The sequence below is a fragment of the Blautia coccoides genome, assembly GCF_034355335.1.
Lineage (GTDB): Bacteria > Bacillota > Clostridia > Lachnospirales > Lachnospiraceae > Blautia > Blautia producta.
The window spans coordinates 418,701-476,371 of the sequence record NZ_CP136422.1 but is presented as its reverse complement, the minus strand read 5'-3'; the positions used below and the strand labels follow the sequence as shown (position 1 = coordinate 476,371).

Here is a 57,671-nt window from a genome sequence, read left to right as displayed (position 1 = left end):
CATTACTTGACCGCTCCCGTAATGCCTTCCGCAAAGCTCTTCTGCAGACAGAAAAACACTACTGCGGTCGGAATGGTACAAATCAATACACCCAGCATCAACATTCCGTAATCCACGGTATATCCCCCCAGCAGATTCGCTACCAGCATGGGCATAGTAATAGAATCATCTGTCTGTAAAATCACTTTAGGCCACAGATAATTGTTCCAGGCATTCATAAACGTAATAGTCATGGCAGCCGCATAGGTAGAACGCATAGTCGGAAAAAACATTCTGAAGAAAATCCCCACTTCACTCAGCCCGTCAATTCTAGCAGCCTCAATAATATCATGTGGAAATGAGCGTGCACTCTGCCTAAACAGCATGATCAAAAAGGGAGTGGATACTGTGGGCAGCATGAACGCAGCCATGGTATTTACCATTTTCAACCCTGAAAACATCTTAAACAAAGGGATCATGATAGCCGCAAAGGGGATCATCATGGCAGTCAGCAGAAGGGTCATGACTATATCCTTACCCTTATCATGATAAATCTCGAATCCGTACCCTGCAATGGAACAGACCAGCAAAGCAAGCAGTGTCAGTATGACAGCATTGCGGAAGGAATTCCACAATGCCCTGGCAAGGTCCTGGTTTTCCAAAAGAGCTTTCATATTCTGTGCAATGTATCCTCCCGGCAGCATTCTTCCCGCCACCACATCAGTACTTCTATTGGTGGCACCGCAAAACATATAGTACAGTGGAAATACGGACAATAGGGATACCGTGGAAAGGAATACATATTGGAATACCTTCTTTCCTCTGCTCATCGTTCATCACCTACTTTCATCTGAATAACGGCCAGAACAGCTACCATAACCAACACAATTATAGACATAGCCGCCGCATAACCAAAGTTTGGACTCTGTACAAAGGATGTATTATATATGTAATGTGACAAAGTCATGGTTGATTTTCCCGGTCCGCCGTTTGTCAGGTTCAGAGACTCGTCAAACAATTGTAAGGTTCCATTTGTGGACATGATCGCAGTCAGAAGTATGGTGGGCTTCAGTAGCGGCACTGTAATTTTAAAGAAGGACTGAAAGGGGGATGCCCCGTCAATCTTGGCTGCCTCATACACGGAATATTCAATATTCTGCAGTCCGGATAGATAAAATACCATGTTATATCCCGTCCATCTCCAGATCAAGGCAATTATGATGACGGCCCTTGCCGTCCACGCATTGGCAAACCACATAATAGGATCCAGCCCTATGTTTCTTAGAATGGTATTGATAAATCCGTCATTGGCAAACATGGAACGGAAAATCATAGCATATGAGACAAGGGATGTAGCACAAGGCAGGAAAATTGCTGTGCGGAACAATCCCTTAAAACGCAGCTGTTTATTATTCAGCATAGATGCCAGCCCCAGTGCAAGCACCAGCATAACAGGCACCTGGATAACCAGGTAAAAAAATGTATTGAACAGGCACTGACGGAATGTAGGGTCTTTCAAAATGCGCAGGTAGTTGGCTGCACCCCCAAAATTCAGATTAATTCCAATACCAGTCTGAAGGGACATGATAAAGGCTTTCACCATGGGATAAAAACTCATCCAGCAGATCAGTGCAGTCGCAGGTATCAGAAAGAGCCATCCGGTCAGGTTATGTTTCTTCTCAAGCGACAATCCTCTCTTTGTGTCACTCATGCAAGTCCTCCTTTTCTATCGCCTTATAAAAAATTTGCTGCTGCCTTTATGCAGCAGCAGCAAACTTCTCTATGGAATATCTTATTCTTCTCAGCCGCCCATATTGAACTCTACTGTAGACTGGGCATTTTCTATCTCAGCATCCATGTCCGCATTCTGCTGTGTGATATTAGAAAGGGCAACACCAATAGCATCTCGTGCATCATAGTAAAATGGTCCTGTAATGTTTGACGGTGTCCTGGTGGCAAAATCTACAATCTTGGCATACACCGCGTCGTTTCCGAAGAACGCAACATCCTGGTTATAGATATCCGATTCTGCTGCCGGCGCCCATGTGGAAAGAGCCCCTTTGCTGATCAAATCGTCATACAGTTCTGTGCTTCCGGCAAATGTGGATTTAAAGAAATCTTTAGCCAGTTCCTGGTTTTTACAGTTGGAGGTGATAACCCAGGAAGATCCGCCACTGTTAGAATAGTTGGTTGCACCCTCAGATTTGTCCAGTTTCGGCATATTTGTGATTGCCCACTTTTCTGCCTGATCCTCTTTTCCTGTAACGGTGGCCATGATCCAACAGCCGTTCATGGCCCCTGCAACAGTACCATTATTGATAGACGCAACATACTGATCCCAGTCTGTAACTTCCAAAAGTGTCCCATCCTTTACCATCTGGGTATAGATTTCCATACATTCTTTCAGGGCGTCATTGCCTACTATATTGATGGAACCGTCCTCGTTAAACATGGAGGCTCCACAGGACTGAAGCATCATCATGATCTGGTCCGGGGAACCGGCCTGTGCGGTTATCATAGGCTGTCCTGCCTTTTCTTTTACCACTTTTGCTTTCTCCATAAACTCAGACCAGGAAATATCTGTGAAATCATCAATGGTAAATCCCGCCTGTTCCAGATAGTCTGTGCGAAGACAATTGATCACAGCACCGTTGTCAAAGGGAACCCCCAGATTCTTACCGTCTACTGTGGAGTATGCTGCCTTTGCACTTGAGAACTGCGTAAAATCAATTCCTGAATCCGAAAGATCTGTAAATACATCCGGATAATTGGTGGCATATTTCTGGAAAGAATTATCCTGCATCAAAAAGATATCGGGCAGTGTGCTCAAATCCCCCGCAGAAACGGCGGTTGTAACCTTTGTCTCAATATCATCAGACTGCATCTCCGTAACTTTAATCTGGAACCCGGGATGGTCCTTGGCATAAAGTTCCGCTGCCTTTTCAATGGCATAGATATTGAAATTAGGGTCCCAACACCATGCAGTCAGGGTATTGTCGTCACCTGATGCGGCTTCCGCGTTATCTTTTTCTTTACCTGCATCCTCTTTTGTCTCTGTACTTCCGTCACTTCCACCGCAGGCTGCCAGTGAAAATACCATTGCGGATGCCAAAAATACTGCTGCTACTTTTCTTCTCATAACTTAACCTCTCAATCCTGATTACTGTTTACGTGTTACGTGTTTGCGCGCATTTTGAAGATTATATTGATTCAGCCGGATATTACTGCCCACAATTTACTTAAACCGCGGCTTTTGTTCAGTGACAGCTGAATTTCTTCCATTTTTATGTAAACCAAATTTTTCTGGTAATTTTTGTTTTTCTCTGTTATAATTGGTCTCAATTTATTTTCCCCTAAACGGGACAAGCTAAAAAAGGAGGCCTTTATGAAAATCTCACTGCTTCAAACTATCTCTGCAGACCATATGGAGCTGAAGGAATATTGTATGGACAATGGAATTATGTCTGTCCATGTCCTCTCCTACGGCTGCGCTTTAACCGGCATCTATGTACCTGACAAAAGGACAGGGGAAAAAATCAACATTCTGCTATCCTTTGATAATCTTACGTCCTATCTGCACAATCCTCTGTACTGCGGCGCTGCCCTTGGCCCCAATGCAGGCCGTATTTCGGGCGGAACCCTGTACATTGACGACAAACATTACCAATTATCCCAAAATGATGGTGCCCATCACATCCACGGCGGTTTTCACAATCTTTCTTTTCAGAATGCAGCTTTGGTCAGCAGGGAAACCGACCTGGAATCTGCAGCGCTTACCTTTCAGACTGTTCTTCCCCATGGTTTGGATGGCTATCCCGGCCATCGGTGTATTCATATTACCTACCGGCTGTTCTCTGACAACCGTCTGACCGTCAGTTTTCGTGCATCCAGCGACCGGGAGACTTATTTCAATCTGTCCAGCCATGCTTACTTTAATCTGTCCGGAGATTTCACCAAAAATGTCCATGATCACAGACTGTTTATCCGGGGAAATGCGTTTGTGGAAAACGATGAAACACATATACCCATGGGAATATCCCATACGAATGGAACACCCTTTGATTTTTCCGCCCCGGTCTCCATACAGGAAAATATAGACAGGTACCCGCAGAATGTGCAGATACAGAGAGCGAGAGGATTGAACCATGCCTTTTTGTCAAACAAAGGGCACAACTACTTTGAGCCATCCCTAGTACTGGAAGACCATCCATCCGGACGAAGCCTGAAGCTCTATACGGATACACCTTCCATCGTGGTCTATTCGGGAGGCTTTATTGAAAACACTTATAAAATCAATGGAGGATGCCCCTCATCCCCGCACTGTGCCATAGCCCTGGAACCACAGGATATCCCCGATACTCCAAACTGCGGTCTGGCCCCCTTGCATATCGTAAAGCCCGGTGCGCTCTATTTAAGAACTTTTACCTATGCTTTTTCTTTTTAAGATCTATCTTATCTCGTCTCTTGCAGATACGGTAATCAGCTCACAGGCTGTACCGTTCTGCATTTCGGGCCATTTTTCTAAAAACCTTTTATGGCCTTCATGCAGTGCGTAGATTTTTACCAAAAGTTTTTCAGGAAAGTCAAAATACCGCAGGCTTAATTCTGCCGGTTCTCCGGTATAATAATAATCATTGAGCAGCTCATCTCCCTGATATATTTCAAGCTTATCTCCTCCATATGCAAATGTGAGGATACAGTCCAGTATATTTTCCGAATACTGTATCTCTATTTCATATGTCCTAGTTACTTCATCCTCATGGATCATACGGAATTTTGCGGCTGTCTTACTGCTCTCCTCTTTCCTCTCATAAACAGTGAAGGCGCCATCCCTGCCGCATCTGGCGAAGCCGGGAATTCCCGCCGGCATGTCAGGATAACATTTTATCTTTGTATATGGTGCCCCGGTTACCTTTACCTCCCCGTCCTCTTCCCACACATAGTTATCGGAGAGTATCAGATAGTCTCTGTCCAGTGTGATTTTCCATGCGTTCAGAGCATCTGCCCTGGAAAGATGCAGCGTCAAGGCTGCGCCTTCCTCCTTCCAACAGTAAAATGGCTCATAGTCACCGTAAAATACATAACAAGTCTCCGAACCTTCCAGTCTGCATAGGGGTGTTGCGGCTGCTGAAACCAGTTCCTTATCTCCCAGTTTCATGTGATAAGGGAAGAAGCCATATGCTCCTGAAGGTATGTCTATTTCATGGAATTCCACAGCATCTCTGCACCTTCCTGTAAGCTTTACCCCCATGTGAGCATCCATGGTCCTCTTTCTCTGATAATTATTAAAAAACACATATCCGTGAATGTCATCATGTCTCCATGAGTTCCTGAGAGAATGGGTATCTTCTGGGCTGATGTCCGCAGGCGCTATCTCCTCCGGAAGTTTCGCCATATCATCCCCAAAATCAGCCAGAAACATGGCAAGCAGTTTGATTTCTTTATATGTCTCCGATATCTGTCCATATTGGCGGATAGGGGCAAAAAAATCATAATTAATTACAGGCACATCGTTAGGATATCCACTCTCCCTGCTCTCCTGCAGGGTAGAAAACTTTCCTTTTGGATTGCTCCCTCCATGATACATATAATAACCAAGCATGGCCACACCTGAGCCAAGTTTTGCAAGAGACATTGCGCCGATATCCGTTCCTGTAGGCACAGGCCTTCTGTGTTCCGTAGGCTGCAGGCCACCGCCCAGTTCTGCCGTCAGATAAGGAAAATCTTCCTGGGAAAATGTCAGCTCGGAACTCACATGATGATCATTGGCTACCAGGGCATCATTCCTCTTACCGCTGAAGACGTAATTCTCATTTGCCTCTATCTCCGTAAGCCGTGGGTCCCAGGGCGCTTCACAGTAGCCTGCCATTACCGGCAGCATGCCGCCGGTCACAGCGCCGCCCCACCCGGTAGCCGTATAAAGCGGCACCTGAAAACCCGTTTTTTCAGCCAGTCCTTTCAGAGTCCTCATGTGCTGTTCACCGGCTTCACCGGAAAATCCTCCTACATGTCCATACTCATTTTCAATCTGTATACCAATTATCGGACCCCCGTCTTCATACATCTCTCCCCTGACCTGTTCATAAATCTGTTTCCAGAACCGCTCTACATATGCAAGATATCTCTCGTCATCACACCTGAGCGTGAATCCTTTCTGCAGCAGCCAGTCCGGAAAACCACCGTTTCTCACCTCACCATGACACCAAGGTCCAATACGGAGAAACAATTTCATTTGGATTTTACGGCAGAGTTCCACAAATTTCTTCAGATCCCGGCACCCCTCAAAGACGAAGGCCCCTTCCTCCTCTTCATGATGTATCCAGAAAACATATGTGGCTGCTACGGTAATTCCCCCTGCTTTCATTTTCCTCAGGGCTTCCTCCCAGAACTCCTCCCGGAAGCGGCTGTAGTGAATCTCCCCCATTACCGGAAACCATGGATTTTCGTCTTTTATCAGATAATTTTTGTTATATGTATACCCCATATAAAATCCCATCCTTCTATCCTCAGATATACCCCAGGGCACTTGCCGCATAACAGGTATCATAGCCTTCACTATATATACTGCAATCCTTTTCTGTTCTGGCCGCCGGAGGTTTTATGTTGGTTATAGTATATACGGTAATGTCCATGGGTAAAATGCTGTATCCTGCTATTTGATGGACTATTTTCCATTCACAAAGCAAAAAACCGGATTTTGCTGCGCTCCTGCAGTCAAAATCCGGCATTTTTACATAGTCCTTAATCCTTGTAGTGAAAATATTCGCTGTTTTTGTACTCCTTTGGGGATATTCCCACTACTTTTTTGAAAATTCTCGAAAAATAATACTGGTCCTGATACCCAAGCTGTTGAGCCACTTCATAAATATAGAGGTTAGTGGAACGCAGAAGTTTGCAAGCCTCCTTCATTTTAAGGCTGATATAAAAATCCATAGGTGCATGCTGGGTATATTTCCGAAATATTACGTTCAGATAGCTTTTAGACAACTCAAATTCCTCAGCAATCTGCTGAAGGGTCAGCTCCTCATGCAAATGTTTGTACATATAACGTACCACATTGGTCACATGGCGGTTCTGCTCCAGCGTGGTGTGGTGTTTTTCTCTGTTATACGTCTCGGCCAGTATCAGGGAGAGAACCTGGGATATGTAGATAAAATTCCCAAGGGTATAATTCCCGTCCAGCACACGGAACAGAAGCTCAAACAAAAACATCATACGGTTGGTGGCATTATCCGAATTGAAGGTCACTGTTTTGCACTCTTCAAGCGGAAAATATTTTACATCCTCCCCTTTAAAATGAACCCACAAAATACTCCAGGGGTCATCCTCGCAGGCATAATATCTATGGCCGCAGTACCTGGGTATGCAGAAGGCCTCATTTTCATGTATCATATACTTTCTGTTATTTACATATACGAATCCGCTTCCCGCTGTACAGTAAATGAAAATGTATTCTTCAATTCCATCCCTTCTTTCTCTGTAATGATGCGTTGCACAGGGGAAAAAACCCACATCTGTCAGAAACAGCCTCCGAACAAGAGGATGCTCCACATAATCCTGAAATGCCTCTGTGGGAAGCACCACCATGCGCTCCCCCTTAAATCCGTCTCTTTTTCTCTCTTCTGTCATTTCCTGTTCAAATATATTCATGAAAATATAGTATCACACCAGTGTAATATTGTCCATGAATAGCCAGAATAAGATATTCCTATTCTACAAGCAGAATAGTAAAATAATTGCAGAACAAATGGAACGGCGGACAGATTTACACCCCTCCGTTTCATAAAAAATAAAAGGTAACTTTTCAGTAAATTAAAAGACCTGCTGAATCGTTACAATAAAAGGAGCTAAGTATATGTCACAAACAAAACCGGTAAGAATCTGGGAAGAACCCTGTATTATCCCCACATACAAAGTCTATCCCCCGGAAAAAAGTCCTCTTTTTATTGAAAAACGGGCTTATCAGGGAAGCACCGGGAAGGTATATCCGCTTCCAGTAACAGAAAAAATCTCAGACACAAAAGAGGACGTAACCTACCAAGCTGTCTGGCTGGAGAATGAATATTTGAAAGTAATGGTTCTCCCCGAACTGGGCGGTCGCATCCAGCGGGCATATGATAAGACTAACGGGTACGATTTTGTCTATTACAACCATGTGATCAAGCCTGCACTGGTAGGCCTTACCGGGCCATGGATTTCCGGAGGGATTGAATTTAACTGGCCTCAGCATCACCGCCCATCCACTTACTCCCCGGTAGAATATACCACAAAAGAGAGTCCGGACGGCTCCTGCACAGTATTTATCAGTGAGATTGATAAGATGTACGGCACAAAGGGCATGGCAGCTATTACCCTACACCCCGGAAAAGCCTATATTGAGATCAAAGGACAGCTCTACAACAATACAGACCTTCCGCAGACTTTTCTGTGGTGGGCAAATCCCGCTGTCCCGGTAAATGACCATACTTATTCCGTGTTTCCCCCGGATGTAAATGCCGTCATGGACCACGGAAAACGGGCTGTATCTACTTTCCCCATTGCCACGGGAGAGTATTATAAATGTGACTATTCCGCAGGTGTAGATATCTCCCGCTATAAAAACGTGAAGGTTCCCACATCTTATATGGCCGCACATTCAGACTTTGACTTTATCGGCAACTACGACGAAAGTGTGAAAGCCGGGCTACTGCATGTAGCTGACCACCACATCTCTCCCGGAAAGAAACAGTGGACCTGGGGAAACGGGGACTTCGGCCGCACCTGGGATAGAAACCTGACCGATGGGGACGGCCCCTACATAGAACTAATGACCGGAGTGTTCACAGACAACCAGCCTGATTTCACCTGGCTGAAACCCCAGGAAGAAAAGACTTTTGTCCAGTATTTTATGCCCTACAAAGGTGTGGGAAGAGTGGGAAACGCCACGAAGGAGGCAATGGTCAGCATCAGCGAACCGGCCAATGGTTCCGTTACCCTAAAAGTCTATGCCACGGGAGTTTATGAACATGCTTCTATCCGGGTTATGGAAAAGGGACAGGTTCTCTGTGAGACAACCGCAGATCTGACACCCCAAAAATATTTTGAGATTTCTTTCCCGGCCCCCAACTATATGCCGGACTGTAAAGTTACGGTGTCCCACAGCGGCAGAATCCTGGTTGAATATGCCGTTTACAAGGAAGAACTGAAACCCATCCCCGAACCCGCCAAGCCTATGACGGCTCCCCAGGATATGAAATCCCTGGAAGAGCTTTACCTGGCGGCTTCCCACCTGGAACAGTACCGTCATGCCACTTATGAACCGGCTGATTACTATCTGGAAGGCCTCAGGCGGGATGCCACGGATATCCGCCTGAACAACGGGTATGGCCTGCTGCTTTTCCGCAGAGGACATATAAAGGACAGTATCTCTCACTTTCAGGCCGCTGTGGAAAAACAGACCCGTAAGAACCCCAATCCCTATACCGGAGAATGCTATTTTAATCTGGGACTGGCTCTGGAAGCTGACGGTCAGGAGGATAAGGCCTTTGATGCGTTCTACAAATCCACCTGGAGCGCTGAGACACAGAGTACAGGTTTTTACTGGCTTGCCTGCCTGTCCGCGCGAAAAAAAAGGTATGAGGATGCCCTGGAATTTGCTGAAAAGGCGTTGCCGCGCAACTGGCACAGCATGAAGGTCCGTACCCTGAAAGCGGCTCTCATGAGAAAACTTGACAGGGATAATACCGCACTGATAGAGGAAAGCCTCTCCATTGACCCGCTATATATGGGATGCCTGTATGAAAAAGCAGTCTCTTCCGGCACGTTCCAGTTCTGGAAAGAGAAAATGCGCAGGGAAGCACACAATTACCTGGAACTTTCCTATCTGTATAAAAACGCAGGGATGTATGAAGATGCACTGAGGATTCTCAGCGCCTGTGAGTCTGATAATCCCATGCTGTTCTATTACCGGTCCAGTATTCACCTGTTAATGGGCGATCGGGAAGCTGCCCTTACCTGTGCCAAAAGGGCAGAGTCAGCACCTTCCGACTACTGTTTCCCCAACCGTACCGAGGAATACGGCATTCTGATGTGTGCTGTAAACCTCCTGGGATCCGCCCCCATGGCACACTACTATCTTGGTAACCTTTTGTATGATAAAAAGCAGTATGAGAAGGCAATTGGTCATTGGGAAGTATCCTTAGCGGAAAAACCGGATTTTGCCACGACATGCCGCAATCTTGCCATTGCCTACTATAATAAGAAAAATATGCCCGAAAAGGCTATGGAAATGATGGAGAAAGCCTGCCGCCTGGACAGCACTTATCCACGGCTGTGGCTTGAATATGACCAACTGGCGGCCAAACTTTGTGTCCCGGTAAAACAGCGTCTTGAAACCATGGAATCCCACCCGGAGATCACGGCACAGAGAGATGACTTATACCTGCGATATATCACGCTCCTGAACGGCACTGGACGTTACGAGGATGCCCTAGCTGCCCTTAATTCCCGGCGTTTCCATCCCTGGGAAGGGGGAGAGGGAAAGGTAAGCGCCCAATATCGCTTTGCCCTGATACATCAGGCAGAGGAAAAGCTGGCGAAGAATGAACCGGAGAAGGCTTTTTCTCTCCTGGAATCCTCCCTCACCTATCCAGAAAATCTGGGAGAGGGAAAGCTTCCCAATGTACCGGATAACGAGGCCTGCTATTACATGGGAAAAGCCTGCAGGATGATGGGACAGGAAGAAGAGTCTGTAAAATATTTCCGCCTTGCCGCCTCCGGCTCGCAGGAACCGTCCGCTGTCCTCTATTACAATGACCAGCCATCTGATTATATCTATTATCAAGGTCTGGCATACCGGGAACTGGGAGAGGAAAACGCTGCAAGAAAATCCTTCCATCAGCTTATTATATACGGGGAAAAACATCTTTTTGATAAGGTATCCTATGACTTCTTTGCAGTTTCCCTGCCGGAGATCGAAGTCTTCCAGGATGATCTGCAGCTTAGGAATACACAATACTGCTGCTATTTAAGAGCCTTGGGCGCAGCCGGACTCGGAGAAAAAGAGAATGCAGTATTACTGCTGGAAGAAATTGTGAGGAAACAAAATGATCATTTTGAAGCTGAAGCACTTCTGCAGGAATTTAAAAAATTGTAATGGATGAAGGCGATATCATTATTTTTATTATTTTGTATAGTTCTCCTATATCTGTCCAAAAAGAAGGACCAAAACCCGTTCTCACCGGTTTCGGTCCTTCTCATATCAGCCGTCAGGCAGTCTTTACATTTTTACTGAACAAAGTCTTAATTCCATCAACAGCCATGATCACTGCCAATACTACAATCGGAACGATCAGCACACACTGAAGTCCTTCCACAAGAGCCTGCCCGGTTCCTCCTGCCAGTTTCAACACATTGTTCTTAAATGTAAGAACCAGAGTGCTGAGTGTTGCCGCAAGCATAAAGAACATTGGGAAGTAGAACATTTTGTTGTTCTTCCCGATCCGTTTCAGCCAGCAGGACACTGCCAAAAACGCGGGAACAGACACAAGCTGGTTGCAGGCTCCGAACAACGCCCATATCTTTTGATATCCGGCGATCGTCAGAAGTGCTGCGCAGGCAATGGTGATAATGGTTGCCACATACATGTTGCTGAGAATATTCTTTTCCCCATCCTTTTTAAACGCAAACAGCTCCTGGAACAGGAATCGTCCCAGACGTGTGGCTGTGTCCAGGGATGTGAGGGCGAATGCTGAAATCGCCAGAAGAATGATGGTCTTCATGGTTGTAACCGCCATATCTCCCATGCCCATATTGGCAAAGAAAGTGCTGATCGCGGTTGCAAATACAACAGGCGGAGTACCAATCTCCGCATAGGCACCGTCGGAGGTCAGATATCCCACAGCGATTAACGCGATCACTGCAAGCACGCACTCAATGAGCATGGAACCATATCCTATGAGCTTTGCGTCCTTCTCGCTGTTGAGCTGTTTTGAGGTGGTACCTGAACCGATGAGGCTGTGGAAACCTGATACAGCACCACAGGCAACTGTGATGAACAGGAACGGGAACAAGGTCTGTCCCCCGATATTCCATCCGGTAAACGCTTTGAGCTGCACATCCGGATTGGTAAAGAAAATGCCGATAGCAGCGGCGATCATCATAAAATACAACAAAAAGCTGTTCAGATAATCACGGGGCTGAAGCAAAATCCACACAGGAGCAACAGAAGCAATAAATATGTAAATAAAGATCACCACAAGCCATGCTGTTTTTGAAAAATAAACAGGGCATTTAAGACCCACAAAGATGCACAGTGCCAGAAGAAGGACACCAACGATGGTTGTGACGCCCAGATTTACATTCTTACGGTTCAGGAAACCAAATCCCACCGCCAGGGGAATGAACAACATGGATGCCATGGCTACAGACCCATTGGCAGCATTCTTTACCATATCACCGTCCGCGCCTGCGGTGAATCCAGCAAAGGTTCCTGCCACAATATCCGCAAATGCCGCTACGACCAAGATCAGCACCAGCCATGCAAACACGGTAAAACATACCTTTGATTTATGAGAAATATTCTCCTCGATAACCTCTCCCAGAGATTTTCCCTTATGACGGATAGACGCAAACAACGCAGAAAAATCCTGCACTGCTCCGAAGAAAATACCTCCGATGACGATCCACAAAAGCACAGGCACCCATCCAAAAATAGCCGCCTGAATAGGTCCGTTGATGGGACCCGCACCTGCGATAGATGAAAAATGATGTCCCAGCAGCACAGGGGCTTTTGCAGGCACAAAGTCCACGCCGTCCTCCTCCGTATGTGCCGGTGTCTCATGTTTTGGATCCACGCCCCACTGTTTTGCCAGCCAAGAACCGTAGGTTACATAGGCAATCACAAAGATCAAGATTGCCGCTCCCAGAATTACAACTCCACTCATAACTCTTTTCCTCCTCTTTATTGATGATTTGTAACTGTGAATGCTGACCAGTTACGGTGATATTTAAAAAGATGAAAAGTAACTGTTTATTACTCTCACAGCTACAGTGAAAACATCTTTTTATATCCTTTTATCAAATCTTTCGCCGCGGAATTACCGTATATCTTCCGGTTTTCCAGATCAAAAAGCACCGTGCGCTCCTCTGAAAATCCCCTCACTGCAAAGCGATAGTTCTTCCTGAACTTTAATTTTTTCAATACCTGCACCGTTTCCGGGGATACTACCTTTTCTGAGACAAACACGCCGGTCAGATAAGTATACATGTGATCCTTGACAGGCTCCGACTCCCCTCCCCTGACCAGTTCCGGCTCCATGTATTCCAGAAGCTGCTTCTGGAAACGCAGAATATCTCCCGCGTGTATCACATCCCGGCACTGAAAAAAGGCATGCTCAAAGCAGTGGGCACGCCACAGCTCTGCGCGCTTCACCAGCACATATTTTGCACTTGTCATGGAAAAACCGGCATATGCATCATAAACCTCTCCATGATACTCATATGGCTCCTCCACATCAAAATTCGGCCGGTATGTATCTATTATTTTATCGAGTACGCTCTGTCCATTCATTTTATTCTCCACTTAAAAGCAGCATTCGGTTTAAAGTTATATTTTATTAACTTTATAAAGTAATTATAAAATTTCTCTAAAAATATAACATTATATTATGATTTTTTCAACCCCCTTGCTCCATTTTTCATATCTGCCATAACTTATGGTTATACCAAAAAAACACGCATAAGGACTTTGCCCTATACGTGTTTTTCCGTGTTTCGTGATCATTTCTTAGCTTTTCCTGTAACTTCCTTCATCCGAATCTTCCATACACCTGTGGCTTTCAGGCTGCCGCTGACTGCATCCTCAAACTCATGCATATTTGTGGGTGTATGACGTTGGCACAGGATCCTGAGAGCATGAATTTTCTCTTCCTCCTCTGTTACCTCCTCTGCGTATCCGCTGATGACCGCTGATTCGTACTTTGTAGTAAACTTGTCCTTCAGTCTCTCCGTATCTCCCACACATACCAGACACACCGCCGGACTCTGCCTTAAAATATCAATCTTTCTGCCGGCCTTTGCTGTATGGAAATAAACTGACTCGCCATCTCTCACGATGGTCAGAGGCACAGCATATGGCTTTCCCTCCAAATCTGTCATGGACAGTACAGCCCATTCACATTTATCTGTAACCTCCAAAGCAAATTCGCGGGACCTTTCCCTGTCTTTTCTTCTCATACACATCCTCCTGTTCTGTCAGCTCCGGCTGCAGTATTAACCCAGGATTTTCTTCAAATCCTCCTCCGGTGTGCTGACAGGTGAAATCTGGAAATTATCTACCAGATAGTTTAACACATTTTCAGACACAAAGGCAGGTAAAGTTGGTCCCAGATAGATATTTTTAATTCCCAGATGCAGAAGTGTCAGCAGAATACTCACAGCCTTCTGTTCGTACCAGGAAAGCACCAGGGTCAAAGGCAGATCATTGACACCACAGTTGAACGCTTCTGCAAGTGCAATGGCTACCTTGACAGCGCCGAATGCGTCGTTGCATTGTCCCATATCCATCAGCCTTGGAAGACCGCTGATCTCTCCCAGATCCAGGTCATTGAAACGGTATTTTCCACATGCCAGAGTGAGTATGACAGAGTCCTTGGGCGCTTTCTGTACAAATTCTGTATAGTAATTTCTTCCTGTCCTGGCGCCATCGCATCCTCCCACCAGGAAAAAATGGCTGATCTTCCCTGCTTTCACAGCCTCTACCACCTGATCTGCGGCGCCTAAAATGGTGTTGTGGCCAAATCCTGTAGTCAGAGTGCTGCCCCCGTTGATCCCCGTGAATGTCTTCTCCTCTGAAAAACCGCCCAGAGAAACAGCTTTTTCAATGACAGCAGAGAAGTCTTTGTCCTCCCCTATATGCACCATACCCGGATAGCTGACAACACCTGTGGTAAATACCCGGTCACTGTAGCTGTCTTTTGGGGGCATAATACAATTTGTAGTAAAAAGAACCGGTGCAGGAAGCTGTGCAAATTCTTTCTGCTGATTCTGCCATGCAGTACCGAAATTTCCTTTCAAATGCGCATACCTTCTAAGCTCGGGATAAGCATGGGCGGGTAGCATCTCTCCGTGTGTATAGATGTTGATGCCTCTGCCTTCTGTCTGCTCAAGCAGCAGCTTTAAATCTCTCAGATCATGGCCTGAAATGACGATAAACGGGCCTTTTTCCACCTTCATCTCCACTTTTGCCGGCGCAGGAATTCCATAAGTTTCTGTGTTCGCCTTGTCCAGCAGTTCCATGCATTTAAGGTTTACGGCTCCTTCCTCCATGACCAGAGGAAGCAGATTTTCCATATCCCTGTCCTCACCAATAGCTGCCATTCCTTTATAGAAAAAGGCATTGACCTGTTCGTCCGTATATCCCAAAACCATGGCGTGACAGGCATAAGCCGCTGTCCCCCTCAGCCCGAAAAGCAGAAGGGATTTCAGGGAACGGATATCCTCCTCATCTTCCCAGAGTTTCTTCATAGAATAGTCCGTTGTGCGCCCGCAGGGTTCCTGGCAGGATATACAGCCGGGAATATATTTTTCTTTTTCCTGATGTACTGCCTCGATCTGCTTTTTCAGTGACTCATCGTCAAAATTCACATTTGTCAGAGTTGCAAAAAGGCTTTCCATCATCAGACGGTCTGTCTCCGGCTCCGTCTTGTCCTCCCCCACTGCATGGGCAAGTCCGATCAAAGCACCTGTCAGTTCATCCTGAAGCTTGGCTGTCGTATCCTGCTTTCCGCACACTCCTCTGGCTCCTCTGCATCCGCTGCACCCTGCAGTCTGTTCACACTGAAAACAAAACATTTTTTCTTCCATAATTTTTTCCTCTCTTTCTGTGCGGCACATCTCCTGTGCCATGTTTTTTAACAGAATACGGAACGTTTCCGCAGTCTTCTGTTATTTTCCCAGTAAGTCTCCCTGCGTTGTCACTGTCTCCACCTGAAGAGGTATTTCTTTTCCTGACTTTTGCAAAGCAGTCTTTACTGCGCGCTCGATTCCGCCGCAGCATGGTACCTCCATGCGCACCACCGTCACACTTTTTATATCATTCAGCGCCAGAATTTCGGCAAGCTTGGCGGAATAATCCACACTGTCCAGCTTCGGACATCCGATAAGCACTGCCCTGTCCTTCACAAACTTCTGATAAAATCCCGCATAGGCATAGGCTGTACAGTCCGCAGCGATCAGCAGATCCGCCTTTTTAAAAAAGGATGCTGCGGGAGATACCAGCTTTATCTGCACCGGCCAGGGACGGGAGCCGCTGTCCTCAAAGGCTATGGCCCCCGTGGGACAGACCGGAAGACAGTCTCCGATTCCGTCACATAAATCTTTTTTGAAAAGCTTTGCTTTGCCGTTTACCATGCCTATGGCACCTTCGTGACAGGCACCAACGCACAGTCCGCAGCCGCTGCATTTGCTCTCATCTATCTGAACCAGTTTTCTTGCCATTGCAATTCCTCCTCTGTCCTTGTCTTTTCATGGATACTATACTATAATGAGAGAAAGCATTCTGTTGTAGGTACAACAAATAAGAAAGGATTCTAACATTTATGTGCACATTTCCCATAAAAGATTTAATTCATTCCCCATTATTCAGGGGAATCACTGAGGATGAACTTACTGCTATGCTGGACTGCCTATCAGGGCATATACGTGAATATAAGAAAGACTCCTCTATCTTCCGGTGGGGCGACCGGATCACCCAGATTGGACTTATCCTGAAAGGCAATGTCCACATAGTCAGGGAAAGCTATTGGGGAAAAGAATCACTTTTGGCCAGACTTGGGCCGGGGGATTTGTTCGGTGAAACGTACGCCTGTGTTCCTCAGGCTGTGTTTGACGGGACAGCGCTTGCCGCTGCTGATACGGAGATCCTGTTTCTGGATCTGAAGCGCGTTCTGACTTCCTGTTCCTCAGCCTGCCGTTTTCATACCAGACTGATCCAGAATCTGCTGGGGGTACTTGCGGAAAAGAATCTTCATTTTTCCAGAAAAATAGACTGCCTGACACCTCATACGATCCGCGCCAAGCTGTTAGAGTTTTTTTCCCAGCAGATGAGACTTCAAGGCTCCAAGTATTTTACCATTCCTTTTAATAGGCAGCAGTTGGCTGACTATCTGTCTGTTGACAGAAGCTCCATGACGGTTGAACTGTATAAAATGAAGGACGAGGGACTCATTGACTTCCATAAAAATAACTTTACCGTCTGTTGATTTCTTCTGTTAATAAAATGTGTATCCCGTAAGAAACGTGTATACCATAAGAAACATGTGCCCCATAAGCCGGGCTTTTGCTGCATAGGAGAGATCAGGATACTTTCCTCCACCAAAGAAAGGCTGTCATAAAATGAAAATTTTCATCTTATGACAGCCTTTCTGCTATGTACTTAAATACGCCTCAAAAAAGAGCGCGCAGCCTGCAAAAAGCATTTTTACACACTTTCTAATCAAGCCAGCACTGGTTTTCCCCAATTTTGCTAAGGAATATACGTCCTCTGTCCTTCTCTTCCTTTGCCTGATGGTATTTGAACAGCATATTGCCGTCCTCCATCTCTCCCAGAATCTCAATCTTGCCTGTCACATGGGAGAGAACATACCGGAAACATTTGCCCTGGCCGCTCTGCATCTGCTTTGCCGCCTCCACGATACGATACGCCTGATGAAGGGGTACCTGGAACTGGCTGTGTACACCGGTCACAGGCCTGCACTGGAATACATAGTAGGGGATGATCCCCATAGCTGTAGTTTCCTGCAGAAGTTTCCCGAGAACTTCCGGTTTGTCATTTACACCTTTCAGCAGCACGATCTGGTTTTTCACTATGATCCCGGCCCGCATCAGTGTTTGCACCGCTTCTCTGGCCTCTGGGGTCAGTTCCCTTGGATGGTTGAACTGAGTGACTACATAAATCTGTTTTTTCCTGCCGTATTCCGTGAGCATGTCCACCAGCTCAGGATCTGTGGTGATCCTCTGGGGAAGCACTACCGGCGTCCTGGTGCCAAAGCGGATCAGGTCCAAATGTTTGATCCCGGAAAATTCCTCCAGATACTTTCTTATAGTCTGATTGCTGTTGAGAAACGCGTCACCACCGGACACGAGCACATTATTGATCTCCTCATGTTCCCTCACGTACTGGGCCATGTCACTGATATACTCCGCGATCTCATCGCCTGACAGACCCACAAGGCGCTTACGGAAACAGTGGCGGCAGTACATAGCACACTGGTTTGTAGATAAGATCAGCACAGTGGCATTATACTTATGCTGCATTCCTGTCATGACTGTATTGTCATGCTCACCGCTGGTATCCATTTCGCCCCCGGCTTTCAGCTCCGCATCTGCCGGGATGCAGAGTTTCCTCACAGGATCCTCAGGATCATTTTCATCCACCAGAGACAAATAATAAGGATTCACAAACATGGGAAACATATCCTGGATCTTACAAAGAGCAGGGAGTTCCTCCTCTGTTATATGCAGACGCGCTGCAAGCTCCCTGACATCCTTGTATCCGTTTTTCAATAACTCTTTCCATTCTGTCATAATCATGTCTCCCCTTTCATCTTCCTGGCAGCCGAATGCTGCCTTTTTTTCACACTGTAAACACTGCATAAAAGTATTGTACTAAATTTCTTTTGAGATTTCATCTATTTTCTTTTATTTTTTATGCAATATTTACAAAATGTTTATATTTTGGTGCATGATTATGACAAAAACACAGTTTTTCCCGGTTTACGGTCTCTTCCAGACCATGATACGTTCTCCGTGAAGGTCTCTGCGCCCGGTAAACTGAAAACCGGCCTTCTGATACATACCGGCAGCCGCATGGTTTCCCTCGATAACACTCAGGTAGATTTTCTTCCTGCGGTATTCCTCCGTGAGACGTTTTAAAAGCATCTGTAATGCTGCTTTTCCATACCCTTTTCCCTGATGTCTCTTATCGATCAACAGCCTGTCCATCCACACTCGCCCTGCGGGAAAATACTCCCAGAAGAAGCCATACATGGCAAATCCCACCAGCTCTTCCCCGTGATAGATCCCTACAGGCCTCCAACTTTTCCTTTGGTCCGCTTCCTCCAGGCACTGCTGCACACTTTCAATAAAATGCTCCTGTTCTTTTCCAACTTTCAACTTCAGAACCTCTGCTCTGTTCTCTTCTGTCACCGGTTTAAAAGTTATATTCATACAGATACATCTCCAGTCTGAATCTCTGCCCGCCGGGACTTATGAGCAGTTCACGGCAGTCCAGGCGCTCAAAATCCTGGCTCTCATAAAATTTATAATTACAGGTATTGTCAGTAAAGACATAGACCCTTTCCGCCCCTTTTGCCCGGAAATAACCTCTGAGCTGTCCCCACAGCTCTTTTCCCACGCCGCAGCCTCTGACAGATTTGGCAACAGCAAAAAAGACCACCTCGCCGTCAAATTTCTTTTTGCAGCTTTCCAGCATCTCTTTGTCCGTTTTCTCGAATCCCCTGAATTGTTTTCCCACTTTCCTTCCGTCTCCGGACAGCATCAGCCTCAGACCGTTGAAAAAACTGCTTATATGCGCCCCCGGATTCATTTTCCTGTCTTTTTCGCACTCTCCGATAATAATGCCCACGACCCTGTCCCTGCAGACAGCAACTCTGGCAAAGGTGTTCTGTGTCAGACATCCTCTTAAGTATACTTTTGCCATCTGCTTTGCAGTGGAGGGCTTTTTACATATATTGTCATAGTTCCATGTGTCCCTGATGATTTTTTCAACATAGGGATAATCCTTTTTCTCCAGATCCCTGTAGGTTACATTCAGCTTTCTCTGTTTCATCTTTCCACCTCATTCAATGCCGCATACATGCCCTGGCAGCAGCGGCTTTCTGCTGTCATATCACGTATCATTGTAAACTATACAGTAACTGTAATGTCAAGAAACAAACTATGAAAAAACAGTAACTATTCAGAAACCATAAGCAGCGCAAAAACGAGTCCGGCATGCCGGACTCGCCTGTCAGAGCACAGCTCCGGCGATATAAACACCGTGCACCATGCCGCTGTTAAACTTTTTCTCAGGAACAATAGATATTCAGTGCATCGCGGAAGAATTCTGCCGCTCCGTCCTGAACCTTATCATAGTAAGCTTTAAACCTCTGGTCTGCCACATACATCTCACCCATACCTCTGTGGGCTTCTCTCGTATATGCACCGTCACCCCAAAACATGCAGAGCCACTGCCTGTGAAGGCCGCAGGCCTTCTGCGCCAGCTCTCCTGCCGGGTCACCAATCTCCATGGCCGCCTTCAGGGTATTCAGTATTTCCCGGCTCAGCTCCTCCTGTTTTGTCCAGTCTTCCTGACTCATTCCTGCCAGCCTCCTGTTGGATGCCTCTACAGCGTCCTCTCCATAGGCTTCGCGCACCTCCCTGCCGTATTTCTCTTCATTTTCTTTTATCAGATCACGCTTAAATCCTTCAAACTTTTCCTTATCACTCATCATAGTTCTTCCTTTCATAGATTCCAGAGTCTTCCTGACATTTGATATGAGGATCTCTGTCTGTCTTTTTTTCTGCAGAAGGACTGTAAGATGGTCCTCCAGAGCCTTTTCCCTGTCAAATCCGGGATTTTTTATAATCTCCCGGATTTCCTCCAGCGGCAGGCCCAGCTCTCGGTAAAACAGGATCTGCTGCAGCAGATCTACCTGCATCTGCCCGTAGATGCGGTAGCCGTTTGGATTTACCCGTTCGGGCCTGAGTAATCCAATCTCGTCGTAATACCTGAGTGTGCGCTTGCTGACCCCGGATATCTGTGCCAGCCGGTTCACTGTATATTCCATCTCTCCACCTCCTTCACTTGAAAGGATAAGGGTTTACGCTGCGTGAATGTCAATACTTTTTCAGAAGATATTTTTTCTTTTGTTTTCCAAGTCTTTTACTATAGTTTTATGCCTTTTATCCAGGTCAAAAAACATGGCTGCCAAAATCCCCAGTGCGGAAAGGAACACAGGGATCCAGAAAACATTTCCCCTGATGGCTGACAGCGCTTTTGCAGACTGCGCCCCACCGGCCGCATACCCGCCTGCGCCTAAAACAACAGAGGAAATAATGGGGGCAAAGGCAATTCCCAGCTTATTGGTACACATCATAACAGAAGTCATGATTCCCTGGGGGCGTTCCCCTGTCAGGTACTCCACCTCATCCATGGTGTCAGAGCATGCGGAATACAAAGGCCCTGTGCAGAGATTCGATGCCACGCCGCAGAGAAAGTTAAATACCACCTGACCCGCCACATTACTGCCGGAGACCGCCATGCCCAGTATGGAAAGTATCATGCCCAGACTTCCCAGCACCATGCATTTCCTGTTTCCCACCCGGTCCAGTACCTGTCCGATAAATGGTGAACTGACCAGCATAGAAATAGGCGACATAGCCAGAAGCAGCGTTGCCAACTGTTCATTTTCCAGCACATATTTGGCATAATACACGATACCGGATGTCCGCAGTGTAAGCGCGCATGTGATAAGCAGTGCCACTGCGCAGAGAGCTGTCCAGGAACGGCTCCTGAGCGCATAGCGCAGCTCATCCCTGACTTTTACCTTGTCAGACTGTACCGTTATGCGCTCCCGGCACTGGACTGTACAGTTCATAAGGAGCACTGCGCTTAATACCGCGAATATAAGTCCCGTAAAGATATACCCTCTCTTTCCGCCTCCCAGAACTGCCACAAGAGGAAGCGTGCAGGCATTGGATATCATGGTTCCCACACCAATGCCCATGAGCTTATAGTTATTGATGCTTCTCCTCTGCTTCACATTTCCCGTCATGATGGACAGAAGTGTTCCGTAGGCTGTGTTATTCACTGCATACAAGACACAAAAGGTCAGATATGTAAAGAATGCATAGGCAGTCTTTGCCGGCGCAGATACATCCGGCACTGCAAACATCAGAAAGAAAAACAACATAAGCGGAATGGTGGTGGCATACAGAAAGGGTTTCGTTCTGCCAAACCGGGAGTGTACTTTATCAATAGCCACTCCTGTTGCCAGATTGGCAAACGCCTCAATGATCCTGGCCGCACCCAGAATAAGACCTACTGCTGCCACAGAAATACCCACTGTGTCCGTGTAATAATAAGACAGATATGCCGAAGTAACCCCAAAGGTAACGCAGTTGGCAACATCACCGCCCCCGAAACTCAGCTTTTCCATTGTCGTAAGCTGTTTTTTTATCATGATTGAATCCCCCGTATCATTTCATTAAGGCTATTCTATAATTTATCTGATACATATTCAATCTATAAATCAAAAAAAGTCCCCTGCCGGCGTTAATCGGCAGAGGACTGCAAAATAATGGAAGGAACTGCAGAATATTTTAGGAGCTTAGAATTTTCAGGCCTATGTCAGGCCTTGTGGTCACTCCCCAGAACATTTACTATTTTGTGTGCTACCAGATTTTTGACATTGGCTCTTCCTGCTTTCAGATATTCCCTGGGGTCAAAGGCAGAGGGCTTCTGCGCAAGTACCTGGCGGACACCGGCTGTCATGGCAAGGCGCAGATCTGAATCAATGTTTATTTTGCACACAGCGGATTTTGCAGCCCGGCGCAGCATATCTTCCGGGATGCCTATGGCGTCAGCCAGCTCTCCTCCATTTTGCTGTATGATCTTCACATACTCCTGGGAAACACTGGATGCCCCGTGGAGGACAATGGGGAAATCCGGAAGACGGTTTGTGATCTCCTCCAGGATATCAAAACGAAGCTGCGGTTTCTGGCCCGGTTTGAACTTGAAAGCACCGTGGCTGGTTCCGATGGCGATAGCCAGGGAATCCACACCTGTGCGCTCCACAAACTCCTGCACTTCATCTGGATGGGTGTACATGGCGTCAGAGGCATCTACTTTTACGTCATCCTCCATCCCTGCCAGTTTACCCAGCTCGCCCTCTACAACCACACCTTTTTCGTGGGCGTATTCCACCACCTGTCTGGTGATCTCCACATTTTTATCAAAATCATACTGTGAGCCGTCAATCATAACGGAGGTAAATCCACCGTCAATGCAGGCCTTACAGGTTGCAAAATCAGGGCCATGGTCCAGATGAAGGGCCATGGGAATATCATTTTCTATGAGAGCTGCCTCCACCAGTTTTACCAGATATGTATGATTGGCGTATGCCCTGGCTCCTTTGGACACCTGGAGGATGACCGGTGAGCACAGCTCTCCCGCCGCCTCTGTGATCCCCTGCACGATTTCCATGTTGTTTACATTGAAAGCGCCGATGGCATAGCCGCCCTCATAGGCTTTCTGAAACATTTCCTTTGTTGTCACTAATCCCATAATAAAATTCTCCTTCTCCTATTTTCTATAGACAAACAGCGGCAGGCCGTCTTCATCTGCAGGCACCTGCACATTTCCTTTTACAAGAGGTTTTGCATATGTCAGAAACTCTTCTCCCAAATCCGTCCCGTCACCAGTGATCCAGGACAGGGGAACTGTCTTTTCTTGATTGCAGATAAGGTCCACATCCTCCAGAGCGCAGGAGAGGCTATATGGGGAATCACTTGTTCTGACAAAGGAGATCATTTTGCCTGTTTCCCCGTCAAGAGCTGCCTGTACACCGTATCTGCCCGCCATGACAGCCTCCTGCTGGTCCGCAGCCGAGAGCATGGAGGCGGAACAGCGCTGGCTTACATTTAATTCCACAGAGCGTGCTTTCACACCCAGTCTTCCTCGGACCAGGCGTTCCAGGTATTTCCCGCAGCCTGCCAGCATTTTGTGGCCGAAGCTGTCCAGTCCCGCTTCACTGTCGTATTCACATACAAATACGCCGTCCTTGTCCCGGATTCCCTCTGAGACGCATACCACAACCGCATTGTTCACCGAAAAGCATTCCTCCACCTTTCTCAGAAATGCTTCCTGATCAAAAGGAACTTCCGGGAGATAGACCAGCAGGGGATTGTCTCCCTTAAATTTTCTTGCCAGTACCCCTGCGGCAGTCAGCCAGCCCGCATGACGTCCCATGATCTCCACGATCGTCACAGATCTGCTGTCATAGACACCTGCGTCAACGGCAATCTCCCGCACAGTAGATGCCACATATCTGGCAGCGCTGCCAAATCCCGGCGTATGGTCTGTGAGGACAAGGTCATTGTCAATGGTCTTTGGTTCTCCCAGAACCACGATGCTGCTCCCCGTCTTTTTCCCATACCGCGACAGCTTACTCACCGTATCCATGGAATCATTTCCGCCGATATAGAGAAAATACCCGATTTTCATTTCCTCAAACTTTTCAAAAAGCGTTCTGTACACCGGGTCCTCTAAATCCTCCGGTAGTTTATATCTGCAGGAACCCAGATAGGCTCCGGGGGTGGTCAGAAGACCTTTCAGTTCATCTCCCGGGAGTGCCTCATGGAAATCCAGAACTCTGCCCTTTAAAAATCCTTCGATTCCATTTATCATACCAAAGCATTTCCCTATTTTCTCCGGGTGCAGCCTGGCCTCTGCCGCTGCACCGTAAAGACTGCTGTTGATAACAGCCGTCGGCCCTCCTGACTGGCCGACCAGTATATTTTTTAACTCCATGATCAGAATACCTCCATTATGACAGCCTGACTGCTCAGGTTCTGTCCCCTTCTATTAAATCTATTCGCCTCTGGTGACGCTCTGCCCCTGAAAACTCTGTATGAAGGAAGGTATCAACAATCTTCACTGCCAGACCGGCGCCTACCACCCTGCCGCCCAGAGCCAGTACATTTGCATTGTTGTGCTGCCTGGTGGCCTCTGCGCAAAAGCAGTCTGTACACAGCGCTGCCCTGATGCCCGGCACCTTGTTTGCCGCTATGGAAATACCGATTCCTGTTCCGCAGATCAGAATTCCTTTTTCACAGGTTCCGTTTTTAATGGCATCTGTCACTTTTCTTGCATAGACAGGATAATCCACTGCCTTCCTGCCCTCACATCCCAAATCTAAATAGTCTATCTTCTCGTCTTTCAGGTATTTTATGATCTCTAGTTTCAGGTCATATCCGCCATGGTCACATGCGATCGCTATCATGGGCCTCCTCCTTCTGCTCATTACATATTAGAATATAAAAATACCCTGTCCACTCACCGGCGCGTTTGAAACTCAAATACACTCCGGGCAATGAATGGACAGGGCATTGGTCAAATGGCTGTAAGTGGAATTTGAACGAGGCTATTCTTCCGTATCCGTAAAAGGAATATCAGCAAAATATGTTTTTCTTACAGCCGTATTCAGATTGTCTGTTACTTTATTCGCCATCATCTCATAGATTTTCTGGTGTGCTTCAAATAATTCCCGGCCTCTTCCAGTTTTGATCATGGTCTCCACTGTCTTCATCCTCATAGCATAGGTCAGCACACGCACCACCTGGTTGATTTTATTTACCAGGGGATTTTTTCCCATATCTGATATGGTATTATGGAATTCATTGTCAGCCAGGAAAGCGTTCTCCACGTTCTCCGGCCCTTTCTCTATCTCTTTCTCCATGCGGTTCAGCTTCTCTTTGAGTACATGCAGATCTTCCTCCTGGATCTTCTGCATGGCGAGCTGCATTACACCAACCTCGATCAGTTCCCGCAGTTCCATAAGATTTTCATATGAATCCTCTTTGTCCAAAATAATACCGTAAATCATTGGGTCGATCATGCTCTCAGAAAATCCTTCGCAGACAAAGGTCCCCTCTGCCCGCCTGATCTCAAGCACTCCCAGATATACCAGAATCTTAATGGCCTCCCGGATGGAATTCCTTCCGACTCCCATACTCTCCGCCAGCTCTGCCTCTGTGGGAATCTTATCCCCGGGGCGCAATTCCCTGTTGAGCATGGCCTCTGTCAGCGCGTTGATCACCTGCTGCACTACCGATTCACTGTTTACTTTCTTTAAATAACTGATGTTCTGCATTCCGCTCACCCCTTTATCGGTTTATCCTACAACCAACATACTACCATAAAAATCGAATTTTGTCTATTACGGCCGGATAAAATAAGGGGTATGACTGCTGTCAAATGACAGGGCAGCCGCAAAATATGCATTTTCAGGTTAATCCATATGAGAACCGCCGTTGATATCAATTTCTTCGCCTGTTATATAGGAGGCTTCCTTAGATGCCAGGAAAACAATCGTATTTGCCACTTCCTGTGTCTCACCCGGACGTCCCATGGGGATTCCCTCAATAATTTTGTCTGCATCTTCCTTGGGAAGAGATTTCCATATTTCTGTGTTGATAAGGCCGGGGCAGACACTGTTCACTGTGACGCCTTCCGCGGAGATCTCTCTGGAGAGATTTTTAGAGAATGCCAGTACCGCCGCTTTGGATGCTGAATAGTGGGCACCGCCGAACACACCGCCGCCTCTCTTGCCGGAGACCGAAGATAAGTTTACGATCCTTCCGTATTTCTGACTGCGCATTACCTTCATGCACTTCTGTGTGCAGAGGAACAGGCCGAACATGTTGACTTCAAAAATCTTTCTCATATCTGCCAGTGTCATATCCTCAACTGTTACCTTCTGGGAAATGCCTGCATTATTTACCAGCACATCAATTCTGCCGTAAGCGTTCATGATGTCATCCACCATTTTCTGTACAGAGGCCTCGTCAGTGACATTGACAGTCACACCCATGGCTTCCCCGCCTTCTGCCTTGATCTCATTTACCGTGTCCTGTACACCTGCTTCATTCATATCAGCGATCACGACCGCTGCTTTCTGCTTTGCGAAGGTCTTGGCAATGGTCTTGCCGATTCCTTTTGGTGAGCCGCTTCCTGTTACGATCACTACCTGTCCGTCAAAATCAAACATTTTCTTTATCCTCCTGAAATTTTTATTTCCTGCTATAACCCTTTCTGCCCAGGTCTCTATTTTACTAACGCTTTTGCCGTGTTCACGATATTCTCCACTGTGATCCCGTTCATCTCCAGCAGTCTCTCATAAGGTGCTGACTGGCCGAACTGATCCTGGATACCGATACGTTTTACTATACATCTGCCTGTCTCTGCTGCCACTTCGCTGACTGCGCTGCCCAGGCCGTTCATGATGTTGTGGTCCTCCACAGTGATGATCCTGCCTGTCTCGTTCACGCACTCGGTCACTGCGTCCACGTCCAGAGGTTTGATCGTATGCATATCGTACAATTTCACGGACACTCCCTGTGCTTCAAGCTGCTCCGCTGCCTTTAAAGCGATAGAAACCGTATCTCCGTTGGCAATGATGGAAACGTCTTTTCCATCTTTTAACTTGTTGGCTTTGCCAATCTCAAATTCAGCATCTTCCGGGTAGATGACCGGAATCGCATCCCTTGTAAAACGCAGATATACAGGTCCGTCATATTCTGCCGCTGCTTTCACCAGCTTTTTCGCCGCATGATAATCTGCCGGCATAAGAACCGTCATGTTGGGGATGGTGCGCAGAACTCCCATGTCCTCAATACTCTGATGGCTTGCTCCGTCATTTGCCGGGGTAACGCCGCCGTGGGAGCAGGCAATCTTCACATTTAATTTGGGATAACAGATCTCCTGGCGGATCATCTCGCACATTCTCAGAGAGCCGAATACAGCGTAGGTCACTACAAACGGAATCTTTCCGCAGGTTGCAAGTCCGGCTGCAACACCGGCCGCGTTCTGCTCTGCAATGCCCACATTCAGGTATTGTTTCGGAAGCTGTTTGCGGAACTCCACTGTCTTACAGGATTTTCCTATATCAACGTCCACTACATATATATCATTGTCCAGTTTGCCCAGCTTTACAATCTCTTCACCAAAGCCGTCTCTGGTGGCTTTCTTTACTTCACTCATATTCTTATCCTCCATCCGCTTATGCTGATTTTCTGACTTCCAGTTTTTTAAGCTGCGCGTCCAGTTCCTTCATTGCCTGTTCGTACTGCTCATCATTTGGTGCCACTCCGTGCCATCCGCACTGGTTTTCCATAAAGGATACGCCTTTGCCCTTCACCGTATTGGCAAAGATACATTTAGGCTTTCCATTCTTTCTCATGCGGATCCTGTCCAGAGTATCTGTAGTCTGTTTCATGTCATGTCCGTCAATCTCATAGGTATCAAACCCGAATGCTTTGAATTTCTCACCTAGATTAATGTTCGGCATAACCTCATCTGTGGTACCGTCAAGCTGAAGGTTATTGTTGTCTACAAATACTACCAGGTTATCCAGTTGGTATTTATTTGCGGTCTGGGCTGCCTCCCAGATTTCACCCTCTTGGCATTCGCCGTCGCCTACGACTACGAATACACGGTAGTCCCTGTTGTCTTTTTTGGCAGCAATTCCCATTCCTACCCCGCAGGCAAGACCCTGTCCCAGGGAACCTGTGGAGATATCAATGCCCGGACATTTTTTCATATCAGGATGCCCCTGCAGGATAGACCCTTCCTGGCGGAGAGTGCCCAGCACAGACTCATCAAAGAATCCCAGTGTGGCAAGTGCCGCGTACTGTACAGGGCACACATGTCCTTTCGACAATACAAAACGGTCTCTGTCCTCCCATTTAGGGTTCTTGGGGTCCACATTCATCTCCCTGAAATACAGGGCTGTCACAAAGTCGGCAGCGGAGAGGGAGCCGCCGGGATGTCCGGATTTCGCTTTGTGGATCATGGTGATCACCTTTTTCCTCAGTTCAATACTCTGTCTTTCCAGTTCTTCAACACTTACATTTTTCATATTCCTCGCTCCTTTTTTATACAAATAGCAATGAGATTTTAGGTATATAAGTTACTAACAGCAGTACGATCAATGCCGCTATGATCAATGATACAACTGCTTTTGAAATCTGCTTCAGGTTTACATTTCCCACACCGCAGGCCACATAGAGGTTTACGCCTACAGGGGGAGTAAAAAGCCCGATCGCCAGGTTCACGATCATCACAACACCCAGGTGGATCAGATCCACGCCCAGCGCCTGTGCCACCGGTACAAACAGCGGTGTAAAGATGTATAGGGCTGAGGTAGAATCCAGGAAGCAGCCTGCGATCAGCAGGATAATATTTACAATAATGAAGAAGACTATTACATTTCCGCCTGTGGCATTGTGAAGCGCGGAGCTGATAGCCACGTCGAGTCTGGCCCTTGTCAGCACATAGGCAAACAGGCTGGCTGCTGCTGTGATGAACATTACGGTTGCCGTTGTGGATGTGGTATCAAGAAGCAAGGCGTAAAATTCTTTCAGCCTTATTTTCTTGTAAATAAAGATTCCTACGAACAAACCATATACAACAGATACCGCTGCGGCCTCTGTGGGGGTGAAGATACCACCGTAGATACCGCCCAGGATAATGACCGGCATCATGAGTCCCCAGAACGCGTCCTTAAATGCCAGCCAGCGTTCTTTTCTGCTGGCTTTGGGCAGTGTCTTCAAATTAGATCTCCTTCCCACCAGAAGAGCCACTACCATGAGTGCGAATCCCATCAGAAGCCCGGGAACAAGTCCTGCGATGAACAGATCTCCGATGGATGTATCGGCAATGGAGCCATATACCACAAAGGTTATGGAGGGAGGAATGATGACCCCTATGGCTCCAGCCGCTGCCATTAACGCTGCGGAAAACGCAGGTTTATAGCCTGATTTGATCATGGCCGGCACGATAATGACACCCAGTGCCGCCACTGTAGCCGGACCTGAACCGGATATTGCCGCGAAAAAGCAGGCAACAATGACACATACAATGGCAAGTCCGCCTCTGATATGCCCTACACAAGCCTCAGCCAGTTTGATGAGTTTCTCTGATATTCCCGCTTTCTCCATAATGTTTCCTGCTAAAATGAAGAAAGGAATTGCCAGTAATACGAATTTGCTGGTTGACGCCGATACGATCATAGGAAGACTGCTCATTACCGTATCCAGCGGTCTTCCTGCCCCCTGAACGATCATAGCTACCACACTGGAGGTACCAAGGCACACGGCTATGGGGGCTCCCATGAGAAGCAGTACGGCGAAGCTTATAAAAAGGATTGCTGCTACCACTATTTGTTTACCTCCTCTTCCGGATTTCTCTTAATCTCTTCTATTAAAACCTGTATAAAACGTATTGTGGCAAAGAATGCGCCAATGGGAACAAAGGATCCAAAAATCCATTCCGGCCACTGCATACCGGCTGTAACCTGTCCCAGGATCCTCTGATTTCTCACCATGAGAATTCCGTAGTAAAAAATGGCTCCGGTAAACAACACTGCCACAAAATAACCGATGATCTTTAATGCCTTCTCTGCCCTCGGTCCGACTGCGTCTGTCACAATGCTCAGTCCCAGGTGGGCTCTGCGCTTTGCGGCTATGGCTGTACCCAGCATACTCAGCAGTACAAAGAGATATGTTGTGATTTCCTCTGAAAAGGAGAAGGACGCACTGAACAGGTATCTGGCGACCACGTTGGCAAATGTGAGGATCGTCATAACGATCAGGCAGGCTGCTGCCAATATCTCCTCTATCTTGTCAAATATCCGCATTTTATTTCCTCCCTTTCCTATTCACTTTCTATGCCGAAAGCTTTGCAGGCTTTCTCACCGTATTTTTCAATAAATTCCTGTTTCACACCGCTGATCTTATTCTTAAAGGCATCCAGTTCTTCCTCTGTCAGCTCAGTCACAGTCATACCCTCGGATTTGAACTCCTCAACAATGGCTGCCTCTTCTTCCTCCACAGTATCTCTTCCCCATTCGCAGGCCTCTTTTGCCTTTTCCTGAAGAAGTTCTCTTGTCTTTGGTTCCAGGGACTCCCAGATCTCTGTGTTGGCTACAAACAAATCATTTTCATATGTATAGTTCCAGAGAGTGAGATAGTCCTGGATCTCATCCATCTTGGCGGACTCTGTAATACAGATGCCGTTCTCCTGTCCGTCGATGGTTCCCTGCTGGATCGCTGTGAAGACTTCACTCCAGCTCATGGCCACCGGGTCTGCACCTAAAGTTTTAAAGAACTTCATATAAACTTCACTGCCCGGCACACGAATTTTCAATCTCTTTACATCATCCGGTGTACGGACCTCCCGCTTGCTGTTAGTGATCTGCCGGAAACCATTGTGGAAAGACCCAAGGTAAGTGATCCCTTTTGCCTCCAGGCGCTCTGCGTAATATTCGCCCCCGGTGCCGTCAATAACCTCTCTTGCGTGTTTGTAATCATCGAATATCCATGGGATCGTAGCCACGGACAACTGCTCGTCAATGACTGCCATGACACAGGTCGCATAGGCCGCCAGATCCACGCCTCCTCCTGCGATCATCTCAATTCCTTTTGTAGAGTTTCCTCCGGCAAGCTGATCGTTGGGATATACGTCTATGGTCACATTTCCATCAGATGCTTCCTTCACCAGCTCTGCAAATTTGTCCGCTACTCTGGAATCAATCTGAATGTCCGTTCCGTTCACTGCCATGACCAGTTCAATCTTCTGATAACCATTTCCGGCCGAACCGGAAGCCCCCACGTTCTCTGTACCTCCGCTGCACCCCGTAAGCAGTCCTGTCATAACGGCTCCGGCAGTCAGCAGGCTCAACACCCTAGCTTTCATAAATACCTCCTTTAAGTTCCCCCATCCTTAACATCCTACGTTGGTTGTTTTTCTATGATTACATCCTAACATCCTATGTTTGGAAAGTCAACTGTTTTCGGTAGATTCCATTATATGAACAATTTTTCCGTTCACTTTCTGTACATTATGCACAAAAGAGAACCGATATCCACCGGTTCTCTTTTGCTGTTCCCTGTTTTTATTCTTTAATCCTCTCCCAAAGAGGAGGTATCTTTTTCACTGACCAGCTCTCCATTTCTGATCGTGATGGTCTTGTCTGAAAACTCCAGGATCCATTCACAGATATAACCATCCCCCTGGATTTCATCTTCCCAGCCCATACCGCCTTTTCCAAAAAGTCCCTTTCTGAAACGCAGCGCCTTCAGACGGGTGCGGTTTCCAATGACTTTTCCACTGCTGTCTTTTATCTTTTCTGTGGAACCATTAAATTCCAAGTCGCCCCCTTTGGGTATCATATCCAGATATGCTGAGTTTCCCCTCAGACCATAGGACAGCTTCACATCTTCTGCCAGTACCCTCCCGCTCCCAACACCATATCCTATGAAGCTCCAAAGGGCTGCAGCCGCCAGGATCAATGCGGCTGCAACTGCAGCTGCCAGTGCCCGTTTTCTCTTTTTTCTCATTCCCGCGATCAAAACCGCGTCCTTCACGTCTGCCTTCGGCAGAACCTGGGGGACTTCCCCTGTCATCTCCTGATAATATTGTCTGCACCCTGCACACGTCTTCAAATGTTTTTCAATTTCTCTGTTACTCTCTCCGCTGGTCAGCCCATCTGCGTAGGAAGGCAGAAGGTCCCGCATTACATCACATTTCATGCCTGTTCTCCTCTCTGATTTTCTGTTTGCCCCGGTAAAATGTCACCCGCGCCCAGTTCTCATCTCTGCCCAGTATCTCCCCAATCTCCCGAAAGCTGAAATCACCGCTGATCCTCAGATACATGACTTCACGGACAGGTTCCGGAAGCTGATGCAGACTCTTGTACAGGCACATCCTCTCATCCCTGGCTATAACTTCCTCGTCGGGCTGCATGGCTTTTGATGGGATTTCATCTCCCGGCTCTTCTCTGTCCACCCTCTGCTGACGTCTTCTCTCTTTTATCCAGAGATTCTTGGCGATCTGACAGAGCCAGACATAAAGCCTGCATTCTCCCCGAAAGCTGTCTATAGATTTCATAGCCCTGAAAAATGTCTCCTGCGTCAGCTCTTCTGCTGTGTGAGGATCGCGGCAGAGGCTGAACAGGTATTTGTATACCTGGACCGCATATTTGGTATAAATCTGCTCTATATCCTGCATCTTTTGTCCTCCTCACCCATAAGAGCCGGCAGTTCTTTTTTTGTTACAGATAATTGAAAAAAATTAAAAACTATTTGGCAGTTCTGCCGTGAAGGCACTGAACAGCCGCAATATTCCGCTCATCAGTCTGCATATCTGCGCAGACGCTCTGTTATGCTTTTTCCGGTCATCTGCCTGTACATACAGACTGCGGTCAGTATGCAGACCGCCAGCAGGCTTATGGCAATGCCTGCCATCCAGCTCCAGGGATAATAGAATTTAAAGTAGAGCAGATTCTGTTTTACAGCCTTCCCCAAGATCCAGAGAACCGCAGAGCCAAATGTCAGAAGTATCCCTATCACACTCCCTCCGTAGAATGCTCCCTCCAAAACTACCAGCCTGCCAAGCTGTTTTCTTGTCATTCCCACGCTCTCCATAACAGCCAGCTCTTTCTGCCTGGCTGTCAGACTTGTATACAGTGTATTAAAATAGTTCGTAATGCCCATCACAACCAGCAGGATACTCAATGTCCCCATAATGATCCTGCTTGCCCGGATATAGGAGGAGGCATCCTCAAGGGCGTCTGATTTGCTGTTCATATACATGTAATGTCTCTCATCTCTTGTTCTGTTGTCCTGCTGTATGATCCTGGTAAGCTCCTGTTTGATCAGAGGTTCCTTCTCCCTGTCCACATCAATCTGCAGGCCAAAGGTTTTCTCCCTCAGATCCAGGCTTTTAAACGCCTTCTCTGTCATAATAAAATAATTGATCCCGCTTCCATGAGTTGTCATCCTCAATGCCGGAAAATGTTTTTTTGAAATATCCAGATACCCTGCACAGGAGAGTTTCCCTTTCAGATACTTGTCATCTACTTTCTCCGTAAACAGCGAAAGGCTGTAAAAACGCAGAGGCTTTCCAATGGTCCCATCAGCCTCTTCCTGCAGCTTTTTTGACAGCTCATGTGTGTGTAGAAGCATAGTGCCTGTACCGTCTTCCAGACTGTCCACATCTGCCTTTATCCCATATTCCTCCACATACTCCCTCAGCTCCTTGACAAATGCATCATCCACGATCTGCACGGTAGCAAAGAAATTTACGGCTGTGGTGCCGTATACGGACTTGAGACGCGGCAGGAGGGCTTCGTCCCCGCCTGTCTCTGTCCCGTTTGTCTCAGTGGGCATGGCGATCATGGCATAGCAGCCCTTTGTATATCTCGTATTGTCAGCAGTTACGCCATCCACTGCAAGTATCCTATTCTCAGTCTCTTCTGTGATAACAGGCGTTTCATCATCCCAATCGTATTGTGCATATCCGGCATCATATTCAATATCCGTAAATGTACTGATATCAAAGTCCGGGCGCTTCTCAATACTGTTTGTAATATCTGTTCCTCTGCTTATGACCACTGCCCCCAGGGCAGAAATACACCCAATACTCAGGGAAAGCAGCGTGACTGTAAAACGTCTTTTGGACCGTACGATATTTCTCCACGCCATGCCCGCTATGGAAGTGCTGTTTTTACTTTTCTTCTGTTTTATTTTTCCTCCGGCCCCTGTCTCCTCATAGCGAACAGACTCTATGGGACTGAGCTTCATTACTTTTCTGACAGCAATAAAAGCGGCCAGTAATGTGGTCATACCCACAAATACCACACTGACTGCCAGAAACCCGGGATAAAAAACAGCCATGCCGCCGGCACTCCCCATACCGTGCAGATACAATGCGCCCAGAGTCTTGGGAAGCACAAAAATCATGATCAGTGAACCTGCCGCAGCTCCCCACAGGCACCCTGTCAGGATCACTCTCCCGGTCTGAAAAAGCACAATTTTCCTGATCTGGCTGCCGGTAGTGCCAATCGTCTTCAATAGTCCGTACTGCCGGATATCATTTCCCAAAGTGATAGACAGCACATTGTAGATCAGGAGAAAGGCACCGCTCAAAATCATTACACTGCAGAGAAATGCAACCATATAACTGCCGGCAAAATCCTCCACAACCGTAAAAGCCAGGGAGTTCATCCCGATAAACTGCTGGGCATCGGATTCTGTAGGTACATCCTCATAGAGTTTTTCCTCCATCAGCTCCCCGTCTCCGAGTATCCCGTTCTGTTCCATAAGGATATAGCTGACCGGGAACTGAGAAATCCCCTGACTTTCCAAGTATTTCTCGGAGAAGTATGCTGTAGGGGCATTTAGTATTGGGTTTACATAATCTTTATAGTAACCGGATAAGACAAAACTGTCCTTCACAGTGTCCCTGTCTTCCTGAAACAGGAGTTCCGCGTTCAGTGTCATCCCTATACTGGGCTCATGGATCCCAAGCTGTTCCAGCCCGCGAAGGGGCAGCATAACCTCATTTTCTTTTTGGGGATAGCGGCCGGTGACATCTGTATAGGCCGGTTTCTGCAGCTTTTCAAATGCCGTATTGTCGAGAACCGTACAGCCCAGCACAGGCACACCGTCTTTCTGCCAGACGGCAAAGTCATTTTGCAGGCCCACATTTTTTACGTAATCCAGTGTTTTTATTTTTTCATATTGTTTTTCTGTTCCGTCTTCCAGGGATAAGCTGGCAACGCTGCCGCCGTTTCTGGCATATAAAAGGTAGTCTGCCTCCATTTTCCCCCTGGCAATACTGAATGCCCCGAATACCATAAAAACTGCCAGAGCAACAGCCAGTGTGAGGACACGGTTCCGTCCCCTGTTCTTCCTGTAATTGGCCTGCGCAAGTTCCCGGATCACCTCCCTGTTATTATTCCTCAGTTCCATGGCCCGCCTCCCCTCTGCAGATCCGTCCGTCTTCGATCCGAATCATTCTGTCGGTCATCTGAGCAATCTCCTCATTGTGGGTGACTATGACGATAGTCTGCGAATACTCCTCTGCCATGTTTTTCATCAGGCCGATCACCTCCAGCCCTGTCCTGGAATCCAGGTTTCCGGTAGGCTCATCAGCCAGGACGATAGCCGGTTTTGTCACCAGCGCCCTGGCTATGGCGGCCCGCTGCTGCTGTCCGCCTGAAAGAGTATTGGGCATCTGATAAATCTTCTCATCCAGCCCCAGAGAGTGAATGATATTGTCTACAAACTCTTTGTCTATTTTCACACCGTCCAGTTTCAGCGGAAGGACGATATTGTCGTATACATTCAACACAGAAACCAGATTATAGTTCTGAAAAACAAACCCGATATTCCTGCGCCTGAATACTGTCAACTCATCATTGTCCATTGCCGCCAGCTCGTATCCCCTTACCATCACACTTCCTGTGGTCGGATAATCCAGACCGCCCAGCATATTCAGCAGCGTGGTCTTTCCGCTTCCTGAGGACCCTATGACTGAGATAAATTCCCCTTCACGGATATCTATGTCCACGCCGTCCAGCGCCCGGACCACCAGTTCCCCTGTCCTGTAAATTTTCTCGAGACCTCTTGTCCTTAAAACTTCCATACTTTTCCTCCCTGCCTGCCCGCCAAAAATCCAGCGGCGGATCAATTTAATCGCAGCTCTTTGTCTGCTGCATGATATGAGGATAGCAGGTAAATCTAACAATCTTCTAACAAGGGAGAAAAATTGAGATGGAAGTGCCATCAGGTTCCTTTTTCACCTTTAAAAATCCTTCATGCCGCTTCACGATCTCTCTTGTGATATACAGCCCTATGCCGAACCCCTCCTGGTTTTTCACATCACTTCCCCTGTAAAACCGGCGGAAGATCTGGTTCTCATCACCGGATATCCCCATGCCGAAATCACGGACTTCAACCTGTGTAAACATTTCGTTCTTCACTGCCCGGACAATAATATCTGAATCTTCAGGGGAATACTTTATACTGTTGTCCAACAGATTTGCCACTGCCTCAGAAAGCCAGTTTCTGTCATGTGGGAGGAAAATCTTTTCAGAACACTCCAGAGTTATTTCCATGCTCTTTTCCTCTGCCTTTTTCCTCACCTGGAAAATGGATTTGGCTATGGTTTCCCTGAGACTTTGTCTCTCTTTTCTGATCTGGATGATCCTGTGCTCCATGCGGGATGCAGATATGAAGCTCTCAGTCAGAAATTTTATTTTACGCTCTGACTGTTCCACTGCCCGGATGCAGGTAATCTGCTCCTCTTTTGTGAGCGTCTGTTCCCGGAGCAGATCAAGGTAGGTCTCCATATTGGTCAGAGGAGTCCTGATCTGATGGGCAATCTCCGATAAAAAGCGTCGTACCTCCTCCTGCTCTTCCAGAAGTTTTTCATTGTATTTTGTCACCATGGCATGTATTCTGACAGTCTGGGCCTGGAGCTTTGATATCAGACTGTCGGTATTTTCAGGAATGACTGGGCTTCCCTTTCCCAGAATAAGCTGTTCCAGTATATCGGAAATCTGTATCAGATCCTTCTCGTATTTTTTTCTTATCCCCGAAAATAAAGGAATGTAGCAGCACAGGAAGCAGACGGTCAAAAGCAGATATCCAAAATCCGCAGCCAGGATAGAAGCCAGGATTCCCATAATAACAGGGAGGCTCCCTGCTGTATAATATAATTTTTTCTCCATAAGCTTAATCTCCGAAGGTGTATCCAAGACCGAATACATTTTTTACAAATATGGGATGGGAATTGTCCGGTTCTATTTTCTTTCTCAGGCGGTTGATGGTGACACTCACTGTATTCTCCACTACAAACAGACCGTCAATATCCCAAATCCTTTCCAATATGATTTCCTTTGTCAGAACCTGTCCCCGGTTTTGGACCAGAAGCTCCAGAAGGCTGTATTCTTTTGCAGTCAGACTCACCCGCTGCTCCTGGTAAAATACCCGTTTTTTCTTCCAATCAATTTTAAGTCCCCGGTACAAAAAAACATCCTCCTCCCCGCCGCTTCGCCGCAGAATGGCTTCAATCCTCTTCTTCAGCACATTCATCTGAAAAGGTTTTACCACATAATCGTCACACCCGGCTTCAAAGGCCTCCAGCATATCCTGCTCTTCATCTCTGGCCGTCAGAAAGAGTACGGGTATCTTCCCAAAGCGCTCCGCCTCCCGGCAGACGGCGATCCCGTTTCCGTCCGGAAGATTTATGTCAACCAGCATCAGATCCGGGCCGTCCTGCAGCAGAGCTATTCCTTCCCTGCACGATTTTCCCGCTGTCACCTGATATCCTTCTTTTTCCAGGGTAATGACCAGGGCCTGGTTCAAAAGTTCGTCGTCTTCGATCACTGCTATTTTTTTCATCTGTTCACACCTGTTTTCTCTGTATCATGAATCGTTACTGAATCGTCTTCTATTCTGAAATTATAACAAATGACAGGGATTCTGGATAGATGTATTAAATTTCCGTATAAAAACCCCTGCGTCTTCACGATCCGGAAGATCATGAGCCGCAGGGGTCTTACATCTAATATATGATTTCCTCCGCCGTCTGTTTGGGAGAATATTTCTGATTATAAGCATCCATCATATGTTCCACAGGGAGTATGCAGAGTGTGCAGTACAAAACCGCTCCTGTTATCACACAGATACGCACCACGGGAAATTTTTTCCACTGATGTACTATGGCAAGAGTGAACACCACAGCCATCCAGATCATAAACACCATAGTCAGCACCCTCTTAATAGTAAAACCAAAGGCAGCAATATAGAGAACCATTTTACTCATAGCTGTCAGAATAAGAAGCAGGGTGAGCACAGAGAGCAGGACATTCAGCCACCGAAGTACAGCGCTGCCTTCTTTGCCTTTTCTGGAAAATGTATTTGCGCCCAGAAGGAGAACCAGATTCAGCGCAGCAGTCTGGCACAGCTCAAAGAATCCCCGTCTGGCATATTCCGCATAGGTAAAGTTCTCCGGCCGTATCCCAGCAAAGGCGGAAAACAGATATTTCCCCTGCAGCCCTATAAACAGCAGGTAAATGGCACACACGATCAGCATGGCCGTAGTGATGGCTGTATTGGGCACGATCCGAACAGCGCGGGACGTTTCCCTGAGTGACTCCTTATCTATGTTGTCTGTATTCCTTTTATGGATTCCCCCGTAGATGGATCCGAATAAATATGCAGCAACAGGCAGTGCCAGTATCATCCTGGCCAGGTTATACAGAAAATGTTCCTGTATATATACTCCGCTGCTCTGCAGCATCCTCTGAAACCCTTCATCCGCGCTGGACAAGAGCGGGAGCACAATGAGCAAAATAGGAACAGCCATGACGATCCCCAGAAAAATGTACCTGATATCCTTCTTTCTGCTCTTTTCACAAATCTCCTCATCATCCATATCCTTATCACCATCTCCATGGATTCCGGCTATGATCTGAAAACCACAGCCGAAATTTCCAAAGGGCACACGCAGAAGCGCATTCCAACCGTCAAACAAAATCCATTGGGATGTCTTATCCTTTTCCAGAAGGCTGCCGGATATGATCAGTGTCCAGTACGCCGCGCATACGATCAGTACGGGAACCTGCAGAAACGGCATAGCACTCCAAAAAGCATAGGGCACTCCCATACTGAGCATAATAGCCAGCCAGAACCAGCTCTCCCGCCCGGGGCGCTTTCCCTTCTGGAAAATATAGGCCAGAACCACAGCCGCGTATGCGATCGTAAAGAATGCCAGATGTCTTCCGAAATTCATACTGGTAAAGGTGTATACAAACCCATATCCCACCAGCAGATACAGCCAGGCAAAGCATTTATCTTTTTTGTCCGCATCTATTGGTTTTGCTCTTCTCCACTCATCTTCCTCCAAAATGGGCGCACTTTCACAGGGCAGACCGTTCTCACTGCCTACCGGCATTTGTTTATCCGTATTCATATTTACTGCTCCTTTCTCGGTCCTGACGTTTTTTATCTATTCAGGCAGTCTAGTCCTCCACATACTCCAGAATATCTCCCGGCTGACATTCCAGGGCTTTGCAGATACTATTTAATGTGCTGATCTTTATGGCTTTGGCCTTACCGTTTTTTAATACCGAGATATTGGCCATTGTGATTCCTACACGCTCCGACAGTTCCGTGACGCTCATTTTCCTCTTAGCAAGCATAACATCTATATTAATTATAATCGCCATCTTCTGTGCCTCCTATATGGTCAGATCCTGGTCTTCCTGTATCTGGCTTGCATTGTAGACCAAATGGGACAGGGCAGCACACAGGACTGTAAGTGTAATGCAGATAAACAGGATCAATACAATACCGAATAAATATCCAATCCCCAGAGAATACCATCCCAGAATACAGAAGGCCCCCAGAAAAAGAGCATAAAGCACACTGTCAGCAAGCGTACAGTGGCTCATCTGCCTCAGCGCCTCGGCATTTTCCCGGCAGAAGGACCTGTTCTCTCCGATTCTGCTGCATATGCCCCAGAATTTGACCAGACATACAAAACAGGGGACTGCTGTTATCCAGATGAAAATGCAGGTACCCCAATATATACCCTTCCCCGCCTGCCCCTCCAGCACCTGCTTCAGTACCGAAGGCATAAACCATGCCACCAACACAAGAAACAGGATTCCGGTTCCGGCTGTTATTATCTTCAAATATTTCGACATTTCTGTTTGCTTCATAATTCTCCTCCTGTAGTTTCAAACAAAATAAAATCTGTTCCTTATGCTTCATTATATTGCCCTATCATAGAAATGTCAATATATATTTATCGTTTTACAATAAATATCAATCGTTTTTCGTCAAATCAAAAAAATGTTCCATAGGAATTTACGATTTCCAACTGGAACTTACTTCTTCAATTCACCAAGCAGATTTCCCGGCACATCACACATCCGCCCAATGACCATGAAAAAATGAGCCGGGCACCAAAGCACCTGACTCATTTTTATTTTCCTTATACAACTCTATTTACAATTCTATATAATATGGACAGATATCTTCATAATGACCATCCTTCATTAAAAAACCACCAGGGATAACGCCCAGCGGTTTAAATCCCAGTTTTTCGTACAGATGGCGCGCCGCCCTGTTTGTCCTCACAACAGCGTTAAACTGCAGGATCCTGAATCCGCATCTGCGCCCTTGTATCAAACAGTCCTTTACCAGCATCTCCCCAATATATTTTCCTCTTGCGGAGGATTTCACTGCATAACTGGCATTGGATATGTGGCCGCATCTGCCCACATTATTGGGATGCAGAATATAAAGTCCCAAAATCTCACCCGATGCAGAATCCTCTGCCACCCCGCAGTATGTCTGTCCGCAGAAAAAATCCGTTCCTGTACTCACATCCAGCAGATCCAACTGGGGATAGGCAACACCTTCCTCCACCACTTCATTCCATATGGATATCATGCTCTCTATATCTTTCTTTTCAAACTTCCGAACACCTATATTCACGAGATTTTCCTCCTGTGTATAACATATTTGTTTATAATGCAGACCCGCCAAACAGCTATTATCTATTATACAATCCCTGTCAAGAAAAAACTAGTTCCTGCCTGCTCCGCGCCGGCAGCAATTTTCAGGTATTTCCTGCATTACAACTCTTTTATTATTGTTTATTTGTGTTAAAATAGTAATAAAAAGGGGGGATTTTATGGGTAAAATAATAATGAAAATTTTTCTGACACTGCTCGGCCTTGGAATGCTTCTCTACCTGCTGCCCTATGCGTGGATCTTGTTTATTCCGGCCATCTTTTTGTACCGGAGGAAATTCAGGGCAGAGCCGCTCAGGAAGAAAAAGTACACCGCAGCCCTGGGAACTTTATCCCTGCTGTCCCTGTGTACATTCGGCTACGCCCAGGCATCCGCTCCTGATATTGAGAAGATTTCCATATCTCCCACCTCCAACTATGAGATGGATGTGAATTCAGAATATCAGCTCAACATTCAGGTCCAGCCCGAGGATGCCCGCCTCAAAAATCTTGAACTGGTAACAGACGGCAGCCTTCTGACCCTTGACTATTCCCAGGGCGAAACATCCTGCACGATCAAAAGCTCAGGAAAAACAGGGGAAAGCAACGTCTATCTAAAGACAGCGGAAGGCAAAAACAGCAATGCCGTACATATCTCTGTCACCGATAAGAAAGCGGAAGCTGAGGCAAAGAAAAAGGCCGAGGAAGAGGCAAAGCAAAAAGCCGAGAAGGAAGCAAAACAAAAGGCGGAAGCTGAGGCGAAACAAAAAGCTGAGGCGGAAGCAAAACAAAAGGCGGAAGCTGAGGCAAAGCAAAAAGCGGAGGAAGAGGCAAGGCTGCAGGCAGAAGCTGAAGCGCAGCAGAAGGCGGAGGAAGAGGCCAGACTGCAGGCAGAAGCCGAGGCACAGCAGCAGGCCGAGGAGGAAGCAAGGCTTCAGGCGGAGGCCGAAGCTGCTGCTGCCCAGGAAGCGGAAGCCGCTGCCGCCCAGCCAGTGGAGCAAATGGTGTGGCTTTCAGCTACCGGCAAAAAATACCACCGCATTCCCAACTGCGGCAATATGAATCCTGATAACGCACGCCAGGTTACCCTTTCCCAGGCCGAAAGCAGGTACGAGGCATGCAAGAACTGTTGGTAAACGAAATAACAAAATCCCTGTGCACCGATATGGCGCCCAGGGATTTTGTATGATCCTGTCTGTTATTCATCGTCTGTTAATCATCATTTTTTCTGCTCTTTATAAAGTCATCTACCTTGTCTGCTGAAATACCCAGAGCATACGCGAATTCACTGTGCAGTGCCCGCTCTGCTATCTGACGGTATTTTTTATCCATACTGGTAATAGTGCCTCTTTTACTGGTTCTCTGGTATAATGTCTTCAGAATTTTAACCCATGCTTCACATTCGCAGCTTGAAATGCAGGACTTGTATTCCCGTTCCCGCATCCGCTCATTTGTAACCCAGAGAATATCAATGTCATCCATCTCATCAATCAACGTCAGCGCCTCTTCTCTTGTCACAGGTCTCCTGATATTGTGGTCACCTTCCACAGGGATGTATGCTTTTTCCTTTTCATCATCCACAGACTGCATCGTATAGTATACTTTCTTCCTGTCGGCACCTGAAAAATTCAGAGTTCCCACTTTTTGAACCTTATACAATCCTCTGCATTTAAAAACTACAATATCGCCTTCCTGTATCATACGGCACGCTCCTTCCATATCCAGAAAAGCCCTGACCTGCCGAAAAGGGCAAGACAAGGCTTATCAATGCGAGTTCCTACTGTCTTAGTATAACACCTTTCAGAAATTATTGTAAGGGCTTTTTTAATGTATGGACAATTTTCAGCGATTCTCCCAATAGAACGGCAGTTTTACCTTGTACAAATCACACATATTCTGTTTTATACAGATCTGTTAAAATCTGCACACAGCGTTCCTGCCCCAGTTCTCCGCTGTCCAATGTGATATGATAGTTCTGGGCCATACCCCACTCCCGATCTGTGTAATACTTATAATTGACTTTTCTTCTTTTATCCTTTTCTCTCAGACGTTTCATTGGTGATGTATCCCGCTCTCCATAGAGCCTTACAATTCTTTCGGCCCGCTTTTCCATAGATGCATGTATAAACACATTCAGACAATCGGTTCTGTTTCTCAGTACATAATCCGCGCATCTCCCAACGATAACGCAAGGTTCTTTCTCAGCCAGTTCCCATATAACTTTACTCTGGGCAGCCCAGAGATAGTCTTCCGGAGACAGACCATCCATACCTCTGCCCGCAGAGACATAGGCAAATAAATTTCTGGCGGGTACATCCTCACCCTGTTCCCTGACGTATTCCGCAGCAAATCCGGTATTCTCTGCCACCCTCTCGATCAGTTCCCTGTCATAACAGGAAATTCCCAGCTCCTCTGCCGCCATTTTCCCTATGGTTCTGCCGCCGCTTCCGAATTCCCTGCTGATCGTAATGATTTTTTTATGCATATTTTTCCGCCTCCCTCTCTGTTCTTCTATTACCTGCCGTCCTCAGCTTTTCCCTTGCCGTCATCCTCATAAATACCATCCCCACAAGCAGCCCGCATCCCTCTGCAATGGGAAAAGCCCACCATATCAGATCCTCAGCATTTTCAAGTGTAGTAAAATAATAAGCAAGCGGAAGGGCAACGATCACAAGCCTTACCATGGAAAGGATCAGAGAACGCACACCATTTCCAAATGCCTGGAAGATTCCCTGAAGCGCCACATTTGCCCCCACAAAAAGATACCCCCAGGTGACAATGCGGATGGCCTTCACACAGAGCGCCTGCGTCTGTGCGGAAAGGGAGAAGATTCCTGCTACGTTTTCCGCAAATATCTGGAGCCCCAAAGCACCGACAAACATAATGCCAAGTGTATACAGCAGTCCGTATTTGACCCCGCTTTTCACACGCCGCTTATCCTGCATTCCATAGTTAAAGGCCACAATTGGTATCAATGCGTTATTGAGTCCGAAAGCCGCAAAAAATACAAACTGCTGGATCTTATAATATATCCCGTATGCTGTCACTGCCGCTCCTGATACCCTGCCGAAAATAATATTCACACCGTAAGTCATAAAAGACATCAGTGCCTGCATAATGACTGCCGGTACACCGACTTTATAAATGTCTGCAATAATACCCTTATCCGGCTTCAGATACCGGAGCCTGGATTCCACATCGCGGTTAAAGCCATGATGGAAGAATGCTCCCAGCACCATGGACACACACTGTCCCATCACCGTGGCGTAAGCCGCGCCCTCAATGCCCATTTCAGGCAAACCAAACAAACCGAAAATCAAAACAGGGTCTAAAATGATATTTGTCACTGCACCTGCAACCTGTGCCGCTGTGGAGAGCACAGTTCGTCCGGTTGCCTGCAGAAGTTTCTCATAGATCATGAATAAAATAACGCCAAAGGATAAAATAGTGCAAATCCTCAGATATGCGCTCCCCATCTCCAATACAACCGGATCTGACGTCTGTGTCTTAAGATATGGCTCCACTCCAAAAAGTCCTGCCAGTAGAAATACAACATATGTGCAGATTCCCAGAAAAATAGCATTTCCCGCAATTTTACTGGCCCGTTCCCTGTCTCCCTGTCCCAGACTCCTGGAGAGCAGTGCGTTGATACCCACGCCGGTACCTACTCCCACAGCGACCATCAGCATCTGTATGGGAAATGCCAGAGTCAATGCATTGACACCGTACTCCCCCAGCCCTGTAATACCTCCTGCGTCAGGCATACAGCTCACAAAGTAACTGTCCACAATGTTATAAAATGCCTGCAGCACCATGGACAGGATCATAGGGATACCCATGGTCAGCATGAGCTTTCCGATCGGCTCTGTCCCCATTTTGTTTTTTGAAAATTCTTTCTGCATAATATCCTCCTATACCGAAATTGTATTTGGAGACTTTTAAGAAAAGCTGCCATAAACTACCGCTGAAAACTTCCCTGTGCAATAAAAAAAGCGTAAATCCAAAACCTGGATTTACGCTTCCTGCCACTCGGTAATCTTATTTTATCACCGCAAAATTTCAGAGTCAAGAATTTTATCTGTGGTAAAGTTTGTTATAATATTCCAGAGAATAGTGATACAACTCGTCTCTGGCGATCTCCTCTTTTACCGGGTCCGGAACCTCTGTCATGATCCACGCCATCATTCTGCCGTTCTCTCCGAAGTGGTCCACATAATCGCGGATGGCTGTCCGGATCTGCTTTTCATCCCAGTCATTCCCGATATTCACAGGGAAACAGAAGGTCATCTGCTTTCCGTAAGTGTTGTGCAGGAAATCCGGGTCATTTGCATTTGCCTGAGGTGTCCACATATCAATTCCCATCTCCAGCATTTCCGGCACATACTGCATATTGCGTCCGCAGGAATGCAGTTCTATAAATTTGCCCTGGTCTTTTATGAATTTCAGATAACGGGATGTGGCAGGCATAAGCTGCTCCCTGAACATTTCATTTGAGAAAAATCCGCTTCGCTGTGTCCCCCAGTCATCATGATAGAGCACGCCGTCCACCCTGCCGTAATATTTGAAAATCTGCTCTGTGCTCTCAATCTTATAATCCGCCATCTTCTGGAAAAACTCCTCCAGAAGTTCCGGCTCCTCATAAAAAGCCACCAGAGACTCATCAAATGGGATCAGCTCGTGCAGTCTCTCGAAAATGCCTTCCACGCACTCATAGATATGGGGCCGGTCAGGGTCCATGGCCTTCTGAAGCTTCTCTCCGTCAGCTTTAAAATCCACAACAGACAGATCTGGCCAGGGAAGTTCTTCTTTCCATTTGGCGAAATCGGAGATCGTACGGGTTCCCGGCCGGGTGATCATTCCATTGATCCCGTCCACCATAAACCAGTCAACACCCCACCAGTCATAACCATCCACCTCGGGAACGGGATGTTCTTCCATGGCATCCGGCCAAACCGTGTTGGATTCATAGAAATACGCCGGCATCCAGTAAGGTTCCTCTCCCTTTACGCATCGGATATAGTTCTCCCTCACGCTGATGGGGCGCTCTTCAATGGGCGGTTTAGGCTGCTGGAAGATCCACGGAAAACTCCCCTCAGCCTGCCAGTGCTTAGAATAATCCCTGTTTGCCGCTGTCTGCATAAATTTCGATACCATATCATATACCTCCTATCCTGTTTACACCCGTAATATATCTGCGTATCTGCCGCTGCAGACCACCTGTATATTCGGGACATCTCCCAATTGTCATACCAGTTAAGTATTATTGTAGACAATCAGGACAAAAGATGATAGAGTACCGAATTACAAAAATAGAAAATTTAAAAACATCATTTTTGTATGGAACATACCAAGCATTTTTTATTTTACTCTGCCTGCGCTGTCGCGCACAATGAGTCTGGCTGGAACGATGATCTTAAGACCGATTTCCCGGCCGGAAGCTATGTGCTCTTCCAGGATACGGACTGCCTCCTCGCCTAAAAGTTCCATATGAAGCCGTACTGTGGTAAGGGAAGGCACAAGATAGTTGGCCACAGATATGTCATTATATCCCACCACACTGATATCCCCCGGAATCTGCAGTCCCTGCTCGCTGATCGCCCGGTAGCACCCCACTGCCAGAGCATCATTGCTGGCAAAGACAGCCGTTGGCCTCTCCTTTTCCTCCAGAAGCTCCCGACACAGCACATAGCCGTCCTCCGGCGTAAATCTTCCAAGTCTCACAAGGGATTCCCTGAATTCCCCTATCTGATCCATATATTCTTTATAAGCCGCAATTCTGCTGTCATACACTTCCTCTCCGTCCCTGTCCGTTTCAGAGCCGCCGATAAAGGCTATTTTCCTGTGTCCAAGCCCTGTCAGATAGTCCATGACCGCTTCCACAGAGCCGGCCAGATCATTGACTACACAGTCAAATCTCTCCCCTTTGGGCATGGCATCCAGAAATACCGTGGGCTTTCCAAATATATCTATCTGCTTCACCATACTTCTGCTGAATGTCCCAAGGCACAAAAGACCGTCAAGACTGCTCAGATCCTTCAGCTCATCCAGACTCTGTATCTGACGGCGCTCTATATTCTCTGCTTCCAGCTTCCGCTCTACCGCAAGCCGGACCGTAAGATAATAGATATCCCGCAGCTCCTCTTCCCTGGAATAGGAGTAATAGACCCCCACTGCCGGGCGGCGCTTTCTGCTTTTTCTCTCTTTCAGCTGATACTGCAGCTCCCTGGCAGTGTCAAATATCTTCTTTCTGGTCTCTTCCTGCACGTTCAGCGTATCATCATAATTTAAAACCCTGGATACGGTTGCTGTGGAGAATCCGGTTTGATCCGCGATGTCTTTTATTGTAGCCATCTTAGTTACCTCTCTGTATGATACAATTTCACTTTCCATACGTTTTAGCATTATCTTACCATATCGCCCCAAAGCCCGCAACGGATTATTCTCGCATATCCTGTGCCTCTGCCCCCGGCGCGCCTGCCTCCTCCGCCGCGGAATTAGCCAGAATAACAGCCGTCAGAATTATAATACAGCCCACTACCATGCGCAGGGTGATCCTCTCATGGAGGATCATCACAGAAAACAGCGTCCCGAAGACCGACTCCATGGACAGGATAATAGCCGCCTTAGTCTCATCCACATATTTTTGGCACGCGGTCTGGAGAAGATAGCATATGGTTGTGCTTATGATACCAAGATAGAGTACACTTCCCCACCCCTTTGCGGTGATCTGAAAATGCACCTGTCCGGAGGCTGCCATGAATGCCAGAGACAAAATACCTGCTGTGCACATTTGGATAAAATTCAGAACAGATGCCCTGTATTTCTTCACGAATACACTGGTCAGGAAAATCTGAAATGCAAATCCCACTGCGCATATGAGCGTCAGCCCGTCTCCCAACCCCAGAGACAGATCCCTGTCTAGTGACAAAAGACCGACTCCCGCAATGGCCAGCACCGCTCCCGCGATCCCCCTCAGTCCTATCTTTTTCCTGCAGATCAGGAATGCGATAAAAGGCACGATCACCACATTGGTTGCCGTGAGAAACGCGTTCTTAGACGGTGTGGTGTACTGAAGACCTATGATCTGAAGAGAAAATCCAACAAAAAGGGCTGCCCCCATAAGCGCTCCCGCTGTCAGTTCCTCTCTTTTTATCCCTTTCAGACTGCGGATACTGATCCCGCCCATAAGCACAGAGGCTAGAAGGAAACGAATGGCCATGATCTGAAAAGGCTGAAGGCTGTCAAGAGCCATATCACTGGCTACAAATCCTCCTCCCCAGATCACCGTTACCACGATCAGCCCCATGATTGCCGTGTATTTTTTCATAACCACCTCACACTTCCAGCGGCTTGAGACAGATCTCAGGCCCGATACCACACAAAAATTCCGCCAGCACATCAATACAGGCCTGCACATCACTCATGCTGCACACCTCTGCGGGATTATGCATATAGCGGAGGGGAATAGACATGACTGTGGTGGGAATTCCGCGGCCTGTCACATGGATGGCATCCGCGTCCGTACAGGTCCTGCCGCAGCCATTCTCCCACTGGAAGCTTATTTCCAGATCCTGCGCCGCCTTTTTCAGGCGCTCCACCAGCATTTTATGGCTGAAGGAATTCTGCAGGAATACAGGCCCGCCGCCTAACAGTATCTCTCCGTTCTCAATGGCTCTTGTACCCTCATAGTCACTGGTATAGGTCACATCCACCACAACAGCCAAGGTCGGGGCGATACGGGCGGCACACCAGGAGGCTCCGTGTTTAGTCAGCTCCTCCCCAACCGTTGCTGCCGCGTAGATACCGCAGGTACATCCCTTTTCCTTTGCTTTCCTGGCAGCTTCCATTATGATGTAACCGCCCAGGCGGTTGTCAAGCCCCCGGGCACAGAGCCGGTCATTTAAAGGCTCCCTGTGATCTGTGTCAAATATCACCGGATCCCCCGGCGCTGCCGCGCGCTCTGCATCCTCTTTTGAAACCGCTCCGATATCAATGATAAGATCCGTGATCTCCGTCTCTTTTTTATTCAGGGAACTGTGGTTGCGGACCGCGCCGTATACCACGTTTCCCTCATGCATGATCCTGACTTTCTGGCCTTTGTAAGTATCCGGATAAATACCCCCGGCTTTGGATACATGGAGCATTCCTTTCTCCGTAATATGTGACACCATCAGGCCAATCTCATCCATATGGGCAGACAGCATGACTTTTATCTTTGACGCGGGGTTTATGACACTCACCACATCGGCGATCTCATCTGTATAAATATCATCCGCAAACTCATCTGCATACTTAATAACTTTTCTCTGTATATCCTCCTCAAATCCCGAGACGGATGCTGTTGAAAGCAGCTCGTATAAAAATTCTCTGCTCATTTTTTCCTCCTTTCCCTCTGCGTGTTTCTGAACCCAATTCCTGAGATCCTGAAACACACGCTACGCTGTCTCCAGCGTACGCTCCCGCTTTTTGCTGATCCGGTAATACAGGCCTGCGCTGAGCAGGAACCTGGATATCTGATCCACTGCAATGATGATCCAAATAGCCGTGATGGGAAGTCCCAGCCCGTATGCGGCCAGTATACACAGGGGAATCCTGACGATCCAGATACCGAATCCCGCCACCAGCATGGGCGCGTTCTTATATCCCATAGCCCTGATGGTTCCATTGTATATCCTGGACAGGTTCTGGGGAATCTGGATAAATCCCATAACAAACACATACACAACACCAATGGCCTGCAGTTCAGGCTTATCTGTCATCAGCGTCATAAAGAATCTTGGCAGAAGGATCAGAAGCAGGGAAGTGACAGAGCTGATAACAACTCCCACCTTCAGCAGCTCCTTAAAATATATCTTCCTCAGCTCTTCATCCTGCCTGCCGATGGCTCTTGCCGCCAGCGTGGTGGACGCTGTGCTGAATCCGATAGCCGGCATCTCTGTGATCTCCTCAGCCTGGATGCCTAACTGGTATGCGGCAAAGGCCTGATTTCCGTAAAACAGAATGACCTTGCTCAAAATTATGGCAGAGAACTGCCAGAACATACTCTCCAGCGCGGCGGGAATCCCTGTTGTGTATATCTCGTAAACGCATTTTCTGTCCAAACTGAAAAACCTGTGCGCCGCAGGCATTTTCCGGAAAAGCCCGCCTTTCTTTTTGTACAGCAGATAAAGTCCGGTGCACGCGCCCACTGCCTGGGCCGTCACAAGAGCCGCTGCCGCTCCCTTGATCCCCATTCCCGGAATACCGAATGCGCCGAAGATAAAGCAGTAACCGCACACAATGTTGACCACATTCATGAGCACTGCAATATACATGGGCACCTTGGTATTGCCGTATCCCTGAAAAGACGCAGTGACCACTGTCATGATCACTACAAAGGGAAATCCGAACACGATCGTCTTCATATACCCTTGGGCCAGGGAAAGGATCTGGGCATCCTTAGAGAAAAATCCCAGAAAAAGCGGTGCCTGAAAATACAGCACCACCTGGAAGACAAGTACAATGATCAGTTCTGTCAACATGGTCTGCTCCGCGATCTTCCTGCACTCCTGATGTCTGCCCCCGCCATATGCCCGGGCAATCAATACCGTGGCTCCTATTGCCACACCTTTGTAAAAACACCATAAGGTATCAGTAATCCGGATACAGATTCCCTGTGCGGAAATATCATTTGCAAGCAGACGCCCCACCATAGCCGTGATCACCAGGTTAGCTGAGATCTGAAGTATGTTTTCCAGTATCATGGGAATAATGATTTGATAAATTTCCCGTTTTATAGCCTTTTTCCCGTACACAGAAACCTCCATCCTTTTGAAAACGGGTGCCTTCTGACATCCGGGCACCCGTTTTCCCAATTTATTTTATTTGCCGAATTTTGCTTTCATTTCCTCCTGCTCTGCATTCAGAACCTCTGTGGGATCACCGTTGTTCAGCATAACTTTTGCCATGGAGTTCTTGGACATCTCCAGGGCTTCCGCAAAGTTAGCTGTATAGTTTACCTGAGGAACAGTTTTTCCAATCTCTGTAAACAGGTCAAAAATTTCCTGTCCGCCAAAGAATTCATCACCCTCTTTGAACACGTCTGATTCCAGCGCTTTTAAGTAAGAGGGATACAGACCGTAATTCTGGAACCCTTCCACATTGGCATCCACGTCCTCCATAACGAATTTTACAAATGCCTTTGCAGCCTCTGAGCTTTTGCTGGCTGAAGGTACAGCCAGAACAGAGCCTCCGTTTGACGCACCCTGGCTGTCTGTGTCTGCCTGGAACTTGGGAAGAGGCATAACCGCCCACTTGCCGTCCTGATCAGGAACTGCGTCTTTGATGGAGCCTACCATCCAAACAGCGTCCGCGATACATGCAAACTTATCCGCGCCCATACCGGCTACCATGTCATCCCATGAGGAGTTATTGAAGGTGATACCTGCATCGTACATTTTCTTACAGGTCTCCATTGCCTGTATGGATGCCTGGGAGTTCACCTGGGTATTGCCATCCTTGTCAAAATAGAAACCGCCGCCCTCCATCATAAGGAGTCTGTATGTGGTATCATTTCTGGATTCCGCCATGCACAGCATGTCAGCCCCTGTCTTTTCTTTTAAAACTTTTCCCGCTTCGATAAAATCATCCCATGTCACAATATCCTCTGCCTTGATCCCCGCCTGCTCGAACAGGTCACTTCTGTAAAACATTCCGCACGGGCCAGAATCCCAAGGATATGCTATGACTTTTCCATCAACCGTACACTCCGACATTTTAATGGGGAAGAAATCGTCAGGATTGATCATGTCTGTGAACTCTTCAAATTTTCCGGGGAATTTCTCTCCGAATTTTGCCATCTGCTCGCCCTCAATGGAGACAATATCCGGAAGGCCAATACCGGACTGGAGGCATGTGGTCATCTTCTGATATACCTGATCCACGCCCATCTCCTCAAAATTAAAGGTCACATCTGGGTTCTCCTCCTGGAATTTCTCTGACCACTCTTCCAGATGGGCCAGTGCCACATCCCAGCTCCAGATGGTGATCTCTCCGGAGAGGCCGCTTTCCTTGTCACCGGATTCCTCCTTTGCTGTTCCGCCGCAGGCTGTCAGGGACAATGCCATCACTGCTGCTGTTACCAATGCTGCTGCTTGTTTCTTCTTCATACTTACTTCCTCCTTGAAATTTTTTACAGAGCCAGATACACTACTCTTTTACCGCACCGCCCATGACACCTGCCACGAACTGTTTCTGGAATACCAGAAAGATTATCATAATAGGCAGAACCGCGCAGACGGTTGCCAGCATGATCACACCGTAGTCTTTTCTCCACGCAACACCGTCCAGCATAGCCAAGGCTACCGGGAAATTGTACATTGATTTTGTGCTGAGAATGATCAAAGGCCACATAAAGTTATTCCACATACTCATAAACATATAGATTCCCAGAGCGCCCACCGCAGGTTTCTGGGAAGGGAGCACAACCTTCAGGAAAATGCCGATTTCCCCGCAGCCGTCTATCCTGGCTGCCTCTATCAAAGAGGTGGGGAATGCCAGCATGTTCTGACGCATGAGGAAGATGCCGAAGGCCCCGGCAAGACCGGGAAGCACCACTGCCTGATAGGTATTGGCCCAGCCGATATTGTTCATCAGAGTGAACAGCGGCACATACATTACCTGGGCAGGAATCATCATGGTTATCATGATCAGGCCGAACAGCAGGCCTTTTCCCTTAAATTCAAACTTTGCCAGCGCATATCCCGCCATGGAATGCAGCACAATGGCAAGAGCCGTATAACTGACCGTCATAATGGTGGAATTCGTCAGAATTCTGATAAGGTCCATTTTCTTGTTCAGATTGGCAAAGTTCTCTGCCAGATGAGAACCGAAAAACAATTTCGGAGCCGCACTGAGAATTTCCGCATTGGTGTTCGTGGCGGACACGAACATGAAGTAAAAAGGAAACAGGGAGATCAGTGCTGCTATTGTCAGAAACACATAGGTGAAAACCTTGCGTCCGCTTATTTTCTTTCCTGTTGATTTCACTAATTGTCACCTCCATTTGTAGCCTTGAACTGGACAAAGGACAGTATGCCTATGATAACCACAAGTGCATAACTGAGCGCCGCCGCGTACCCGAATTTATAATACGAAAATCCGGTGTTGTACAAATAATGCCCAATGGTTATGGTAGCATTATCCGGCCCTCCTTTTGTCAGTACAAAGGACTCATCAAACAACTGCAGGGTTCCGATCGTGGAGGTGATACTAACAAACAGGATAATGGATTTTACCATAGGAACAGTGATCCGGAAAAATTTCTGCAGGAAGGATGCGCCGTCCATATCCGCCGATTCGTAAAGCTCTGTGGGAATTCCTTTCAGCCCGGCGATCATGATAATGGTGTTATAGCCGGTCCACCTCCAGGTAATACCCATGACAACAACTGCCCTTGCACCCCACACGGAATTCAGCCAGTCCACACCGTTCCAGCCGATAGAACGGAGAATGTGGTTTACCAGACCAAAATCTGTATTAAACAGCAGTTTAAAGATCATGGCATAGGCAACCAGAGCTGTTACGGACGGCAGGAAAACGCTGATGCGGTAGCAGGTTCTGAATTTCAGGAAGTTTTCTTCCACCAGCACTCCCAGTATCAGGGAGAGGATCACCATGACAGGCACCTGAATCGCCAGATAGATAAAGGTGTTGCCCAGAGATTTCCAGAATACCGGGTCCTTGAACATGGTCACATAATTGTTGATTCCGCAGAACAGGTACTCCCCACCCTCAAAATCATAGAAGCTCAGCCCCAGAGATTTTATTACCGGATAGACCATGAACACCCCGAACAGGACTATCATTGGCAGTAAAAATACATACGGCGCAGTTTTTTTGTTCACAAAGTTTTTTCTTCTTTCTTTTCCCCCAGCCATTTTTGCCTTCCTTTCTTACCTTCTCCTGTATTGCTCCGCCTTGTCTGCAAGCTTTTCCCTCTCTGCCCCGAAAATCTTCCAGGTAAAAGCAAAGGGTTCTGGATGCAGTCTGTCTTTTTCTAGACACTCGGCGCCCCAACTGGCGCTTCCCAATCCATGCTGCGCATAGTCTACGGACAACTGGATATGTTCTGTCCTGTGCAGCTCATTTGTGTGGGAAGCCTGTGTCAGATCTTCCTGGGTATAATGCAGTGCTCCAAAAGAGAATACTTCTTCTGATGCTACACAGATTCCATTTCCCGACTCCGTCAGAAATGCCGCCCAGCGGGTATCCTCATGATTTCCTGTCTCCTGCGGCACCACATAGGGGAAGTAAAACTCCTCTACTTGTTTTTCCCAGCACCCCACAGGATTTCCCTCTTTACAATCCCGATACGTCTCAAGCGGACCTCTGCCGTACCAGACTGCTTGTTCACAGGCTTTGTCAAGCTCAAAACGCATGCCGATCCGCGGGAAACTCTCAGGAAGCTGTACGCCTGTGGGTACGCCGCTGTATTTTACAGTTACCAGACCGTCAGCCATTACGCTGTATTCCGCATGTACGATCACTTTCCAATCCAGAGTAATAGGGGCGTATATCTGCGAAACAGAGATTGATACCATCTGTTCCCGCTCTCTCACCGTCACCTTTTCCACCATGTTAGTCATGGATTTCAGCATGGCCTTCTCCCAGATCTCTGCTGCGTTCTTATCATTGTCAACAGGTGCTCTCCAGAAGTTCAGGCCCAGGCCTTTTCTAATCAGGCGCTCCCCGTTTAGGATATAGCCGCTGAGATATCCGTGTACTCTGTCAAATTCGACGGTAAAGTTTTTACCTTCTATATATATAGTTCCGCATTTTTCAGTTATATGAAGGCCGCCTGCCTCTGTGTCTTCGGTGCCGGAGGTCTTCGGACATTCTGCTTTCCCTTCTCTTATACATTCCTGATGGAACGCTGCTTCGCAGTGCTCTTCCTGTGACCACTCCTGTTTTTCTCTCCACCTCACGGATATCGTAAGCCAGATATCCTGTGTCTCTGTCCAGTCCTCTGTGTCTTTGGGATCATACAACCCGATGCGTCTGCTCTCATGGGGCGCGGTCCCGGTCAGGTCTGTTTTTCCTTCCAGTAAAGTTTCCTGCAGGGTATGGATCCTGAATGTACCTTCCAATTGGGACAAATCTGTAAAATCATATTTGTTGTGAACTGTGATTTCCCCTGTGTTTCTATCAAACCCGGAAAATGTCACCGGTTCCATCACCTTTTTCACCTGAAGGATAGCGGGTGTGAGTCTTCTGTCAGCTTGTACCAGACCGTCGCAACAAAACGCGCCGCTGTTTGGGTAATCTCCGTAGTCACCGCCGTATGTATAACAGCCTTCACCGTCACTGTCGCATTTTTTGATTCCGTGATCGATCCATTCCCAGATAAAGCCCCCCTGAAGTCTGGGATACCGTTCAAAGATTTCCCAGTATTCCTTCAATCCTCCAGGGCCGTTTCCCATAGCATGGGCGTATTCACAAACTACATGAGGCTTCTTCTTGGTGACGTCCCTTCCCAGGTCTTCCAGCGCTTTATGTCTTGTGTACATGGTACTGTAAACATCCGCAATGGAGGCGTCCCTGTCTTCCTCATAATGGACCAGTCTGGTTGGGTCATAGGATTTTATAAATCTTCCGCTGGCTACAAAGCTGCTCCCGAATCCCGATTCATTTCCCAGTGACCAGAACAGGATACTGGGATGGTTCTTGTCTCTTCTCACCATGCGCTCGGCACGGTCCACATAGCTTTCCTCCCACAGGGTATCATCACTGAGCCGGTTCATATTTTTGGTGTATGCCATCTGGTTGCATTCCAGGTCAGCCTCCTCCATCACATAAAACCCAAGGCGGTCACACAGATCCAGGAAGTCCGGGTGCGGCGGATAATGGGAGGTACGCACTGCATTGATATTATTCTGCTTCATCAGATACAGATCAGCCAGCATGTCCTCTTTTGTTATACATCTGCCTGTCTTTTCATTCCAGTCGTGCCGGTTTACGCCTTTGAGCTTAATGGCTCTGCCGTTGACCCAAAACAGGCCGTCCTTCAGACAGATATTTCTGAATCCCACCCATTCGCCATAGGACTCCACCACTTCCTCTTCCCTCTTCAAAGTGATGACCAGTCGGTACAGAGCAGGCTGTTCTGCTGACCAGGGGCGTACGGCATCCAGCTCTGTCTCCGTCAGATACTCTGTTTCTCCTTTCTTACTGCATATCTTGCGGATATTCTGATAAATAACCTGTTCTCCGTCAAACAATTCCGTCTCTATGGTAATTACAGCCTCATCCTCTGTATGATTCTCCAGAACGGCTTCCAGCTTTAGCCTTCCCTTTGTTTCCTCCAAACAACAGGTATGTGTATCCTGCTGTTTTGGCAGCAGTTCCGATATGATACGGCAGTCCAGCATATGTACTTTTGGTCTCCGGATCAGGCTCACGTCTCTGATAATGCCTGCAAACCACCACATATCCTGATTTTCCAGGTAGCTGCCGTCACAGAACTTATAAACCTTTACTGCCAGTACATTTTCCCCGCTCCTCAATGCCTCTGTCACATCAAATTCCGCGGTGTTGCGGGAACCTTGGCTGTATCCTATGAAAATGCCGTTGAGCCATACATGGTACGCGCTCTCCACCCCGTCAAATCGCAGGATATACTCTCTGTCCTCCTGCTTTTCTTCATGAAACACATGACGGTAAACACCGGTGGGATCATCCGCCTGTATCCCCGGATCATCCAGTATGGGAAACAGCGCAATGGCATCATTATAGTGAGGGGAGTCATAACCATTGAGCTGCCAGTGTCCCGGAACCGGCATGGTATCCCATCCTCCGTCATCATAGGTCTCCTGCACACATTCGTCAGGAACATAAAAAGGTGATCCGTAATAGGCAAATTTCCACTGCCCGTTTAACAGCCGGAAATTCCCGCTCTCCTCTCTTTTTCCTCTCATGGCAGATCCCCTGTCCGGATAACCGCAGTAAAACGGTCTGACCGGAAGGCGGTTCCTGCCAAGCACTTCTATATTGCTCCAATCCCTGTGTCTGTATAAATATTCCATGTTTTCCCCCTTCTTCTATTCAGGGCAGCTATCCCTGAGTATCAATTGATTCGGCACCACTATTTTCAGTCCCCGTTCCCTGTCGGTCCAGAGGCATTCCATCAAAGTTTTGGCTGCCATCATTCCTATGAGATCATTGTGCAGCTTCACTGTGGAGAGTGCCGGTGTCACAAACGACGCTGCCTGGTCATCATTACAGCCGATGATGGCCACATCATTGGGAACAGATATTTTCTCCTCCCCCAGCGCCTTTAAAAAGCCGATGGCCATGGTGTCGTTCTCCACAAATACGGCTCTGGGAAGTCTTCCCCGCCGGATGATCTCTTTTCCCAGCCGGTATCCGAACTGGGTGTGATTGGAATGGGCCAGGTAAATGTATTTCTCATCGTACTTTTCCAAGCTTTTCATTCTCTGCCGGAAATACAGGAAACGCTCATCTCTGTAAATCTTCCCGTTGACTTCCAGCCCATAGGTTCCCATATATCCAATGGTGTCATAT

General features: G+C 47.4%; 52 protein-coding genes (1 of these 52 only partly in view). 4 read left to right on the top strand and 48 right to left on the bottom strand.

Features of this window, described 5'->3' with window-relative positions:
* Window positions 1–2: 2 nt before the first annotated feature.
* The 3 genes from BLCOC_RS02105 to BLCOC_RS02095 all read right to left on the bottom strand — a co-directional run bounded on the left by BLCOC_RS02105 (window position 3) and on the right by BLCOC_RS02095 (window position 3,118).
* Window positions 3–809, bottom strand: coding sequence for a carbohydrate ABC transporter permease (locus BLCOC_RS02105; protein WP_115624224.1), 807 nt, complete (start codon window positions 807–809; stop codon window positions 3–5).
* Window positions 806–1,690, bottom strand: coding sequence for a carbohydrate ABC transporter permease (locus BLCOC_RS02100; RefSeq protein WP_115624223.1), 885 nt, complete (start codon window positions 1,688–1,690; stop codon window positions 806–808). Before BLCOC_RS02100 ends, BLCOC_RS02105 begins: the two co-directional genes overlap by 4 nt.
* Window positions 1,691–1,780: 90 nt before the next feature.
* The gene (locus tag BLCOC_RS02095) at window positions 1,781–3,118 is read right to left on the bottom strand and encodes an ABC transporter substrate-binding protein (protein ID WP_115624222.1); all 1,338 of its coding nucleotides are present in this window, start codon (window positions 3,116–3,118) and stop codon (window positions 1,781–1,783) included.
* A gap of 246 nt (window positions 3,119–3,364) precedes the next feature.
* Here BLCOC_RS02095 and BLCOC_RS02090 point away from each other — a divergent pair, with 246 nt between their 5' ends.
* Entirely contained in the window at window positions 3,365–4,423 is a 1,059-nt protein-coding gene (locus BLCOC_RS02090; protein WP_115624221.1) for an aldose epimerase family protein, read from the top strand.
* 3 nt (window positions 4,424–4,426) lie between these two features.
* Here BLCOC_RS02090 and BLCOC_RS02085 read toward each other — a convergent pair whose 3' ends face one another.
* Window positions 4,427–6,463, bottom strand: coding sequence for a beta-galactosidase (locus BLCOC_RS02085; protein ID WP_115625526.1), 2,037 nt, complete (start codon window positions 6,461–6,463; stop codon window positions 4,427–4,429).
* Window positions 6,464–6,720: 257 nt separating this feature from the next.
* Window positions 6,721–7,629: an AraC family transcriptional regulator gene (locus BLCOC_RS02080; RefSeq protein ID WP_227225496.1), complete on the bottom strand. Its 909-nt coding sequence runs from the start codon at window positions 7,627–7,629 to the stop codon at window positions 6,721–6,723.
* Window positions 7,630–7,834: 205 nt separating this feature from the next.
* Here BLCOC_RS02080 and BLCOC_RS02075 point away from each other — a divergent pair, with 205 nt between their 5' ends.
* Complete coding sequence (locus BLCOC_RS02075; RefSeq protein WP_115624219.1) at window positions 7,835–11,113, top strand: DUF5107 domain-containing protein; 3,279 nt, start codon at window positions 7,835–7,837, stop codon at window positions 11,111–11,113.
* 112 nt (window positions 11,114–11,225) lie between these two features.
* On the opposite strand, the gene BLCOC_RS02070 is transcribed toward BLCOC_RS02075, so the two are convergent.
* The 5 genes from BLCOC_RS02070 to BLCOC_RS02050 all read right to left on the bottom strand — a co-directional run bounded on the left by BLCOC_RS02070 (window position 11,226) and on the right by BLCOC_RS02050 (window position 16,455).
* The gene (locus BLCOC_RS02070; protein ID WP_018594624.1) at window positions 11,226–12,902 is read right to left on the bottom strand and encodes a carbon starvation CstA family protein; all 1,677 of its coding nucleotides are present in this window, start codon (window positions 12,900–12,902) and stop codon (window positions 11,226–11,228) included.
* A 101-nt stretch (window positions 12,903–13,003) separates the two neighbouring features.
* On the bottom strand, window positions 13,004–13,528 hold the full coding sequence (locus tag BLCOC_RS02065) for a DUF8052 family protein (protein WP_115624218.1): 525 nt from the start codon (window positions 13,526–13,528) through the stop codon (window positions 13,004–13,006).
* A gap of 209 nt (window positions 13,529–13,737) precedes the next feature.
* Entirely contained in the window at window positions 13,738–14,193 is a 456-nt protein-coding gene (locus tag BLCOC_RS02060; protein WP_115624217.1) for a pyridoxamine 5'-phosphate oxidase family protein, read from the bottom strand.
* Window positions 14,194–14,229: 36 nt separating this feature from the next.
* Window positions 14,230–15,822 (bottom strand): hydroxylamine reductase, encoded by a 1,593-nt coding sequence (gene hcp, locus BLCOC_RS02055; protein ID WP_174717637.1) that lies wholly within the window; start codon window positions 15,820–15,822, stop codon window positions 14,230–14,232.
* A gap of 81 nt (window positions 15,823–15,903) precedes the next feature.
* Window positions 15,904–16,455, bottom strand: a complete 552-nt coding sequence (locus BLCOC_RS02050; protein WP_115624216.1) for an ATP-binding protein — start codon at window positions 16,453–16,455, stop codon at window positions 15,904–15,906.
* A 176-nt stretch (window positions 16,456–16,631) separates the two neighbouring features.
* Between BLCOC_RS02050 and BLCOC_RS02045 the strand changes: the two genes are divergently transcribed.
* The gene (locus BLCOC_RS02045; protein WP_227225498.1) at window positions 16,632–17,219 is read left to right on the top strand and encodes a Crp/Fnr family transcriptional regulator; all 588 of its coding nucleotides are present in this window, start codon (window positions 16,632–16,634) and stop codon (window positions 17,217–17,219) included.
* 229 nt (window positions 17,220–17,448) lie between these two features.
* On the opposite strand, the gene BLCOC_RS02040 is transcribed toward BLCOC_RS02045, so the two are convergent.
* The 25 genes from BLCOC_RS02040 to BLCOC_RS01920 form a co-directional block, all read right to left on the bottom strand.
* Window positions 17,449–18,543, bottom strand: a complete 1,095-nt coding sequence (locus tag BLCOC_RS02040; RefSeq protein ID WP_115625523.1) for a KamA family radical SAM protein — start codon at window positions 18,541–18,543, stop codon at window positions 17,449–17,451.
* Between the two features lie 189 nt (window positions 18,544–18,732).
* On the bottom strand, window positions 18,733–19,185 hold the full coding sequence (locus BLCOC_RS02035; protein WP_018594632.1) for a GNAT family N-acetyltransferase: 453 nt from the start codon (window positions 19,183–19,185) through the stop codon (window positions 18,733–18,735).
* Window positions 19,169–19,807: a GNAT family N-acetyltransferase gene (locus BLCOC_RS02030; RefSeq protein ID WP_115624215.1), complete on the bottom strand. Its 639-nt coding sequence runs from the start codon at window positions 19,805–19,807 to the stop codon at window positions 19,169–19,171. The genes BLCOC_RS02035 and BLCOC_RS02030 overlap by 17 nt, the downstream gene beginning before the upstream one ends.
* 238 nt (window positions 19,808–20,045) lie before the next feature.
* Window positions 20,046–20,807, bottom strand: a complete 762-nt coding sequence (locus tag BLCOC_RS02025; protein WP_115624214.1) for a MerR family transcriptional regulator — start codon at window positions 20,805–20,807, stop codon at window positions 20,046–20,048.
* Window positions 20,808–20,867: 60 nt separating this feature from the next.
* A complete protein-coding gene (locus tag BLCOC_RS02020; protein ID WP_115624213.1) occupies window positions 20,868–22,202 on the bottom strand; it encodes an MFS transporter in 1,335 nt (444 codons plus the stop codon).
* Between the two features lie 167 nt (window positions 22,203–22,369).
* Window positions 22,370–23,305, bottom strand: coding sequence for a class II fructose-1,6-bisphosphate aldolase (gene fba, locus BLCOC_RS02015; RefSeq protein ID WP_115624212.1), 936 nt, complete (start codon window positions 23,303–23,305; stop codon window positions 22,370–22,372).
* A gap of 18 nt (window positions 23,306–23,323) precedes the next feature.
* Window positions 23,324–24,550 (bottom strand): 6-phosphofructokinase, encoded by a 1,227-nt coding sequence (locus BLCOC_RS02010; protein WP_115624211.1) that lies wholly within the window; start codon window positions 24,548–24,550, stop codon window positions 23,324–23,326.
* A gap of 34 nt (window positions 24,551–24,584) precedes the next feature.
* Entirely contained in the window at window positions 24,585–25,022 is a 438-nt protein-coding gene (gene rpiB, locus BLCOC_RS02005) for a ribose 5-phosphate isomerase B (protein WP_115624210.1), read from the bottom strand.
* Between the two features lie 141 nt (window positions 25,023–25,163).
* Window positions 25,164–25,892, bottom strand: a complete 729-nt coding sequence (locus BLCOC_RS02000) for a FadR/GntR family transcriptional regulator (protein WP_018594638.1) — start codon at window positions 25,890–25,892, stop codon at window positions 25,164–25,166.
* Window positions 25,893–26,030: 138 nt separating this feature from the next.
* Window positions 26,031–26,789 (bottom strand): SDR family NAD(P)-dependent oxidoreductase, encoded by a 759-nt coding sequence (locus BLCOC_RS01995; protein WP_115624209.1) that lies wholly within the window; start codon window positions 26,787–26,789, stop codon window positions 26,031–26,033.
* A gap of 56 nt (window positions 26,790–26,845) precedes the next feature.
* A complete protein-coding gene (locus BLCOC_RS01990; RefSeq protein WP_115624208.1) occupies window positions 26,846–27,781 on the bottom strand; it encodes a transketolase family protein in 936 nt (311 codons plus the stop codon).
* Between the two features lie 19 nt (window positions 27,782–27,800).
* Window positions 27,801–28,658: a transketolase gene (locus BLCOC_RS01985; RefSeq protein WP_115624207.1), complete on the bottom strand. Its 858-nt coding sequence runs from the start codon at window positions 28,656–28,658 to the stop codon at window positions 27,801–27,803.
* Between the two features lie 16 nt (window positions 28,659–28,674).
* Complete coding sequence (locus BLCOC_RS01980; protein ID WP_018594642.1) at window positions 28,675–29,958, bottom strand: TRAP transporter large permease; 1,284 nt, start codon at window positions 29,956–29,958, stop codon at window positions 28,675–28,677.
* Window positions 29,958–30,437, bottom strand: a complete 480-nt coding sequence (locus tag BLCOC_RS01975; RefSeq protein WP_115624206.1) for a TRAP transporter small permease — start codon at window positions 30,435–30,437, stop codon at window positions 29,958–29,960. Before BLCOC_RS01975 ends, BLCOC_RS01980 begins: the two co-directional genes overlap by 1 nt.
* 17 nt (window positions 30,438–30,454) lie before the next feature.
* A complete protein-coding gene (locus BLCOC_RS01970) occupies window positions 30,455–31,495 on the bottom strand; it encodes a DctP family TRAP transporter solute-binding subunit (RefSeq protein ID WP_115624205.1) in 1,041 nt (346 codons plus the stop codon).
* Window positions 31,496–31,701: 206 nt separating this feature from the next.
* Complete coding sequence (locus BLCOC_RS01965) at window positions 31,702–32,331, bottom strand: zf-HC2 domain-containing protein (protein WP_115624204.1); 630 nt, start codon at window positions 32,329–32,331, stop codon at window positions 31,702–31,704.
* Window positions 32,321–32,809, bottom strand: a complete 489-nt coding sequence (locus BLCOC_RS01960) for an RNA polymerase sigma factor (RefSeq protein WP_115624203.1) — start codon at window positions 32,807–32,809, stop codon at window positions 32,321–32,323. Before BLCOC_RS01960 ends, BLCOC_RS01965 begins: the two co-directional genes overlap by 11 nt.
* A 122-nt stretch (window positions 32,810–32,931) precedes the next feature.
* Window positions 32,932–35,553, bottom strand: a complete 2,622-nt coding sequence (locus tag BLCOC_RS01955) for an ABC transporter permease (protein ID WP_115624202.1) — start codon at window positions 35,551–35,553, stop codon at window positions 32,932–32,934.
* On the bottom strand, window positions 35,537–36,229 hold the full coding sequence (locus BLCOC_RS01950) for an ABC transporter ATP-binding protein (RefSeq protein ID WP_018594648.1): 693 nt from the start codon (window positions 36,227–36,229) through the stop codon (window positions 35,537–35,539). Before BLCOC_RS01950 ends, BLCOC_RS01955 begins: the two co-directional genes overlap by 17 nt.
* A gap of 106 nt (window positions 36,230–36,335) precedes the next feature.
* The gene (locus BLCOC_RS01945; protein WP_165907248.1) at window positions 36,336–37,316 is read right to left on the bottom strand and encodes a sensor histidine kinase; all 981 of its coding nucleotides are present in this window, start codon (window positions 37,314–37,316) and stop codon (window positions 36,336–36,338) included.
* A 4-nt stretch (window positions 37,317–37,320) separates the two neighbouring features.
* Window positions 37,321–37,989: a response regulator transcription factor gene (locus BLCOC_RS01940; RefSeq protein ID WP_115624200.1), complete on the bottom strand. Its 669-nt coding sequence runs from the start codon at window positions 37,987–37,989 to the stop codon at window positions 37,321–37,323.
* A gap of 163 nt (window positions 37,990–38,152) precedes the next feature.
* Window positions 38,153–39,562 (bottom strand): DUF4153 domain-containing protein, encoded by a 1,410-nt coding sequence (locus BLCOC_RS01935; RefSeq protein WP_115624199.1) that lies wholly within the window; start codon window positions 39,560–39,562, stop codon window positions 38,153–38,155.
* A gap of 49 nt (window positions 39,563–39,611) precedes the next feature.
* Complete coding sequence (locus BLCOC_RS01930; RefSeq protein WP_018594653.1) at window positions 39,612–39,818, bottom strand: helix-turn-helix domain-containing protein; 207 nt, start codon at window positions 39,816–39,818, stop codon at window positions 39,612–39,614.
* A gap of 12 nt (window positions 39,819–39,830) precedes the next feature.
* Window positions 39,831–40,313 (bottom strand): DUF2975 domain-containing protein, encoded by a 483-nt coding sequence (locus tag BLCOC_RS01925; protein ID WP_115624198.1) that lies wholly within the window; start codon window positions 40,311–40,313, stop codon window positions 39,831–39,833.
* 289 nt (window positions 40,314–40,602) lie between these two features.
* On the bottom strand, window positions 40,603–41,094 hold the full coding sequence (locus tag BLCOC_RS01920; protein WP_115624197.1) for a GNAT family N-acetyltransferase: 492 nt from the start codon (window positions 41,092–41,094) through the stop codon (window positions 40,603–40,605).
* A 199-nt stretch (window positions 41,095–41,293) separates the two neighbouring features.
* Between BLCOC_RS01920 and BLCOC_RS01915 the strand changes: the two genes are divergently transcribed.
* Entirely contained in the window at window positions 41,294–42,247 is a 954-nt protein-coding gene (locus BLCOC_RS01915) for a hypothetical protein (protein WP_115624196.1), read from the top strand.
* A 76-nt stretch (window positions 42,248–42,323) separates the two neighbouring features.
* Here the strand turns inward: BLCOC_RS01915 and BLCOC_RS01910 are convergent, their stop codons facing one another.
* The 13 genes from BLCOC_RS01910 to BLCOC_RS01850 form a co-directional block, all read right to left on the bottom strand.
* Window positions 42,324–42,812 carry a CarD family transcriptional regulator gene (locus tag BLCOC_RS01910; RefSeq protein WP_018594658.1) on the bottom strand — a complete coding sequence of 163 codons (489 nt, stop codon included), beginning with the start codon at window positions 42,810–42,812 and terminating at the stop codon, window positions 42,324–42,326.
* A gap of 184 nt (window positions 42,813–42,996) precedes the next feature.
* Complete coding sequence (locus BLCOC_RS01905; RefSeq protein WP_115624195.1) at window positions 42,997–43,596, bottom strand: cytidylate kinase-like family protein; 600 nt, start codon at window positions 43,594–43,596, stop codon at window positions 42,997–42,999.
* On the bottom strand, window positions 43,589–45,013 hold the full coding sequence (locus BLCOC_RS01900) for an MATE family efflux transporter (RefSeq protein WP_115624194.1): 1,425 nt from the start codon (window positions 45,011–45,013) through the stop codon (window positions 43,589–43,591). The genes BLCOC_RS01905 and BLCOC_RS01900 overlap by 8 nt, the downstream gene beginning before the upstream one ends.
* A 172-nt stretch (window positions 45,014–45,185) precedes the next feature.
* Window positions 45,186–46,265: a uroporphyrinogen decarboxylase family protein gene (locus BLCOC_RS01895; RefSeq protein WP_018594661.1), complete on the bottom strand. Its 1,080-nt coding sequence runs from the start codon at window positions 46,263–46,265 to the stop codon at window positions 45,186–45,188.
* A 204-nt stretch (window positions 46,266–46,469) separates the two neighbouring features.
* Window positions 46,470–47,462 (bottom strand): LacI family DNA-binding transcriptional regulator, encoded by a 993-nt coding sequence (locus tag BLCOC_RS01890; protein ID WP_029470755.1) that lies wholly within the window; start codon window positions 47,460–47,462, stop codon window positions 46,470–46,472.
* 85 nt (window positions 47,463–47,547) lie between these two features.
* Entirely contained in the window at window positions 47,548–48,438 is an 891-nt protein-coding gene (locus tag BLCOC_RS01885; RefSeq protein WP_115624193.1) for a DMT family transporter, read from the bottom strand.
* Between the two features lie 7 nt (window positions 48,439–48,445).
* Window positions 48,446–49,486, bottom strand: a complete 1,041-nt coding sequence (locus tag BLCOC_RS01880; protein ID WP_115625522.1) for a M20/M25/M40 family metallo-hydrolase — start codon at window positions 49,484–49,486, stop codon at window positions 48,446–48,448.
* 60 nt (window positions 49,487–49,546) lie between these two features.
* On the bottom strand, window positions 49,547–50,905 hold the full coding sequence (locus BLCOC_RS01875) for an MATE family efflux transporter (RefSeq protein WP_161626219.1): 1,359 nt from the start codon (window positions 50,903–50,905) through the stop codon (window positions 49,547–49,549).
* Window positions 50,906–50,971: 66 nt separating this feature from the next.
* Window positions 50,972–52,258, bottom strand: coding sequence for an ABC transporter substrate-binding protein (locus tag BLCOC_RS01870; protein WP_115624192.1), 1,287 nt, complete (start codon window positions 52,256–52,258; stop codon window positions 50,972–50,974).
* A 40-nt stretch (window positions 52,259–52,298) separates the two neighbouring features.
* Window positions 52,299–53,138 carry a carbohydrate ABC transporter permease gene (locus tag BLCOC_RS01865; protein ID WP_018594667.1) on the bottom strand — a complete coding sequence of 280 codons (840 nt, stop codon included), beginning with the start codon at window positions 53,136–53,138 and terminating at the stop codon, window positions 52,299–52,301.
* A complete protein-coding gene (locus BLCOC_RS01860) occupies window positions 53,138–54,028 on the bottom strand; it encodes a carbohydrate ABC transporter permease (RefSeq protein ID WP_029470757.1) in 891 nt (296 codons plus the stop codon). Before BLCOC_RS01860 ends, BLCOC_RS01865 begins: the two co-directional genes overlap by 1 nt.
* 15 nt (window positions 54,029–54,043) lie before the next feature.
* Window positions 54,044–57,172 (bottom strand): glycoside hydrolase family 2 TIM barrel-domain containing protein, encoded by a 3,129-nt coding sequence (locus BLCOC_RS01855; protein ID WP_115624191.1) that lies wholly within the window; start codon window positions 57,170–57,172, stop codon window positions 54,044–54,046.
* Between the two features lie 15 nt (window positions 57,173–57,187).
* A protein-coding gene (locus BLCOC_RS01850) for a LacI family DNA-binding transcriptional regulator (protein ID WP_029470759.1) crosses the window boundary here: on the bottom strand, window positions 57,188–57,671 show its final stretch. Its footprint extends 542 nt past the window's final position; only the last 484 of its 1,026 coding nucleotides appear in the window; the start codon falls outside the window, past its right edge; it ends in the stop codon at window positions 57,188–57,190.

Excerpts from the sequence above, each read along its gene's own strand:
- BLCOC_RS01975 (WP_115624206.1), bottom strand. The coding sequence starts at position 30,437 with ATGCGGATATTTGACAAGATAGAGGAGATATTGGCAGCAGCCTGCCTG.
- BLCOC_RS02085 (WP_115625526.1), bottom strand. The coding sequence starts at position 6,463 with ATGGGGTATACATATAACAAAAATTATCTGATAAAAGACGAAAATCCA.
- BLCOC_RS01900 (WP_115624194.1), bottom strand. The coding sequence starts at position 45,013 with ATGCAGAAAGAATTTTCAAAAAACAAAATGGGGACAGAGCCGATCGGA.
- BLCOC_RS01970 (WP_115624205.1), bottom strand. The coding sequence starts at position 31,495 with ATGAAAGCTAGGGTGTTGAGCCTGCTGACTGCCGGAGCCGTTATGACA.
- BLCOC_RS02000 (WP_018594638.1), bottom strand. The coding sequence starts at position 25,892 with ATGCAGAACATCAGTTATTTAAAGAAAGTAAACAGTGAATCGGTAGTG.
- BLCOC_RS01910 (WP_018594658.1), bottom strand. The coding sequence starts at position 42,812 with ATGATACAGGAAGGCGATATTGTAGTTTTTAAATGCAGAGGATTGTAT.
- BLCOC_RS02105 (WP_115624224.1), bottom strand. The coding sequence starts at position 809 with ATGAGCAGAGGAAAGAAGGTATTCCAATATGTATTCCTTTCCACGGTA.
- BLCOC_RS02020 (WP_115624213.1), bottom strand. The coding sequence starts at position 22,202 with ATGATAAAAAAACAGCTTACGACAATGGAAAAGCTGAGTTTCGGGGGC.
- BLCOC_RS01995 (WP_115624209.1), bottom strand. The coding sequence starts at position 26,789 with ATGTTTGATTTTGACGGACAGGTAGTGATCGTAACAGGAAGCGGCTCA.
- BLCOC_RS02040 (WP_115625523.1), bottom strand. The coding sequence starts at position 18,543 with ATGACAGAATGGAAAGAGTTATTGAAAAACGGATACAAGGATGTCAGG.
- BLCOC_RS02090 (WP_115624221.1), top strand. The coding sequence starts at position 3,365 with ATGAAAATCTCACTGCTTCAAACTATCTCTGCAGACCATATGGAGCTG.
- BLCOC_RS02075 (WP_115624219.1), top strand. The coding sequence starts at position 7,835 with ATGTCACAAACAAAACCGGTAAGAATCTGGGAAGAACCCTGTATTATC.
- BLCOC_RS01925 (WP_115624198.1), bottom strand. The coding sequence starts at position 40,313 with ATGAAGCAAACAGAAATGTCGAAATATTTGAAGATAATAACAGCCGGA.
- BLCOC_RS01985 (WP_115624207.1), bottom strand. The coding sequence starts at position 28,658 with ATGAAAAATGTAAGTGTTGAAGAACTGGAAAGACAGAGTATTGAACTG.
- BLCOC_RS01965 (WP_115624204.1), bottom strand. The coding sequence starts at position 32,331 with ATGAAATGTGATGTAATGCGGGACCTTCTGCCTTCCTACGCAGATGGG.
- BLCOC_RS01860 (WP_029470757.1), bottom strand. The coding sequence starts at position 54,028 with ATGGCTGGGGGAAAAGAAAGAAGAAAAAACTTTGTGAACAAAAAAACT.
- BLCOC_RS01940 (WP_115624200.1), bottom strand. The coding sequence starts at position 37,989 with ATGAAAAAAATAGCAGTGATCGAAGACGACGAACTTTTGAACCAGGCC.
- BLCOC_RS01880 (WP_115625522.1), bottom strand. The coding sequence starts at position 49,486 with ATGAGCAGAGAATTTTTATACGAGCTGCTTTCAACAGCATCCGTCTCG.
- BLCOC_RS02035 (WP_018594632.1), bottom strand. The coding sequence starts at position 19,185 with ATGAATATAACTTTTAAACCGGTGACAGAAGAGAACAGAGCAGAGGTT.
- BLCOC_RS02095 (WP_115624222.1), bottom strand. The coding sequence starts at position 3,118 with ATGAGAAGAAAAGTAGCAGCAGTATTTTTGGCATCCGCAATGGTATTT.
- BLCOC_RS01915 (WP_115624196.1), top strand. The coding sequence starts at position 41,294 with ATGGGTAAAATAATAATGAAAATTTTTCTGACACTGCTCGGCCTTGGA.
- BLCOC_RS01935 (WP_115624199.1), bottom strand. The coding sequence starts at position 39,562 with ATGAATACGGATAAACAAATGCCGGTAGGCAGTGAGAACGGTCTGCCC.
- BLCOC_RS01890 (WP_029470755.1), bottom strand. The coding sequence starts at position 47,462 with ATGGCTACAATAAAAGACATCGCGGATCAAACCGGATTCTCCACAGCA.
- hcp (WP_174717637.1), bottom strand. The coding sequence starts at position 15,822 with ATGGAAGAAAAAATGTTTTGTTTTCAGTGTGAACAGACTGCAGGGTGC.
- BLCOC_RS01905 (WP_115624195.1), bottom strand. The coding sequence starts at position 43,596 with ATGCATAAAAAAATCATTACGATCAGCAGGGAATTCGGAAGCGGCGGC.
- BLCOC_RS01870 (WP_115624192.1), bottom strand. The coding sequence starts at position 52,258 with ATGAAGAAGAAACAAGCAGCAGCATTGGTAACAGCAGCAGTGATGGCA.
- BLCOC_RS02065 (WP_115624218.1), bottom strand. The coding sequence starts at position 13,528 with ATGAATGGACAGAGCGTACTCGATAAAATAATAGATACATACCGGCCG.
- fba (WP_115624212.1), bottom strand. The coding sequence starts at position 23,305 with ATGGGATTAGTGACAACAAAGGAAATGTTTCAGAAAGCCTATGAGGGC.
- BLCOC_RS02080 (WP_227225496.1), bottom strand. The coding sequence starts at position 7,629 with ATGAATATATTTGAACAGGAAATGACAGAAGAGAGAAAAAGAGACGGA.
- BLCOC_RS02045 (WP_227225498.1), top strand. The coding sequence starts at position 16,632 with ATGCTGGACTGCCTATCAGGGCATATACGTGAATATAAGAAAGACTCC.
- BLCOC_RS01960 (WP_115624203.1), bottom strand. The coding sequence starts at position 32,809 with ATGCAGGATATAGAGCAGATTTATACCAAATATGCGGTCCAGGTATAC.
- BLCOC_RS01950 (WP_018594648.1), bottom strand. The coding sequence starts at position 36,229 with ATGGAAGTTTTAAGGACAAGAGGTCTCGAGAAAATTTACAGGACAGGG.
- BLCOC_RS01945 (WP_165907248.1), bottom strand. The coding sequence starts at position 37,316 with ATGGAGAAAAAATTATATTATACAGCAGGGAGCCTCCCTGTTATTATG.
- BLCOC_RS02030 (WP_115624215.1), bottom strand. The coding sequence starts at position 19,807 with ATGAAACAGAGAAAGCTGAATGTAACCTACAGGGATCTGGAGAAAAAG.
- BLCOC_RS01855 (WP_115624191.1), bottom strand. The coding sequence starts at position 57,172 with ATGGAATATTTATACAGACACAGGGATTGGAGCAATATAGAAGTGCTT.
- BLCOC_RS01990 (WP_115624208.1), bottom strand. The coding sequence starts at position 27,781 with ATGAGTGAAGTAAAGAAAGCCACCAGAGACGGCTTTGGTGAAGAGATT.
- BLCOC_RS02100 (WP_115624223.1), bottom strand. The coding sequence starts at position 1,690 with ATGAGTGACACAAAGAGAGGATTGTCGCTTGAGAAGAAACATAACCTG.
- BLCOC_RS01895 (WP_018594661.1), bottom strand. The coding sequence starts at position 46,265 with ATGGTATCGAAATTTATGCAGACAGCGGCAAACAGGGATTATTCTAAG.
- BLCOC_RS02060 (WP_115624217.1), bottom strand. The coding sequence starts at position 14,193 with ATGAGAAGAAAAGACAGGGAAAGGTCCCGCGAATTTGCTTTGGAGGTT.
- BLCOC_RS02010 (WP_115624211.1), bottom strand. The coding sequence starts at position 24,550 with ATGGAGTTAAAAAATATACTGGTCGGCCAGTCAGGAGGGCCGACGGCT.
- BLCOC_RS01885 (WP_115624193.1), bottom strand. The coding sequence starts at position 48,438 with ATGAAAAAATACACGGCAATCATGGGGCTGATCGTGGTAACGGTGATC.
- rpiB (WP_115624210.1), bottom strand. The coding sequence starts at position 25,022 with ATGATAGCGATCGCATGTGACCATGGCGGATATGACCTGAAACTAGAG.
- BLCOC_RS01955 (WP_115624202.1), bottom strand. The coding sequence starts at position 35,553 with ATGGAACTGAGGAATAATAACAGGGAGGTGATCCGGGAACTTGCGCAG.
- BLCOC_RS02070 (WP_018594624.1), bottom strand. The coding sequence starts at position 12,902 with ATGAGTGGAGTTGTAATTCTGGGAGCGGCAATCTTGATCTTTGTGATT.
- BLCOC_RS02050 (WP_115624216.1), bottom strand. The coding sequence starts at position 16,455 with ATGGCAAGAAAACTGGTTCAGATAGATGAGAGCAAATGCAGCGGCTGC.
- BLCOC_RS02025 (WP_115624214.1), bottom strand. The coding sequence starts at position 20,807 with ATGGAATATACAGTGAACCGGCTGGCACAGATATCCGGGGTCAGCAAG.
- BLCOC_RS01930 (WP_018594653.1), bottom strand. The coding sequence starts at position 39,818 with ATGGCGATTATAATTAATATAGATGTTATGCTTGCTAAGAGGAAAATG.